Annotated in this window: 58 protein-coding genes; 6 read left to right on the top strand and 52 right to left on the bottom strand. The window is 40.7% G+C overall.

Annotated elements, in window-relative coordinates:
- From LJE08_RS05050 to LJE08_RS04850, 42 genes are all read right to left on the bottom strand, one after another.
- On the bottom strand, positions 1 to 183 hold a 183-nt coding region (locus tag LJE08_RS05050), incomplete at its 3' end, for a hypothetical protein (RefSeq protein ID WP_227402584.1).
- A gap of 3 nt (positions 184 to 186) precedes the next feature.
- Positions 187 to 348 (bottom strand): hypothetical protein, encoded by a 162-nt coding sequence (locus tag LJE08_RS05045; RefSeq protein WP_227402583.1) that lies wholly within the window; start codon positions 346 to 348, stop codon positions 187 to 189.
- Between the two features lie 12 nt (positions 349 to 360).
- A complete protein-coding gene (locus LJE08_RS05040) occupies positions 361 to 1,476 on the bottom strand; it encodes a fibronectin type III domain-containing protein (RefSeq protein ID WP_227402582.1) in 1,116 nt (371 codons plus the stop codon).
- A 3-nt stretch (positions 1,477 to 1,479) separates the two neighbouring features.
- A complete protein-coding gene (locus LJE08_RS05035) occupies positions 1,480 to 2,193 on the bottom strand; it encodes a hypothetical protein (RefSeq protein ID WP_227402581.1) in 714 nt (237 codons plus the stop codon).
- A complete protein-coding gene (locus LJE08_RS05030; protein ID WP_227402580.1) occupies positions 2,193 to 3,221 on the bottom strand; it encodes a siphovirus ReqiPepy6 Gp37-like family protein in 1,029 nt (342 codons plus the stop codon). The genes LJE08_RS05035 and LJE08_RS05030 overlap by 1 nt, the downstream gene beginning before the upstream one ends.
- A 1-nt stretch (position 3,222) precedes the next feature.
- Positions 3,223 to 4,089 carry a phage tail domain-containing protein gene (locus tag LJE08_RS05025; RefSeq protein ID WP_227402579.1) on the bottom strand — a complete coding sequence of 289 codons (867 nt, stop codon included), beginning with the start codon at positions 4,087 to 4,089 and terminating at the stop codon, positions 3,223 to 3,225.
- Positions 4,080 to 6,665, bottom strand: coding sequence for a tape measure protein (locus LJE08_RS05020; RefSeq protein ID WP_227402578.1), 2,586 nt, complete (start codon positions 6,663 to 6,665; stop codon positions 4,080 to 4,082). Before LJE08_RS05020 ends, LJE08_RS05025 begins: the two co-directional genes overlap by 10 nt.
- An 11-nt stretch (positions 6,666 to 6,676) precedes the next feature.
- Complete coding sequence (locus LJE08_RS05015) at positions 6,677 to 7,276, bottom strand: Gp15 family bacteriophage protein (RefSeq protein WP_227402577.1); 600 nt, start codon at positions 7,274 to 7,276, stop codon at positions 6,677 to 6,679.
- Positions 7,218 to 7,679 carry a hypothetical protein gene (locus tag LJE08_RS05010; RefSeq protein ID WP_227402576.1) on the bottom strand — a complete coding sequence of 154 codons (462 nt, stop codon included), beginning with the start codon at positions 7,677 to 7,679 and terminating at the stop codon, positions 7,218 to 7,220. The genes LJE08_RS05015 and LJE08_RS05010 overlap by 59 nt, the downstream gene beginning before the upstream one ends.
- Before the next feature lie 27 nt (positions 7,680 to 7,706).
- Positions 7,707 to 8,216 (bottom strand): phage tail tube protein, encoded by a 510-nt coding sequence (locus LJE08_RS05005; RefSeq protein WP_227402575.1) that lies wholly within the window; start codon positions 8,214 to 8,216, stop codon positions 7,707 to 7,709.
- Entirely contained in the window at positions 8,216 to 8,680 is a 465-nt protein-coding gene (locus LJE08_RS05000) for an ABC transporter permease (RefSeq protein WP_227402574.1), read from the bottom strand. Before LJE08_RS05000 ends, LJE08_RS05005 begins: the two co-directional genes overlap by 1 nt.
- Complete coding sequence (locus LJE08_RS15250) at positions 8,677 to 9,096, bottom strand: minor capsid protein (protein WP_227402573.1); 420 nt, start codon at positions 9,094 to 9,096, stop codon at positions 8,677 to 8,679. The genes LJE08_RS05000 and LJE08_RS15250 overlap by 4 nt, the downstream gene beginning before the upstream one ends.
- On the bottom strand, positions 9,089 to 9,415 hold the full coding sequence (locus LJE08_RS04990; RefSeq protein WP_227402572.1) for a hypothetical protein: 327 nt from the start codon (positions 9,413 to 9,415) through the stop codon (positions 9,089 to 9,091). Before LJE08_RS04990 ends, LJE08_RS15250 begins: the two co-directional genes overlap by 8 nt.
- A 38-nt stretch (positions 9,416 to 9,453) precedes the next feature.
- Positions 9,454 to 9,849 (bottom strand): hypothetical protein, encoded by a 396-nt coding sequence (locus tag LJE08_RS04985; RefSeq protein ID WP_227402571.1) that lies wholly within the window; start codon positions 9,847 to 9,849, stop codon positions 9,454 to 9,456.
- A 14-nt stretch (positions 9,850 to 9,863) separates the two neighbouring features.
- Entirely contained in the window at positions 9,864 to 10,853 is a 990-nt protein-coding gene (locus LJE08_RS04980; protein WP_227402570.1) for a major capsid protein, read from the bottom strand.
- A gap of 13 nt (positions 10,854 to 10,866) precedes the next feature.
- Positions 10,867 to 11,430 carry a phage scaffolding protein gene (locus LJE08_RS04975; protein ID WP_227402569.1) on the bottom strand — a complete coding sequence of 188 codons (564 nt, stop codon included), beginning with the start codon at positions 11,428 to 11,430 and terminating at the stop codon, positions 10,867 to 10,869.
- A 161-nt stretch (positions 11,431 to 11,591) separates the two neighbouring features.
- Positions 11,592 to 11,912, bottom strand: a complete 321-nt coding sequence (locus tag LJE08_RS04970) for a YjcQ family protein (protein ID WP_227402568.1) — start codon at positions 11,910 to 11,912, stop codon at positions 11,592 to 11,594.
- Between the two features lie 12 nt (positions 11,913 to 11,924).
- A complete protein-coding gene (locus LJE08_RS04965; RefSeq protein ID WP_227402567.1) occupies positions 11,925 to 12,092 on the bottom strand; it encodes a hypothetical protein in 168 nt (55 codons plus the stop codon).
- A complete protein-coding gene (locus tag LJE08_RS04960; protein ID WP_227402566.1) occupies positions 12,079 to 13,815 on the bottom strand; it encodes a phage minor capsid protein in 1,737 nt (578 codons plus the stop codon). Before LJE08_RS04960 ends, LJE08_RS04965 begins: the two co-directional genes overlap by 14 nt.
- Positions 13,815 to 15,374, bottom strand: a complete 1,560-nt coding sequence (locus LJE08_RS04955; RefSeq protein ID WP_227402565.1) for a hypothetical protein — start codon at positions 15,372 to 15,374, stop codon at positions 13,815 to 13,817. Before LJE08_RS04955 ends, LJE08_RS04960 begins: the two co-directional genes overlap by 1 nt.
- Positions 15,375 to 16,604, bottom strand: a complete 1,230-nt coding sequence (locus LJE08_RS04950; RefSeq protein ID WP_227402564.1) for a terminase large subunit domain-containing protein — start codon at positions 16,602 to 16,604, stop codon at positions 15,375 to 15,377.
- Positions 16,591 to 17,094 carry a hypothetical protein gene (locus LJE08_RS04945; protein WP_227402563.1) on the bottom strand — a complete coding sequence of 168 codons (504 nt, stop codon included), beginning with the start codon at positions 17,092 to 17,094 and terminating at the stop codon, positions 16,591 to 16,593. Before LJE08_RS04945 ends, LJE08_RS04950 begins: the two co-directional genes overlap by 14 nt.
- A complete protein-coding gene (locus LJE08_RS04940; protein ID WP_227402562.1) occupies positions 17,084 to 18,388 on the bottom strand; it encodes a DNA modification methylase in 1,305 nt (434 codons plus the stop codon). Before LJE08_RS04940 ends, LJE08_RS04945 begins: the two co-directional genes overlap by 11 nt.
- 298 nt (positions 18,389 to 18,686) lie before the next feature.
- The gene (locus tag LJE08_RS04935; RefSeq protein ID WP_227402561.1) at positions 18,687 to 19,115 is read right to left on the bottom strand and encodes a hypothetical protein; all 429 of its coding nucleotides are present in this window, start codon (positions 19,113 to 19,115) and stop codon (positions 18,687 to 18,689) included.
- 3 nt (positions 19,116 to 19,118) lie between these two features.
- Positions 19,119 to 20,483, bottom strand: a complete 1,365-nt coding sequence (locus LJE08_RS04930; RefSeq protein ID WP_227402560.1) for a DEAD/DEAH box helicase — start codon at positions 20,481 to 20,483, stop codon at positions 19,119 to 19,121.
- Positions 20,470 to 20,781 (bottom strand): VRR-NUC domain-containing protein, encoded by a 312-nt coding sequence (locus tag LJE08_RS04925; protein WP_227402559.1) that lies wholly within the window; start codon positions 20,779 to 20,781, stop codon positions 20,470 to 20,472. The genes LJE08_RS04930 and LJE08_RS04925 overlap by 14 nt, the downstream gene beginning before the upstream one ends.
- Positions 20,778 to 20,987, bottom strand: coding sequence for a hypothetical protein (locus tag LJE08_RS04920; protein WP_227402558.1), 210 nt, complete (start codon positions 20,985 to 20,987; stop codon positions 20,778 to 20,780). Before LJE08_RS04920 ends, LJE08_RS04925 begins: the two co-directional genes overlap by 4 nt.
- A gap of 3 nt (positions 20,988 to 20,990) precedes the next feature.
- Positions 20,991 to 21,341 carry a hypothetical protein gene (locus LJE08_RS04915; RefSeq protein WP_227402557.1) on the bottom strand — a complete coding sequence of 117 codons (351 nt, stop codon included), beginning with the start codon at positions 21,339 to 21,341 and terminating at the stop codon, positions 20,991 to 20,993.
- A gap of 299 nt (positions 21,342 to 21,640) precedes the next feature.
- A complete protein-coding gene (locus LJE08_RS04910) occupies positions 21,641 to 24,034 on the bottom strand; it encodes a virulence-associated E family protein (RefSeq protein ID WP_227402556.1) in 2,394 nt (797 codons plus the stop codon).
- A 58-nt stretch (positions 24,035 to 24,092) separates the two neighbouring features.
- The gene (locus LJE08_RS04905) at positions 24,093 to 24,551 is read right to left on the bottom strand and encodes a hypothetical protein (RefSeq protein WP_227402555.1); all 459 of its coding nucleotides are present in this window, start codon (positions 24,549 to 24,551) and stop codon (positions 24,093 to 24,095) included.
- A 3-nt stretch (positions 24,552 to 24,554) separates the two neighbouring features.
- Complete coding sequence (locus tag LJE08_RS15015; protein WP_255650308.1) at positions 24,555 to 24,680, bottom strand: hypothetical protein; 126 nt, start codon at positions 24,678 to 24,680, stop codon at positions 24,555 to 24,557.
- 2 nt (positions 24,681 to 24,682) lie between these two features.
- Positions 24,683 to 26,698 carry a DNA polymerase gene (locus LJE08_RS04900; RefSeq protein WP_227402554.1) on the bottom strand — a complete coding sequence of 672 codons (2,016 nt, stop codon included), beginning with the start codon at positions 26,696 to 26,698 and terminating at the stop codon, positions 24,683 to 24,685.
- A complete protein-coding gene (locus tag LJE08_RS04895) occupies positions 26,685 to 27,296 on the bottom strand; it encodes a DUF2815 family protein (protein ID WP_227402553.1) in 612 nt (203 codons plus the stop codon). The genes LJE08_RS04900 and LJE08_RS04895 overlap by 14 nt, the downstream gene beginning before the upstream one ends.
- The gene (locus tag LJE08_RS04890; RefSeq protein WP_227402552.1) at positions 27,284 to 27,454 is read right to left on the bottom strand and encodes a hypothetical protein; all 171 of its coding nucleotides are present in this window, start codon (positions 27,452 to 27,454) and stop codon (positions 27,284 to 27,286) included. Before LJE08_RS04890 ends, LJE08_RS04895 begins: the two co-directional genes overlap by 13 nt.
- A complete protein-coding gene (locus LJE08_RS04885) occupies positions 27,429 to 28,571 on the bottom strand; it encodes a DUF2800 domain-containing protein (RefSeq protein ID WP_227402551.1) in 1,143 nt (380 codons plus the stop codon). The genes LJE08_RS04890 and LJE08_RS04885 overlap by 26 nt, the downstream gene beginning before the upstream one ends.
- Complete coding sequence (locus LJE08_RS04880) at positions 28,564 to 29,028, bottom strand: hypothetical protein (protein WP_227402550.1); 465 nt, start codon at positions 29,026 to 29,028, stop codon at positions 28,564 to 28,566. Before LJE08_RS04880 ends, LJE08_RS04885 begins: the two co-directional genes overlap by 8 nt.
- Complete coding sequence (locus tag LJE08_RS04875) at positions 29,029 to 29,172, bottom strand: hypothetical protein (protein WP_227402549.1); 144 nt, start codon at positions 29,170 to 29,172, stop codon at positions 29,029 to 29,031. It lies immediately after the preceding gene.
- A gap of 19 nt (positions 29,173 to 29,191) precedes the next feature.
- Positions 29,192 to 29,422: a hypothetical protein gene (locus LJE08_RS04870; protein WP_227402548.1), complete on the bottom strand. Its 231-nt coding sequence runs from the start codon at positions 29,420 to 29,422 to the stop codon at positions 29,192 to 29,194.
- Positions 29,406 to 29,714: a hypothetical protein gene (locus tag LJE08_RS04865; protein ID WP_227402547.1), complete on the bottom strand. Its 309-nt coding sequence runs from the start codon at positions 29,712 to 29,714 to the stop codon at positions 29,406 to 29,408. The genes LJE08_RS04870 and LJE08_RS04865 overlap by 17 nt, the downstream gene beginning before the upstream one ends.
- A 2-nt stretch (positions 29,715 to 29,716) precedes the next feature.
- Positions 29,717 to 30,229, bottom strand: coding sequence for a hypothetical protein (locus tag LJE08_RS04860; protein WP_227402546.1), 513 nt, complete (start codon positions 30,227 to 30,229; stop codon positions 29,717 to 29,719).
- 93 nt (positions 30,230 to 30,322) lie between these two features.
- The gene (locus LJE08_RS04855; RefSeq protein ID WP_227402545.1) at positions 30,323 to 30,583 is read right to left on the bottom strand and encodes a hypothetical protein; all 261 of its coding nucleotides are present in this window, start codon (positions 30,581 to 30,583) and stop codon (positions 30,323 to 30,325) included.
- A 15-nt stretch (positions 30,584 to 30,598) separates the two neighbouring features.
- The gene (locus tag LJE08_RS04850) at positions 30,599 to 30,817 is read right to left on the bottom strand and encodes a hypothetical protein (RefSeq protein WP_227402544.1); all 219 of its coding nucleotides are present in this window, start codon (positions 30,815 to 30,817) and stop codon (positions 30,599 to 30,601) included.
- A gap of 51 nt (positions 30,818 to 30,868) precedes the next feature.
- On the opposite strand from LJE08_RS04850, the gene LJE08_RS04845 reads away from it, so the two are divergent.
- On the top strand, positions 30,869 to 31,195 hold the full coding sequence (locus LJE08_RS04845) for a DUF2513 domain-containing protein (RefSeq protein ID WP_195232180.1): 327 nt from the start codon (positions 30,869 to 30,871) through the stop codon (positions 31,193 to 31,195).
- Here the strand turns inward: LJE08_RS04845 and LJE08_RS04840 are convergent, their stop codons facing one another.
- Genes LJE08_RS04840 through LJE08_RS04835 form a run of 3 tightly spaced genes read right to left on the bottom strand, consistent with a single transcriptional unit; the run spans position 31,196 to position 31,797 of the window.
- The gene (locus LJE08_RS04840; protein WP_227402543.1) at positions 31,196 to 31,492 is read right to left on the bottom strand and encodes a hypothetical protein; all 297 of its coding nucleotides are present in this window, start codon (positions 31,490 to 31,492) and stop codon (positions 31,196 to 31,198) included.
- Entirely contained in the window at positions 31,489 to 31,623 is a 135-nt protein-coding gene (locus LJE08_RS15010) for a hypothetical protein (RefSeq protein ID WP_255650307.1), read from the bottom strand. Before LJE08_RS15010 ends, LJE08_RS04840 begins: the two co-directional genes overlap by 4 nt.
- On the bottom strand, positions 31,624 to 31,797 hold the full coding sequence (locus tag LJE08_RS04835; RefSeq protein ID WP_227402542.1) for a hypothetical protein: 174 nt from the start codon (positions 31,795 to 31,797) through the stop codon (positions 31,624 to 31,626).
- Between the two features lie 155 nt (positions 31,798 to 31,952).
- Between LJE08_RS04835 and LJE08_RS04830 the strand changes: the two genes are divergently transcribed.
- The 3 genes from LJE08_RS04830 (at position 31,953) to LJE08_RS04820 (ending at position 34,404) form a co-directional block, all read left to right on the top strand.
- A complete protein-coding gene (locus tag LJE08_RS04830; RefSeq protein ID WP_227402541.1) occupies positions 31,953 to 32,312 on the top strand; it encodes a helix-turn-helix domain-containing protein in 360 nt (119 codons plus the stop codon).
- 358 nt (positions 32,313 to 32,670) lie between these two features.
- Positions 32,671 to 33,291, top strand: a complete 621-nt coding sequence (locus tag LJE08_RS04825) for a helix-turn-helix domain-containing protein (RefSeq protein WP_227402540.1) — start codon at positions 32,671 to 32,673, stop codon at positions 33,289 to 33,291.
- 6 nt (positions 33,292 to 33,297) lie between these two features.
- Complete coding sequence (locus LJE08_RS04820) at positions 33,298 to 34,404, top strand: tyrosine-type recombinase/integrase (protein WP_227402539.1); 1,107 nt, start codon at positions 33,298 to 33,300, stop codon at positions 34,402 to 34,404.
- A gap of 145 nt (positions 34,405 to 34,549) precedes the next feature.
- Here the strand turns inward: LJE08_RS04820 and LJE08_RS04815 are convergent, their stop codons facing one another.
- Positions 34,550 to 35,140 carry a hypothetical protein gene (locus LJE08_RS04815; RefSeq protein ID WP_227402538.1) on the bottom strand — a complete coding sequence of 197 codons (591 nt, stop codon included), beginning with the start codon at positions 35,138 to 35,140 and terminating at the stop codon, positions 34,550 to 34,552.
- 11 nt (positions 35,141 to 35,151) lie between these two features.
- Complete coding sequence (locus LJE08_RS04810) at positions 35,152 to 35,769, bottom strand: flavodoxin family protein (protein WP_117925099.1); 618 nt, start codon at positions 35,767 to 35,769, stop codon at positions 35,152 to 35,154.
- A gap of 64 nt (positions 35,770 to 35,833) precedes the next feature.
- On the opposite strand from LJE08_RS04810, the gene LJE08_RS04805 reads away from it, so the two are divergent.
- Both LJE08_RS04805 and LJE08_RS04800 read left to right on the top strand, forming a co-directional pair.
- Complete coding sequence (locus LJE08_RS04805) at positions 35,834 to 38,332, top strand: translation factor GTPase family protein (protein ID WP_227402537.1); 2,499 nt, start codon at positions 35,834 to 35,836, stop codon at positions 38,330 to 38,332.
- 44 nt (positions 38,333 to 38,376) lie between these two features.
- Positions 38,377 to 39,285 (top strand): FAD-dependent oxidoreductase, encoded by a 909-nt coding sequence (locus tag LJE08_RS04800; protein WP_227402536.1) that lies wholly within the window; start codon positions 38,377 to 38,379, stop codon positions 39,283 to 39,285.
- 67 nt (positions 39,286 to 39,352) lie between these two features.
- Here LJE08_RS04800 and LJE08_RS04795 read toward each other — a convergent pair whose 3' ends face one another.
- The 5 genes from LJE08_RS04795 to LJE08_RS04775 form a co-directional block, all read right to left on the bottom strand.
- Complete coding sequence (locus LJE08_RS04795; RefSeq protein WP_227402535.1) at positions 39,353 to 40,210, bottom strand: YitT family protein; 858 nt, start codon at positions 40,208 to 40,210, stop codon at positions 39,353 to 39,355.
- Between the two features lie 12 nt (positions 40,211 to 40,222).
- On the bottom strand, positions 40,223 to 41,518 hold the full coding sequence (locus tag LJE08_RS04790; RefSeq protein ID WP_227402534.1) for an ATP-binding protein: 1,296 nt from the start codon (positions 41,516 to 41,518) through the stop codon (positions 40,223 to 40,225).
- Positions 41,519 to 41,656: 138 nt separating this feature from the next.
- Positions 41,657 to 41,962 carry a nitrous oxide-stimulated promoter family protein gene (locus tag LJE08_RS04785; protein ID WP_227402533.1) on the bottom strand — a complete coding sequence of 102 codons (306 nt, stop codon included), beginning with the start codon at positions 41,960 to 41,962 and terminating at the stop codon, positions 41,657 to 41,659.
- A complete protein-coding gene (locus LJE08_RS04780) occupies positions 41,962 to 43,587 on the bottom strand; it encodes an amino acid ABC transporter ATP-binding/permease protein (RefSeq protein WP_227402532.1) in 1,626 nt (541 codons plus the stop codon). Before LJE08_RS04780 ends, LJE08_RS04785 begins: the two co-directional genes overlap by 1 nt.
- Before the next feature lies 1 nt (position 43,588).
- On the bottom strand, positions 43,589 to 44,315 hold a 727-nt coding region (locus tag LJE08_RS04775), incomplete at its 5' end, for an ATP-binding cassette domain-containing protein (protein ID WP_227402531.1).

Raw genomic sequence — 44,315 nt, 5'->3', positions numbered from 1 at the left:
AGGTCTGATGATATAGTTGCCAATAGACAAATCACCTAAATCTTCCTTTAGTTGACTAACTCCTAGTGCTTCATCTAACTGTTGAACAGTGCCTTTTTTCGTTCCTTGTCCATCTTCAACGATCAATACATCTTCTTTATTTATGCCTGGTGTCGCAGGCAATTCATTAATTTTAATTCCCATGTTTTACCCTCCAATCTTTTTCTCAAGTTGTTTAATTCTTTCATTTAAATCATCAACTTCTTTTTGTAAAACATAGCCACATCTAGCGGAAAGAGGACTACTAGATGATTGACTATCTAATTTATCTATAACCAATTTTGCAATTAGTTTTTTAAAACTATCCATTTTTCTCTCCTTCTAGATGCCATAATTTTTATGCACTTTAATTGTGCCATTGTCATTGTAATAAGCTTTCTTTACTTTTTTGATTACCCCATTATCGTTATACCAAAGTTTAGCTTGCTTCAATATTCCTGCATCACTAGGCTTTTCTACATATATGTTTTCACCGCTTTTAGTTGTGATTTCATCACCGCTATTATTAAGCAATACATCTTGATACATGATACTATTACATGCCAATTTCACTTGATCTGCTATCGTAGTGAACTGTACACTTGCATAGTCTGATGCAGTTCCATAATTGTCTACAATACGCACTTTAAATGTATATGTAGTTTCAGGCTTCAAGTTATCAAGCGTAATTCTTGTTTCTTGATTCTCATTTGTCCAGTTTACATCGTCAACTGACCATTGATAGTTATATCCTGTAGCTCCATCTTTGATACTGAATCCGCTCCATATAAATGTAGCTCCGAATGGAGTTAGATTCGTATAAGATACAGTACCTTTAGAAGGTTTATCTGGCTTTTTTGTGGTAATACTTTCAGTTACTTCATCAGTAAGTAAAGTGCTTTGTGAACCTTTGTATACAACATAGAAACTTACAGTGTAAGTAGTGTTAGGGATTAAATCTGTCCAACCGCCATTGTTACCTACTTTAGCATCTTCTCCTAGCACCGCTCTGATTGCGTAAAATTCATTAGGGTTTGAAGTTAAACTAGCACTGTAGCTAATTGATTTGTAGTCACTACTTAGACTTGCTTCATCAATTAATGGCAAAGCGATTGTAGCTGATTCGGTTTGTGAACCACTTGCAGAAACATTTCCGAAACTAGTACTAAAATATATATTTCTAGAATCTACTCTGTTATTTGTTGCAAATGTATATTCTAGCGTTCCACTAGCTAATTTCCACGTTCCTGCTCCACTTACATTTATATTTACGCTATGACTATTACTTCCAAAATTTAGAACTGCTCCATTGTACTGCGTTGAGTTTGCAGAATAAGCTTGTTGCAAATAGATTTCATATGAAACTCTATGCTTAATATTCGGATAAGTTCCTACTATTCTATTGATACAATCTACACGAAAGCTAATTCCAAGTACACCCGTGTTGTAAGTAGCCATAAACTATTCCTCCAATTGAAAATAAAAATAGCCACTTGGACAGTTTGATACTGTAGGTGCTTCTTTTCCTACTACATATTTAATTTCTTGTCTATTTTCAAGCTTAGCTACACGCTTTTCAAGTTCTTGAATCATCAATAAAAGCTTTCCGCCTTCATCTTCTCCAAGTTTATCCTGAATGAATTTCATAAAATCTAAGAACTGTGCATTCATACCATCTGTAGGAAGTTTTAGCAATCCATCAATAGTCAAGCCACATAAATTCTCATCTAAACGTGTATCAATAATATCTCTTGCTTGAATACTTTCTGCGTTAGCAGGTACTTGGATAATAGCAAGAATAACCTCATAATTTGACGCATCTCTAGTAGCATATGTAGGCTTAGTTCCATTACCTTTTACATACTTCAATTCACATGTGTTTGTACCTTTACTGTATCGAACAGAAATATAGTCATATCTCAATGTGGTTGATGCAGTATCAACTACGAATTCCACTTCCTCAGTATTTCCGTATGTGATTCCTCCTACTCCATCTTTTGCAGTCAAAAGAAATGCATAGCCAGGTGTAACACCAACACGCATTCCCCCGTTTGCTTTTACTCTTAGATCGTCTGCTGTTACGTTGAAAATTCCGCTCGTTCTTCCTACATGGAATAGCCTGACATCTTCTGCATAGTAATCTGTATCGTCTAAAGGATATGCTTTTTGTGTCATTACATTACCTCCCAACTTTCTATATTCGTAACTATAGATACATTCGTATCTTGGTTTGTTTCTTCCACAAAATTTAATTCTGTGACTCTAGCAAGTGCTAGAATCTTGTATTGTGTACTTTTAACGACTACGATATCTCCTAAATCATAATCTTTGCCTAATTCACTGATTTGTGAATAAGGGTCTAATTCAAATTCAAATTTATATGCGTTTTTATTAGCTTCTGTAAGCTTTTCTAAGCCACGAATTCTTAGTAGCTCCTTATACTCCGCTTCTGTATATTCCTTCTCTGTATTGCCTTCTTTATACTTTCTCTGTAAATCTCTAGCATCTACATACATTTCTAGTATCTGTTCATCTGTACTGCTTCTGTTGTCTAGGATAAACTTTGTTCTTTGCTCTCCTGTATCATCGCCGAAAACATATGCGTAGTTCTTGTATTCAGATAAATCGACTTCATAGGTTTGTGATTTGATATTTCCTAAATCATCACTAAATATAGCATTCTTTTTTAGCTCGCCTTTATAGATTTCAAGATAGTTCAATGTACCATTATGAACTGTTTCTCTCCATCCTAGTCCGCCTGTTTGGCAATATTTAGAGAACATTTCTGCCAGTGTTCCATATGATGTTTCACTTCCATACTTGATAACAGAATCAATCCCTTTAGCATCTGCTACATTAATATCCAATCCTCTTTTATTGCTTGTAACTGCATTTAGTAAAGATGATTCGATATTTCTTATTGTTACTGTTCCATCATTGATACGTGCATCTAGATTATCTAGTCTTCCTCTTACCTCTAGACTTTCTGCATCATATCTAACACATGTAATAAAGCCTATTTCATTTCTATCTGTACATATGATTCTGTTTCCTTCTACAAGATATGTATCATTCTCTGATGTTCTTCTAGCGTGAATTTCAAACGAACCACTTTCCCAGTATTTTGGCATCCACTGAATGCTAGTACAGTTCTGTAATAAGGCTTGTTTCTTGCCTTGTCTGTCATAAATGAAATACTGCATACTACACTCCTGCCACTGTGTCATCAAACGTTAATCTGACATCTAGCATGTTCTCACTTGCAGATGAACTATAGCGAATAACATTGTTTCCAGGCTTTAACTGAAAGAATGTAGAATTATAATCCATATAACTGAATACATTCGTAATATCACCCTGATGGATTAAATGGCAATATCTCTCATTTTCATATGTACTGATCTCAAGGATATCTCCAATCGCCATTGTAAGTTTTGGGAAACTTATATTCTCCTGAGTATCTACATTTGCAATTCTAGGGGCCTTGATTCCATCAACACCTGCAGTCATTCTGCAAATAAACCCTGTGCTTAGTGCTCCTTTGTTGTAAATAGTCTTTAAAGGCTGATAACTTCTTGAGCTCAACTTGAAAGGAGTTTTGCTTGAATAGCTTCTCTTGAATCTGTGCAATGGTGTAAGTGTATTAAAATCTGTAACATTTGAATCTGAACTTCTTGCATAAGGATAAGGTAGTCTTAGTGATATTTGGAAGTTCTGCCATACTACTCCGTTTGAAATAACAGGAGTTGTTTTTGGATGTACTTTCCAATACACATCTATATTTTCGTTTGTATTTATATAACGTAATGTAGCGGATACCCCAGGAAGGATAACCGCCAACATTCTTTTTCTGATATTTGGGGCATACTGAAAGCGACCATTTAAAGTCATATCTTTTGCTTGAATAGATACTCCTGTAACGCTTGCACCAATCTGATTTGATACTGTAGCTTCAGACAAGCTAATCGTATTTGATGAAAGGCCGTCAATGTTAGTGATGCGGATTCCGCTTTCTTTTGAAAACTCTATTGAATCGCCTATCTCGTTCGTATAAATGACTTTTACTGCCATGCTAACCTCCTCATCATATTCTTAGTCTCATTTGCAATTTCGCTAGGTCTTAGCTCCTTCGCTGAATTTATAGTCTGATCTACTTGATAGACGACTGTATTGCCTAAGCCGCTTCCTAGGCCTCCAGGATTGCCTTCTAAAGCCAATCTTGAAGTTAGGCTGTCCATGTTAGCTGCTTCTAGTAAATCGCTAGACATGCGTCCCATAAAGGCCTTAGCCTTTGGCATAGCTCTTTCTACGCCTAGCGTGATTCCGGCTGGAATCCATTTACCGATACGATCTGCGAATAGTCTTGAAGGCGACCCGATTCCTAAGGCACCTTTTACGCCGTCAATAAGGCCCTTGGCCATGTTTCCAAGCCATCCAGTCAATCCGCTCCACGCGTTGCTGATTCCGCTCCTGATTCCGTTTACGATATCAGAGCCAATTGAAATCATTTGTCCTGGTATTTCTCTTACCTTGTTTACGATTCCATTAAAGAATTGCCTTCCTGCTTGAATTGCTTGCTGTACAAACTGACTTGCAAAACTTGCGGCATTGCTGATCGTATTTGATAGCCATGTCCATACTTTACCGGGTAATTGTGAAATAAAGTTGATTGCATTTGATACAAAATCACGCCCTGCCTGAATCGCTTTCTGGATCATCTGGCTTACCCATTCAGCTGTTTTGTTGATTGTGTTTAGTAGCCAAGTCCAGATCTGGCCTGGTAGCTGCTTAAACCAATCCACTACTTTCGATATAAACTGCGGAATGTCTTGCGTTGCGAATTGTACAAGTCTTAGACCCCACTCTACGAACTTTCCTAGAATGTATCCTACGGCGTATCCGATCCAGTAAGGTATCGTTGTTCCGAAGAACGTTTGAATGTTCGTCACAAGCGTTTGTACGCCGTTTGGAATGGTAACCGTAAAGAATTGAACTACTTGTGTAGCCAGGTTCTGTGCTGCGTCCACGAAACTTTGGCACGCCTGTGGTATTGTTACCGTAAAGAAATTTACGATCCCATCTATGACTTGGCCTGTAGTTTCCTTTATGCCATCCCATAGATTGATCCAGAATTCTCTGAAGCTGTCGCTTGTATTCCAAAGATATACGAACGCCGCTACTAGTGCTCCGATAGCTACAACCACCAATGTGATAGGTCCACCGATTACTCCAAGAGCTGCGCTTAATCCAGAAAGTCCTCCGCCGGCTAGTGTAAAGGCTTCGGCCATACTTGCAATCACGCCTGTTCCTGATGATGCGGCGTAGGCTAGGCCATCAATCAATCCAGAGCCTTGTGATACTAAATGTCCGAATGTCTTGATCTTCTTTCCTGCATCACCGATTGTTTTCGCGATATTACTTACAGCCTTGATTCCTTTCCATGTGGCAAAGGCTCCGGCTACGGCTGCAATTAAAGGCATTAATTCTTGAATCTTGTCTGCTACAGTTTGCACTTTGTCTATAATATCTGGAAGCTTTTCTATAAAGGCTGCTGCAAATTCTACAACTTTCTCTACGATCTGAGGCAGAATTTCTTTGATCCTGTCTAGTGCGTCTTTGATAAAGTTCAGCGAGTCTCCTGGGTCTAGCTTTTCTTTGACCGTGTCTTTTACTTTGTTCCAGGCTTCTTGAATCTTTTCTGCTGCGGCTTTGATTGCTTCCGCTGTTGGCGCGAAGAAATCCTTAATTGCATTCAGTGCTTTCGGTAGTTCTGCGGCAATCCAATTCAGGACGTTTCTGATTACTGATCCAAAGCCAGCAATCATTCCTTGAATATTGGGTAGGCCACTATCTGTTAAAAAATTGTTTAAAGCCTCGATAATGTTAGCTATACCGATTGCGATACGAGCTGACATATTTGAAAAGCTAGTTGCAAAGCTTCCGGCCATTTCCTTGGCTTTTCCCGCTACAGCTGGGAATGTCTCGGTTCCGTTTTCTAGTGCATCCATCAGTACGTCATTGAATTCCTGCGCACTGATTTCGCCTTTAGAGAATGCGTCCGAAACTTCTCCCATGCTCTTCCCTGTCTTTTCTGCGAAAATCTTTAAGACTGGAATTCCTGCGTCTGTTAAACGTTGCCATTGATCGGCTGAAATCTTACCAGACGCGTTCATCTTTGCGATTGCATCTACTGTATTGGCCAGGGTTTCATTGGTTCCGTCTCCATAGAAGGAAACGGCATCCATCATGTCCTTTACCATTCGGGTAGATTTGTCTAAGCCTAATCCTGATGTGGCTAGCTTTTGAGTCGAACTCGAGGCGGTGTCTAATCCGTATGCCGTATCGGATACCGCGTCACTTAGTTCATTTACAACCTTCGCAGCTTTTTTGCTGCTTCCTGCTAAAACTCCTATAACTTGCTTAGCTTTTTGCATGGCATCTAATCGGGCGGTTGCTTTTCCGATTGATCCAGATATTAAGTCCCAACCTTTGCTGGCGGCTTTGAATACTGTTGCGCCTACGAAGGTTGACTTCACTTTGTCTGCGAAGGTTTCCGCACTTTTATGCGCTCCGCTAAGGCCGCTTTTGTATTCGCTATCGTCAAGTCCTAGTTTGACTTTAATTGTTCCATCAGCTCCTGATGCCATTTTTCAACCTCCTAGGTTTCTAATCTGGCCAGAAGTTCTGCTTCTATTTCTTGCGGTGTTCTTTCCTTTTCTGGTCCTTTGTCCTCAGGCAGGCGGTAATACTTTTCTAGGCGCTGCGCGCGACTCTTCTCTTCTCCTTTAAGATTTGAAGTATCCCTGGTTCTGTAACCAATAACTCGTATGATCATAGTATCGTCGCTTAGGGCGTTAAAAAGCGCCTTAAATTCAAACCAATGAAGTTTAGCGTCTAAAAGATTTATATTGTATTGCTGCCTAAACGCTGCATATATAAGGTCCATATCGTATTCGAATCGATAGCCTTGTCGTCCGTTTGTCTTGGCATGAGATTCTTTAGGCTCTTTGTCGCAAAAATAAAAGCCCATTATTGCATTCCATAGATCTTTCTGATCACCTTTAAAAGTGAACGGATTGATTCCTATTAGATCACAAATAACGGGCAGCTTCAGTTCCTCTGGTATTGCGTTATCTTGTATAACGCTGTCAACTCGGACCCAGGTTCTAAAGTCTGCAAAGATAGGGAGAATCGTTCCGTTAGCGTCTATGCTTTCCGGAAGATCTTCTCTTTCCAGCCACAGCATTTCTTCCTCCATATCGTTTGTCTGCGTATTCTAATGTCCTGTTAAATTTGTCCATAGATTCGCAAAGCTTGTCGATTTTGTCCAGATTCTTCTTTTCTTCTTCCGCAACTTTTGCCTGTTGATCTTTTAAAAATTCATCCTGGAAGATGCTGTGCAATGTGAAGCAAAGTTCAAACTGTGCCGAGCTTCCTTCGTATCCTTTGAATAAGGTCTCAAAGGCTCCATCTCCTAGAATCCTATCAATTAAAGCAGGGCAGTCCTCTAGTGATTCTTTTCCGAATTTGCTAAGTGCATTCTGTTCTGTTGCCCAATTTTCTAGGGCTTCGATCTTAGAAGTGTCCTTTACATCGACTCTGAATCTGTGTCCGTCGATTTCGATATCTTTAAATAATTGCTTTTGTAACTTTAGTTCCATGATGTCCTCCTTATGTTGTTAAGTGCTTTATTTTATAGCGTTGTCCGGGGTAAATGTTTTCGCCTTAATGTTAAACGTTCCCGGTACCTGATCGCCTTGTTGTGCGAATGTTCCAGAGCACATTAGTTTGCCTCCGGCCTCTCCGCTTCCTGGGTTATCTGGTTGCACTTCGTAGATTCTTTGATAAGCTACAAAGTCCCCAGATTTGGCTGTTTTCTCGTTCCATGTTTCCACTTCGATTTCTTCAAAAGTAGAACCGACTCTTTGTTCTTTACCTTGCAAGTATACCCAGTAGTTAAATGCATCCCCTGGATATGCTCGGCCCTCGTAGGATACAGTAGGCGCATAGCCTGTAACCTGGCTTTGGCTTCCCGCTTCTCCGATATATTGCACCCCATCATCTGTTGTAGCGTTCAAGGCTTGCTCCCAGTTTGTCAATCCCTTGTTAGCTAGAACGTAGCTTTCAGAGCCTGTGAATTTGACGTAATGTAGGTTATCTTCGACCTTTAGTTCTCTGTTAGGTAGTTCAGTTGTCATTATTCAAACCTTCCCTTCTTTTCGTAGGTTAATGTCATAGAGCAGTAGAAAGTTGAAAGCGCGGCCTCTTCTCCCGTGTAGTCTGAAGGTAGCGTTGTGAGTGCGACCTCTTGCGGTGTTGCTTCGTCTAGCACGAGATTTGGAAAACCTTGCGCCTCTTCTTCCGCGAGTGCCTGTACTAGTGCATACAGGATTCTGGATAGGTCCAGGCGTGCTTTCGTGTCCTTTCTGCTTGCTTGAATATAAATTTCAAATGGGTAAGTAGCCCTGTAGCCACCACCCAGATAGTGTTCTATTTCTTCCGTGTAGCCACTACTTTTGAAAAGTAAAGCGGTGTGCTTAGAGTCATTGAAGTACTCCAGGCACCACGGTATGTTGTTGATATTGATTGAAGAAAAGAAATTGTACAATCCGTCTTCAATCTGTTTTACGTCTTCCAGCTTTATGATCTTCTTTTCACTCATCTGAATTCCTCCTTAAAAAACTTTTTAGCGCCTTCCATCCAGGCGTTCTTTCGTGCCTTCAAAGTTTTAGGCCACCACTCCGAGCCTCCTTGTCTATAGCTCAAATTTCGAGTTGTATAGACTTTTGTTTCTCCGTGTTTAGCCCATGGACTGTGGCTATGGGTTCCGATCATAACTCTTCCTGTATGTTGGAAGTGTGCGTATGGCGTGTCCCATATGATCCAATCGTTATCCTGTGCCGCCCATCTTAAAGCTGATGTTCTCAGCGTTCCTTTTCCGATAGGCACGTTTTTGTTCGTGTCTTGAACGATAAGCTGCTTCAGCTTCAATCTAGACCGTCGGAGCGCTTTCGTTCCTCTGGCCTGTAGCTGTGCCACCGGAATATCGACTATAACTTTTAGATGATACTCACTCACATGTTACCTCTATGAATTCCGGCGTATTTCTCAAGGGATTTAGAATATTCACATTTGTGATCTCGTAAATGTCGCCGTGTACTTCGATACGGTCCCCGGTTCTGATTGTGAACTGTTTGTCTGGCGTCTTAAATTCTGAAGGGGGAACTAGAATTTTGTCCGCCTTATAATCGTTCACGTCTATCGTTATGAGGATCGTATCGGAATTACTGGCACCCGTCTGTCCATAAGTCCGGGCTTTTGTTTTGGAAACCTTTACGTGTTGGACCGTTACTGTTGACGTAGTTTCTTCCAGGTTTTCTTCTCCTAGAATGTTCATGACTTTTATTGTGTGCGGCCTAAGCCATCTCGGGCTTTTCACCATACCGCTTGGCAGGCTAGTCCTGCTTTGAGTAATTGGTAGTTGAGCTCTGATACTGCTAGGCTTGATAAGGGTATGTCATGGAACCTTATCGTTTTTGCATTATCTACGGAATACGAGAAGCCGCTTGTGGTTGCGCCTGTGAAGTTCATATCGCTAGAACCTACGAAGCAATCCATGCCGCCATGTGCTTCTATGAAGTCAATCTGGTATAGGACTGCTTTTTTTAGGTCCATGTTGTAATCTTCCAAAGCCTGAACTTTCCAGTACGGAATATTCTCTCGAATGTAGGATTCTAGAAGGCTTTCGGTTCTTGGTTCTATTTGTGAGTACTCCACTTCATCCAGTAGCGTTCCACCTAAGGTTGTGTATTCCTCAAAGCTTAGGATCATGTTTTATCTCCTTGTCATGCAGTTGGAGCTACTTGTACATTACGGAATACACCGGCTTTAGTTGTATCTTTTGAAACGATAGAAGCAATCATTTCTACTTCTCCTTTTTTAACGGCTCCAGGTTCGCTTAAGTTTGGCATATATTGACGAATGATTTTCTGCCCTTGCGGACTTACTGCGTGCACGGCATCCAATCCGAATTTTGCAGCGTAAATGCTTGTTGTTCCTGTTGTTTCGTCGATAGGTACGCACATCAATGATTTAGTTCCATTGTAGTATTCTCCCATGTCAACGATTGCGATTCCGTCGTAGTTGTCTACGCCTTGGCCGAAGCTGTCCTCTGATCTTGTGTAGTATCCTTGCATTTTAGCGATTGTTTTTAAAACAGTAGCTGTCTTGCGGTTTACTAATAAAGCGTCTGGTTTTACAGAGAATTCTGATAGCCAAGAATCCAATGCAAAAGTGAAGGCATCTGCGTTTTCTTTGATCTTTGCTGCTGTCGACAAATCAAAGGCTGCATCTGCGTTTTTCTCTTCTGTATTTGTTCCCTTTACTAATACATCCAAACCGTCAAAGCCTGAGTTATCTGTTGCAGCAGTTCCTTTGACTGTTGACTTTCCATTAATGAAGTCATAGTGGAATTTGTTCTTTACTGCAATGATTTTCTGAGCTAATTGGAATGCAATTTCTGAGCTTGCTGCTGTGTCTTCTAATACACGGTCTACTTCGTAAGCCCCACCAAAGATTTTTAAGTTTGTAGTTTTCTGAGTCTTTACAGCTTCTCCTGCTGTGTATTCGCTATTCAATTTACGACCTTCAGCCACTGATGGTGTTTTTAATTGCAAATAGCCATAAGTTAATGTCGAGCCACCTGTTCCTGGTGATACCGCATTATCGAAAGTTAAACGATCCAAAATAAAAGAGTCCCTACGGAACTCATCAATGACCTGCTGGTCTACGTGATCGGCTAAACCGACTTTTGATTGCTCTAATGTAATTGGCATCTTTTAGTTCCTCCTATTTTTTGTAGTATTCTGAAATTGCGCCGGCTAGAGTTGTTGGTGCCTCTGGTTTCGGACTTCCTTCGTGATTTCCATCAAGCACGACGTCGTTCCCATTTTTTGGCTCGTTTGGCTCTGCCGCCTTAAATAAGAAGCTGTCTTCTTTCTTGATAGCTTCGATTTGTTCGTCAAGTCCTGTTAATTTTCCATCTTTATCAAACTTGATCTTGTCTTTATCTAGTAATCCCATCAATGCCTTTTCAGATAAGGTTCCAGATTTCGCGATAGCTAAACGAATTGCGCTGTCACGTTTTGTTTCTTCCAAGTCATGATCGTATTTTGTTTTCCAGTCGTTGACGTCTTTTTGTAGTTGTTTTACGTCTACTCCGTCAAAATCCTTGACGCTTTGTGTAAGCTCTTGAATGCGCGTTTCTTTGGCTTGCATGTCACTCTCGTATTTTGCTTTCGAGACGTATTCTCCTGAGGCTAGGTTTGCTAATTTTACGGTTTTATTTCCTTCTAGCTTAGCTGCAACCTGTGCATACAATTCCTCACCTAAGATTTCTTTTAAAAACTCCATTTTTGTCCTCCTGCGTTTTTTATATCTGGTTCACTCCAGTATCGAGTCCGGCCTTTTATATCCCGTGCCGAGGGGTATTCAAGCCTTTTATATGCCGTGCTTAGGGCATAATAAAAACCGCGCCATTCCTAGCACGGTTCTTGTCCTTATTTAGTTGTGTTCTATAATACTTCCGCAATTCCTTTTGCAAGTTTTGCGGCTTTCTGCATCAAGCTGTTTTCTTCTAGGTATTCTAGTCCCTTCAGGGTTATTCGGATACCCTCTAGCCCCTCAATGCTTGGTGTTGGGTCTCCTATGTATTGGATCACCTGGAAGCCCTCAACGTATCCATTTTTCAGTAGCATGCCTAGAAGTGCTTTTCTCTTTGGTTCTGTGATGCCTAGGTTATCCACTGAAAGTCTTCGGATGTCTACGACCTCATAGTCCATTGATTTCTGCAGAATTGATAGAATTTTGTATATCGTTCTGAAGTCTTCCGACATGTTTTGCCTCCGTTATTTAATGGCACCCGTATCAAATAGAAAATTCAATTCGTCGATTGATAAAACATGAAAAGGATTGACTCTGGTGTCGTCTACAGTCCAGTCGTCTTCTATCTCTACTGGTGCTTTTTCTCTAGGGTCAAACCCGAGCTTTTTAATAATGCTTTCAAGTGTGATCATTTGCTATTACCTCCAATTTAATTCCTGCGTTCTCTAGCCTTTTGAGAATCCTTTCTAGATTCTTTTTATCTAGAATGACCTCTCCGTTTTCATTATAGATACTTTTTTCTAAAGTATCAAGGTTGGAGTCTATCTGGTGATAGTCTAACTTTTTATCTGGGTCAACTGTGTATTTGTATATAATCCCGCTGTGTCCTACAACAATTCCGTATTTGTATCTTTTAGCATTGTTCAGGTCACTTAAACTCGGCGCTCCGCTTTCTGGGTGGTTGTGTAGCGCTATGACCTGGCCTATATTGTTTAGCACCATTTCTTTCATCTTTGTTGTAGGGTAAGTCTTTTTCTTTAGCTGTGAACTCGTGTTTCTTAGCACTTGCCCTGTTTTAGGATTGATAAATGCCAGATCTTCTCCCAGTGTTCCTTGTCTGTGGTTCAGCGCCCTCACTGCTTCTCGTGCGACCTTTGTGATCGTCCTTTTATCTTCTTTCAAAAATCCAAAGCTTTTTCTATACTCGTTTGAGTTTATATAGCTTCTGTCAATTGTTGTTTTTCTGTTTATTGACCTTCGGCTTTCCTCGTTATGCGTCTCTTTATAGTCCAGCTGTTTCCTCGGTATTCTTACAGGCTTGTAAGGTCTGCCTTTTGTGCCTCCGATTTTCTCGGCTGAGTAGTCTCTCTTTAATCGGCCCTTAGAAGCGTCCACAAGCTCCTTCAGTCTCATCTTGTTGTATTTATACCAGTAATCTTCTTTCGTCGTATCTAGCCCTGCTGCGGCCTTCACACGTCGTTCTCTGTCCCACTTTCTCATGTTTCTTTCGTAGGACCTTTGCTTTTGCTCCATCTGGTATATTCTTTCATTTTCTCTTGGATTTACAGGCTTGTTGTAATCCTCGCTTATTCCTGGAAAGTATGCAGTGAAGGAATGTCTGCAGTTCCATCCGCCAAGTCCTGCGCCTGTTCCGTATCCTGTGGCCTCATAAAAGTTCTCGTAATTTCCTTCCGGATGATTTACCCAGAACACTCTGCCTTGCCAGGCTGCGTGGCTTGGTCTGGCTCCCATGTGGGCACTCGTTTGTACTAGATTTATATCTAGCTCATCAATGACCGATTTCTCGCAAGCCAGGGCGTTCTGGTTTACTGCGGTTCGTACTGCCAATCGAACGGCCGCCTCGATTGATCGTTGAGCACCGCTTGGGTAGGATACTTTTGTTAGGCCTTCTCTGCATAGCTTGTCTATCGTGTTTGCGGTTGCTTGATCCAAAGAATAGGCTCCGCTTGAAACCTGAAGATAAGCCATGTCGTAGTATCTCATAAAAGTGTCGCTAGCCAGTTGAGCTGTGGTCCTTGTAAGGTTCTGGATATCTCCCCACAGTGCTGATGTTCCTTTTTTGATCTGATCCGAAAATTCTAAGCCACTTGTGTCGTATCCTCCAGCCTCTAGTCTGTCGAAGGTATCACGGATACTTTTATAAGCGCTCTGTTGCATGATCCGGTCGACTTCTTCTTCAGAAGTGTGAAGTATTTCAGCTAGTCTTTTGTTAATCCAGTCTTGCTGCAAACCAAGTTGTTTTAGCTTGTTGTTCAAATACTCCGCTGTGCTTGTCATAGCGTCCTGATTCATCTTGATCCGCTCCGCTATGTCCACCAGTATTTCTGTGGCCAGTTCCTGATACAGTTTTTCTAGGTCGTCACCTACGTTCTGCAGGTAGTTCGGTTCTAGCATTAGGCTTCACCCTCTGGCCCCTCTTCGATTTGTGTTCCATCTTGTGGGAAGAACATACTTTGAATTCTGTCTGCAGGGTTTTCTGTTTCTCCGGTCATCTCTCTGGCTGTTTCTTCGTCCTCTCCGTAGTATCGGACGCGATATTCCCATTTTTGTAGGATGCCAGCCGAGATTTCCTGAAGCATTCTTAGACGCTCCGCTTCCTCATCTGAAAACATGGTGTCGTCAAATTGAATTGTGATGCGAACGTCTGGATCAAGCCCGGATATGTGGCACTTCTCTTTGCCTAGGATGATAATCGATCTCGTTAGCTCTGTAAGGGCGTCCTGGATTGCGATACGCTGCTTCCAGACGCTTTCTGTTAGCTCTTTATTGCTAACTCGAACCTGAGTTGCTGTGGTCATGTTCTGGATGCTGAACTGGTACCTATTTTGCCCAAGCCCGCATTTACTTGATAGAAGATTTAGATTGAATTGAACGTTCTCTTTGTTCTCGTCAACTCGAAGGCTGGGATTGTATTCCTCAAAAAGTCGAGGCTTGTCTGGGCTTACTTGTGTTCCCGTACTTACGTATAGAGATTTTTCCAAAGTTGCACCGACGTCTGGTTCTTGCCTTACTGGTACTCGTTCACCTTTATCGTTTAGCGCGTAGGCTGTTGGCTTCATGCTAAATAATGCCTGATCCATGAAAACCTTTTTCTTTCCTAGCAAAGTATCCATGAATAGATTGTCGTATGCCAAGTCGCAGCTTTCTAGCATGTCGATTGCGTTTGCGTAGATTGACATCCCCAGAGGCACGTCTGCAATGTTGTTTTCAATATTGGGCTTTAGGATCACAAAAGGCTTACAAGGTAGCTTGTAACTGATTGCTTCGCCGTGTGGTGCTGATACTCTTTCATAGCCTACAGCGTCTCCTGCCACATTGTTGATCTTGAAGTAGTGGTTGTAGATTTGATAGCCTTCTTGCTCTTGCTTGAAGACCTGGATGTACATAAAGCTTTCCCCGTTTTGCGTATACTCACTAGCCAGTGCAATTTCGGTTATGTCTTCCTCGTCGTATGTCAACGGCACTATTTTCTGTGCATCCTTGATAGCTTTGATTTGTACGCTCTGGGCACTTAGCTGTCCTTTGTTTACTGTTGGCTTTACAAGCTGCAGATAGAAGCACACGGTCCCTTGTGCGAATTCTCTCTCGACCGCTTTGTTTCCTAGCTTCCAGAACTTGCTGTTTCCTAAAACTCCACCGTTCTGGTCCTCTTTGTCTCCGGTCAAGAATTCTTGTGTGGCGTCAGTTCCATGTTCATTGCACTCTACCAGGATTCTGGTTTTATCATTCAAAAGTAAATCGGCCCAGTCTTCGCAAATTTTCTTAGCCATTCGCATTTGCTTACGTTTTACTTGTCTGCTGTTTCCGTTTTCGTTCTTGATCTCGTATTTATGAAAATCTTGAACGTAGCCTTTCCACCAATCGTTCCAGAATTGAATCTTGTTGTAGTAGTCTTGGACTTCCTGGCTCACAGGATATCCTAAGTCCTTTAGTATTGTGAATAAAATTTTCATTTAAGTACTCCTTCCTGTGATCAGGTCCATAAATGTTGACCAACTGTAAAAATGGGCGTCGAATGTATCGACGTCGGTTGTGAAATCATCCAGAATCTTGTCTTCCTTCGATTTTGTATCGTATAGGGCTGTGCTCAAACTTTCGACTACCATAGGTACTGCCTGGAACTTCATCTTGTGTCGGTTCAGCAGCATGTTGTAGGTCAGAATCCTTGTCTTTCCGTCTATCTTGCGGCAATCCACCACATTGGTTGGAAAGCCTGCCCTTTGTACGGCTACTCGTATACTGTTCAAAATGACTTGTTCTGCGTTGTCGACAAAAACGCTTGATACCACGAAGCCTTGAATCCATAAAGCTCTGATCAGGTCGACTGTCTCTGTGCAAAGTCTTTCAGCATCTATAGTTCCTTTAGCATGTACGACTTTACGTTCTGCAAAGGTTACAATCTCAGAAAGGTCTGCCGTGATTCCCGTTACGATCAGGCTACTATGGGATCGTGTTCCACCTATGTCCAGGCCTATGTTGATCATATTAAAAAGTGGGAGTTCTCCTTTGACTTCCCACTCGTCTGGATTGTCTGCAAACTGTGGGAAGAGTAGCCCTTCCGCGTTGCACCATTCTCCTAGTATGTATCTGTTGTATAGGACTGTCCCTCGATATTCGAGTTTCAAGTTTTCCACGAATTCCTGCGGCAGAAACGGGTTGTCCTCAATCGTATATTTCTGTCGGAAGATGTCGGCTCCTGATTCTAGAAACTTTAAAAACCAATGGTTCTTGTTGTCCGGGTTGCATGTTCCGTCAAAACAGCTATACGGTTTATCTAGACGCGACTTTAGCATGTCAAATACTTTCTTATTCCAGGTTACGACTTCATCCCCGTAGCAATACGCTACTGAGGCCCCTTGTATCTTTGTAACCTGGCTTTCTTTGTCTGCGCCTATTGCGTAGCAGTTACGGCCGAATAGTCGCACCGTGTTGTCTGGTCTTACTCTTCCAACTAGTTCAGGGCCATACAATTCTCGCATGGGTTCTAGAACGTTTCTTTCAAGTGTCGACTTGGTGTTTCCTATGAGGAACACGTGGCCTGGAAGGCCTTCTATAGCTCGAATCCGTTTCGGTATGATGTAATAGTCCAGCCACGTCTTTCCGCTACGTGTAGCCCCTTCTTTTATGTTCCAGCGGCTTGGCTTATGATTCCAGAACTCTTTCTGTTTCTCAGTTAGTTCCACTATCGTCTCCGGCTACTGCGTCCATAGCTTTCAGTAAAAGATCCAGTTTTGTAATCTCTTTAGAAGGGTCGCCTTGTCTCTTGATCTGTTCGGCTTGCGCGTTCATCAGCTTCGTTCGGGCTCTGTCTAGGCTTGTGACTGGTTGCTGTCCTGTAAGGTCTCGAATGAACTCTGCAGCTCTTACGTCTCCGCGTGTAGCTTTGTTGAACATGGTTGCGGCTAGAAGCATTTGATTGCTGAGCTCTTCGTCTTCTAATCCCATGTCAATCAGCTTTTCTTTGTTTCTTTCGCTTGGTTCTAGCTCTAAAATTGCAGCTAGGCATTGTTTTAACTTCTTTTTCTTTTTCTGGACTTTCTGGCTTGCGGCTCCGCCCTTGCGTCCCATCTCTGCAGCATTCTCTTTCGTGAAAGGCTTCAGGTTTTGCATTGGGTCTTTGCGCTGTCTGGCCGCTTCGCTTTTTGTACGTCCAGCTAATCCCTTAGCAGGCATCTGATATCAGCTCCGCCTGTTCTCCGGTGTAATCTTCCCAGCGCTTGATAATTACATCGGCATAGTGTGGATCATACTCCATCATGAAGCACCTCCGTCCTAGCTGTTCGCAAGCCATAAGCGTGGAGCCTGAACCTCCGAATAGGTCCAGCACGTTTTCTTCCGTTCGGCTGCTGTTCTTGATCTGCCTTGCAATCAGCGGGATTGGTTTCATGGTTGGATGCAGATCGGATTTCGTGGGTTTTTTCTCGTCCAGAATTGTTGTGTCCTTGCACCCCCCCAGGATTGATTTTAGAAGGTCTTTAAGCTCGTCCTTCTTCATGCTGTCAATGTCCAGGTCCTCTGTGTCTTCGAGTACAGTTACAAGGTTTCTAGTATTGACGAAGTAATGGGCTGCGCCATCTTTCCATCCGTAAAGGCATGGCTCGTGTTTCCACTGGTAGTCCTGGCGACCCAGTGCGAATGTGTTCTTGTTCCAGATCAAGGTTTGTCGGATGTTTAGGCCTGCGCGTTCTGCTGCTTCCAGAAAGTTCTTGCTTTGTGTAGATGCGTACCAAATGTAGAAGGCTCCGCCAGCCTTGAGCTGTTCTGTCATGTTCTCGAAGGCAACTTTTAAAAACTCGATAAAGCCCTCGTCGTCTTCCCATGAGTCGTTATCAATGACCAGCCCGTCTGTTCTTCGGTGTAGCTGTTTCGCTTCGCTTGGTCTCATATGCTGTCCTAAGGCTACGTTATACGGTGGATCGGTTACGACCATATCCATAGTAGCGTCGCTGCAAAGCTTTTCTACATCCTGGCGTTTGGTACTGTCTCCGACCATCAATCTGTGCCTTCCTAGCATCCAGCATTGTCCTCTTTTGGTTGTTGGTTCTTCCGGAATCTCTGGCTCGAAGTTGTCGTCCTCTGCGATTTGTTCGTCGAATGTTTCCGTTTCAAATCCGAAAGGCTCCATATCGAAGTCCATGTTGTCTAGCTCTTCCAGTTCAAACTGTAAAGCGTCAAGGTCCCATTGTGCTGCTTCCGCGACTTTGTTGTCTGCCAATCGGTAGGCTTTCACCTGTGCTGGTGTTAGATCGTCAGCCTGGATGCACGGCACTGTCTCAAGGCCTAGCTTTTGTGCTGCCTTCCATCTCGTGTGTCCTGCAATGATGATCAGATCTTTATCCACCACAATCGGTTGCTTGAATCCGAACTCGTCTATAGATGCTGCGACTAAATCGACGGCATCTTCGTTGAGTCGTGGGTTGTTCTCGTAAGGCTTCAGGTCGCATGTTCTTATGTCTGTAATGTTCATGTGTGTTCACCTCTGTGTATTAAAAAAGAAGCGTTAGCAGCTCATGGTTTTCTCCAATGAGAGGTCTATCCTGTTTAGCTTCTAAAGCTTCTTTGTTGTCTATGATTACCCGGAGCGCTGAAAAGAAAAATAAGATTAATGTCCATGATTTGTCGTAGCTGACGTTTGACGTTGTCTGGAAAGCACTCGTTTTTATAAAGGAGGACGCTCCGGATAAAAGAAAAGAGGGCCCTTTTCTACCGGTCCTCTTTTACAAGTACTAATATACCACCCGAAAGCGGTTTACAGTGTAAACTCTTCAGTCTTTTGTCAGATTTTTTACCTCTGCCATTAGGTGCTTATACATTCCTTGTCTTGTGTATCCGTATTTCTCAGCTACATCCACGGCCTTGATTCTATGAATGTACAGATCCCATAGAATGTTCTGATCTTGCAAATCGAGTAGCTCCGTCCATCTTAGGTCCATCAGTCTTTTCTGGAAGTGATGCAGTTCTTGTTCTTTGGCTGATATCTCTTCAAATAGTCCGAGCGGGCTGTGGTACTGATGCTGATATGTCGGCATAGGCCACTTGCTTTTTTTCTGTTCTGCGGTCAGTTCGATTCCTCCAGACTTTGCAAGGCCTGTTGTCTGGTGGTTTAGTACTTCCAATTCCTGATTCAATTCAATCAAACGGTGGCAGCAGTAGCGCACCGTTTTTAGTTCTGGAATTAATTCATCATAAGTCATGTTTTACCTCCTTAAAGCTTCGATTAATGCTTTTTGTGTTATGTTCTTGTGTTCTAGTGCATCCAGCATGTCCTCGTCTACTGTGCCTCTAGCTACGATCTGATAAATGATCACGTTTTGCTTTTGTCCTTGTCTGTAGATTCTGGCATTTGCCTGCTGATACAGCTCAAGGTTCCAGTTTGGAAGTGTGTACCAGATTGCGATATGTCCACCACGTTGAAGGTTAAGTCCGTGTCCTGCGCTTGCTGGATGCAAAAGCAGCACGTCTATCTTTCCGTCGTTCCAGTCCTTGACATCTTTTTCACTGTTTAGACTTCTTACTTCGATCTTTTGCTTTTTCAGATGTTCTGTGATGCGTTTTAGTTCGTGTTTGAAATAATAAAACACCATCACTGGGTTCTGGTTCGCTGATTCGATTAAGTCGTCTAGTGCCTCGAGTTTAGCCGTGTGAAGGGTTGCTACTTCTTCGAGCTTGTTTCCTAGCTGATCACGTTTATAGATTTCTCCTGATGTCATTTGTAGCAGCTGACCACATAGCACCCCAGCGTTGGCTGCTAGCAGTGATTCGTTGTTGTCTAGTTCCAGAACCTTCTCACGTTTGAAAGCGTGGTATTCTGTCATCGCTTTTTGAGGTAGTTCGATTGATTTTTTTAAGTACTGAACCGGTGGAAGTTTGGCGCAGTCTGCCTGATCCAGGCTCATGCATACATCACCTATTTTCTTGTATATTTTTTCCTCTGCATCCGGTCTTGGCTTCCAATCGTATACGATCATCCCGTTTCTTCTTCCTGGAATTAGGTATCTTTCTCGAAACTGAGTTAGTGTTCGACCTAATCTTTCTCCCTGGTCAATCAAGTATATCTGGCTCCAAAGGTCCGGAATTCCTTTCGGGGCTGGTGTTCCGGTTAGACCTATAAATCTGTCAGCTAGCGGCATAACTTTTCTTAGGGCTCTAAACCTCAAGCTTCTTGGATTCTTGAAAGTTGATAATTCATCAATCACTACCATGTCAAAGTCAAAGTATTTGTTGTCTACTAGCCAGGTAACGTTCTCTTTGCCTATGAGATAAATATCTGCCTTTTGTTGCAGTGCTTTCTCACGTTGCTTTGGAGTGCCTGCTATGATTGAATAGCTCAAGTCCTTAGTGTGACTCCACTTTTCTATTTCTTCGGGCCACGTGCTCTTTATTACGCGCACAGGGCCAATGATTAGAACTTTTTCTATGTCGATTAGTTTTAAAAGGCTGATGATCGTTAGCGTGGTTACAGTCTTTCCGGCTCCCATAGGGAGAAGAAGGCCACACTTCTTATGATCCAGTCCGAAGTTGATAGCCTTCTTTTGATAACTATGAGGTTTAAATTCTGTCAAAGTGTCGCTCCTCCGGTATGATTCCAGACCGCATCAGATTTGTTAATTCGTCCACCTGGGCTTTTGTGCTGATGCAGTATACTTTCATACCTGTTGCCCGTATTTGGGCTACTGTGGCTTTTTGTAGGGCTCTAGGCTTACCGCCTGGCCTTTTTACTTCTACAAAGAAAGCCTTTGAATTATATGTGATCAGTCTATCTGGCACGCCTGCGTTTCCTGGGCTTACAAACTTCCAGGCTTTACCGCCTAGCTCTGATACCTTTTTGATCAGATAATTTTCTACTTGATTTTCTATCATTTCTGGAAGAACTTCTTTTGAAGTTCGCGGTACCGCTCGGCGCAGTCTGGACACAAATCTTTGTTGTCAATTGTTGTGATCCACCCATCTGGAAGTCCTTCCCAGGTTTCGATTGTTTTTCCGTTTTCAATCTTGCTCTTTTCGATTCCGACTGATGTTTCTTTTCCGCATCGGTCGCACTTGATATACATTCTATTTTCTTTCATGTTCTATTCCTCCTCTAGTCTTCTTCTTTGTCTTGCTTGTTTCGAATCTATATTGATTTGAATTTCAGCGTGAGTGATATTGTAATACTCTTTTAGCTGATCCATGCAAATTATTACATCCGCCATTTCTTCGATCAGGTTATGTCTTAGCCCTTTGAACTCTAAGGGCTTTGTTTTTTCTTCCGGATTGCGTACCAGTTTAGAAATTGCCTTTTGTAGTTCTGATAGTTCTTCCATAGCGACCAGGCTCTGCCTTTCGATTCCATACCGGTCCATGGTTTCGTTGTTGACTCTTGCGTCTAATTCATGCATCAAAAAATGAAATCTTTTGCTGTCGTTTACTTTTATTGCCATTTCTGTGTCTCCTTTTCTGTTGATTTTTGGCCCTGGAAACGGATACGTTCGGAAACGCCTTCCAAACTCTTTATATATATACTATATTTTCTCGCGCGCATATACATACGCATATACTGTATTACACTATATATATTATATATTCATTAAGTTAGTAATATTTCTGTTTCTACCGTTTCCAATAGCTTAGAAAGCCTTATTTTATGCGGTGATTCACTGGAAACGCTCTATAATTTTAGCGTTTCCACATCCGTTTCCTTGGTTGCCTTGCATTTTTTTATAACCGTTTCCAGCGTTACCTAAATATGATTCCTGTTTTCCCATGTGAACTTAGGATTCAAATAAACCCGTTGTTTGCCATAGCAGGCTCCCCTTTGTCTTGGTGCTGGTCCTTTATTCCACCCTAAACTTTCCATGATTGCCTTGAGTTCTCTCTGGTCCACGGGTGTAAATTTATTCTTTGACCCATTCAAAACTTCGCACCAAATTTCGAGTAAACTTACGCAGTCTCTGATGTCTTCCCCCTTGTTCTTCGGGTCCTCCAACCATTGGACTCTGGCGTATAAATCCATATCTTTCCAGCCCTCTGGTAACATCCTATCTAGATAGTCGCGGACCATGTCCTCTCGGACACTGGTAAACGTGTGCTCCTTTTGCATCTGTTCGGCTCCGGTCAAAGCTTCACCCTGAAGGAATAACTTTTCTCCGTCCTTGAATCTTTGCTTGGCTTCAGCCCAGATCTGGTCCCGTTCTTTTGGTAGATCATCAAACACGACTTTCTTCGCTTTCGATATATCCGTATTGATCGGCCAGAATCTTCGGTTTCCTGTATAGTCTCTTAGGAATTCATCATCGTTCGTGGTTCCGAAAAACACGCACTGTCTCGGGTTGTCTGTAACTCTTCTTGCGTAGGCTTTTCTGTATCGGTCGTCCCTTTTACTTATAAACTGCTTCATGGACTCGATATCAGCTTTTCTGGCTGCAGATAATTCGGACCATTCAATAACCCATGATCCATGCAGGGCTTCGTATCCTTCTTTCCCTGAAATTGTAGTGATTGAATCTGAGAACCAATCTCCGCCCATGATGCTTAGCATATGAGATTTACCTATTCCCTGATGTCCTACGAGTACCGGCATATAATCCATTTTGCATCCTGGTGTGTAGATTCTGGCCACGGCTGCGGTAAAAGCTTTCCTTGCGACCGCTCTGCTGTACTCTGAGTCCTCGCTTCCTAGATAGTCTATAAATAGCGTGTCTAGTCTAGGTACTCCGTCCCACTCTAGTGTGTCTAGATAGTCTCGTACTGGGTGAAAGCTGTTTCTCTCCTGGACGTAGGCTATAGCGTCATCCACTTTTCCTTTGGCGACAATGTTGTATTTCTTTTCCAGATAGTATCTGAAGCTTGCGTCGTCCGTATCCGTCCAGGTCGGGTCGCTTGGATTGTAGTTCCACCAGGGCAGGTTTCCCTTCTTGACGGGTTTCTGTGCGAATAGGTCGTTGCCTCCGACTCCGTTTTTAAGCTTTGGGTCATTTAAAAGTATGCGGACTATGTTGTCTGTAGTTGGCTTGAAGTTTCCCTTCTTGTCCATGTCCATGGCATCCAGCCAGTCCTCGTCTACTTCTTCTTTACTGTCTTCTACTCCTTGCGAACCCCTCGCGGTGTCGTCCTTGAAGTCGTCCCAGTCTTCATGAATCTGTTCTTTCTTGTCATCTATAAGCTGCTTCCGGGTGCCCTCGTCGTGTTCCATTAGTTCGAGCATGTGTTCTGTGCTTGCTGGATCGTCTGGCCACTTGTGTATCCTTACAAGGTCATAGGCATTGCATAGCTGCTGCCCTGTCGGGTCTGTATTGTGATTACTGTATGCATACTTATCGTCATATATAACTAGGCCTCCGGCTGTTGATCCATTCGTATAGGTCCAGCGGTTCGGGTCTTCCGTCGGTGTGTATTCCTCTGGAATAAATGCCTCAATCGCTTCTTGAATCGTGTAGGCCCTGCAGAAGGCGCCAATCCATCCGGACTTAGATAAAGGGTCCTCCTGGTGTCTTATGTCGCTGTGATGCAGTTCTGTCTCTCTGTTAGATCGAGGCCAGTAGCTGATGTCATGCCAGTCTCTGTACTGCGCCAGGATGTCATCTGGGTTCAGGTACACGTTTCTGTCTCCTAGTTGTTCACAGATGTATTCTCCGTCCTTACTGGTGCTAGGCCAGAACATCATTCGTGCTGGCTGATACGTTGTGTCGTCGAAGTATTCCATTCCGATTGTACTTGCAATCCTTCGAGCGATTGCCTCGTATTCTTCGGGTGATACTCCTCTTTGTAGGGGCAGGATCCATCTGTATTTTGGCTTTTCCGGTGTGTGCTTATGAGTTGAGTAGATCACGCTGCAAAAGTCGCACGTTATTCGGATCAAGTCTAAAAAGTCTTTGTCTGCGAAGTCAGCATCCAATGTGATCATGCTACGTGATAGAACGCTTTGATTGTTTCGTCTGCCGTCTCTTAATTCTCCGGCTACGAATCCACCGACGTCCTTGATATTGGACTGCTGGTCCTTCGTCATGTTCTTGTACTCTTCCACCGTCTCTTTTGTTCGGGTCGTTTCTTTTAGTTTTTTTGTGAATTCCTCCCAGGACATTTCCTGGTTGAAATATTGCTTTTGTTTTCTGTTTTTGCAGGTTGCTATTTGCACATCCTTCAGCCTCCTGTCTATTCTTCCGCTAGAATATAAAAGATTCTCTGCCTTCTTTTCATTTCATATTCCATTTCTTATTTCCCCGATAGGCCACTTTCTGAAGCTCGTGTTTGATACTTTGCAGTGTTCCTTGCTGGAGTGTCCCATTGGCCTTGATCTCTTCTAGAAGCTTTGTAGTGCGTTCAGCGTGCTTGCTGGCGTTCTCTGTATCGCTTTCCATATATCTGCAGACTACGGTTAGAGCGTTTGCAATATTGTCTAGCCTGTTGCAGATACGGTCTGCAGCCTGGTTGATCGCTTTTTCTAGCATGTCTGCATTGTCGAAGCTGGCCATGTCTTCCTTCCGTCTTTCTTCGGGTGGTTTGTGTAGATAGCTTAGCCGAAGGGCTATAGCGTTTTGACTTCGGTTCTTTAATATAGAGCCGTATTCTTTATAAATCTTTGAGCTGCTATAGCCCAGGGCGTCTAGCTGCTTTAGAAGGTTGTCCTCCTGTTGTGTCCATTTAACACTCATGTTCTATCCTCCTAGCCTTGGCACTTGAGCTATATCCAAGCCGAACGCTTCCTTCAAAATATTTAGAATGATCAGCGCTGCTGTGATATAGATCAAGGCTATAATTAAATCTTGCTTATCTATTTTCATTTTTAGTCCTTCTTGTAATAATCGGATATAAATCCGTCTCCTACTAGAACCAAGTCTGGCGCCCAACTGATCGGCTTAGCCATTACGTCTAGCAGTTGTTTGAACTTTGTTTCTTTTTCTTCCGTCGGTACTTCGCAGATCACTTCATCATGAACGTGCATGATTGTTTTAGCTCCGATCTCGTCGCAGCCTTTTAGCGTCTCGCATAGGCAGTCTCGAGCGATTGCTTGTACTACGTTTTCTGTTAGTTTCCCTCCCCAGGTGTTTGTCCACTCCCACTTTCGGGTTGTCTGGTTCAATCCTAAAAAAGATACCTGGCCATCCTTGATTCGTGGTGTAACGTAACCTAAAATGCGCCCGTTGGGTAAAGATATATAGACGTTACTGCCGCCCTTGAAAACCTTCATATTTCGGTCTAGAATTGTGACTTTTCCATCTGTGATTGCATCCTCGAAGGCTCTGCCTAGTAAGTACCAGAAGTCCTTGATACGTGGCGATGCTTGTCGCCATTTGATTACAATCTCATGCTGCTGTTCTGGGCTTAGTCCCATTTTACTCGCTCCGAAGGCTTCCAGTGCTGCCGTTCCACCTCCGTATCCGAGGGCAAGTTCGGCAATCTTTCCCTTTTGTCTTAGATGTCCATTGATTCCGTGCTTTTCTACGGGCACTCCGAACATCTGACTGGCTGATGCACAGTAGATGTCTCCGCCGTTCTTGAAGACTTCTTGACGCCATGTCGTCCTTGTTAGCCAGGCAATCACTCGAGCCTCTATGGCTGAGTAGTCGGCAACTATGAAGGACTTGCCTTCAGGTGGTGTGATTACGGTTCTTAGAATCGTAGCGAATACATCATTCATGCTTGGATAGATGAGCTCTAAAAGTTCGAAGTTGCCTTCCTTCACGAGTGTTCTTGGTTCGTCTACCTCGTCAAAGCTAGGTCGTGGGAAGTTCTGCGGTTGGATCAGTCGGCCTGCCCATCTTCCGGTTCTGCCTCCGAAGAATTGGAAGGTTCCCCTGATGCGGTCATCTTCTCCGCACGCTCTCTGGAAGGCGTCGTATTTCTTGACGCTTGTTTTTCCTAACTCCTGGCGTATCTCTAGGGCTCTTCTTGTTTCGGGCCTTAGTGTACCTTTTAGAAGATCTTTCACGGCGTCCTTGTTTAAACTTTCGACGTCGTGTCCTTCCTGGTCAAGGATCCACTTCTTTAGCTGTGCTACGCTTTGCGGATTTTCTAGGCCTGTGATGTATCTTGCTTCCTCCATCAGTTCCATTCCGTGTTCTAAGCTGTAGGACTGAACGTTTTTTATGATCTGCGTATCTACGTGAATCCCGCGGTCATTGATTCTCTGGTCTCTGTGCCAGTTTTCCCATTCCTGATCAGATACAGGTATCAAGTTATTTAGCTTGTTATAAATGGCTTGTTCGGATTCCACGTCGCGCTTGTTGTATTCTATGAAAAGATTCCATTTCTCTGGATCATGTTCCGGTAGGTTCTTCCATCTTCCACCGTTGGCTTTTGTTGGCTTGCAAGGCTTACAGAAATACTGGATCAGCCTTTTTCCTGTAGCCAGTTTCACCTTGTCTTCTTCAAGCCCGAGTGCTGGTCCTAGTTGTCCTAAACTGGAAGGGTAGCCGTTCTCTGCGGCCATGATCATAGTATCTTTCCATTGCTCTGGTGGAAGGTATCCATCCTCTGTTAACTTCTTTTTTACTGCGTCTCCTAGAATATCTCGCTTCGCGTACTCCTTGACGTATCTGGTTAGACATACTCGTTCGAAATTTGCGTTGTGTGCCACCTTCGTTATGCTTTCATCCGCTAGCGCTGATACTAAAGAAAAAGGCAGATCCTCTTTCATTAAATCTAAAACTTCTACTGGATCATCGCCCCAGGCGTATCCGAATAGAAGTATTTTGAAGTCTAAACTCTCTGCGTATTTATAAACCCCGCAGGCTGCAAGGTCGACGCTGGAGTAGGTCTCCAGGTCGATATGCAGTATGGGCTTTTTACAACAAGGCACTTAGGTCGTCGCTTCCGGCTTCCTCGTCAAACTCAGAAGCGTCTCCAAAGTCGGCAGTTACACTTGAGTGTCCGCCTAACGGTTCTCCGTCCTTTACTTTTAAAACGCTGTTAAGGCCAGCCGCGATTCCAGTTCCGACTGTGTTAAATGGGTACAGATTGAAATTGATAGCTCCATAGCATCCGGAGTATACGTTTTCTTCAATCTCCTCTTTAGATGAGTAAGCGTATGTCACCCCATTTTTACGGTAGCCTACAGACACAGGTCTGTTACTTTTAGCGGATAGCATGTATTTGTTCTTGAACTCTGGCGCGCTGAATTTCTCGTCTGCGTCGCAGTCAGTGATTATACCTCTTGAACCAACTCCTGGCGCTTTTTTTAGCGGTGTTACTTTTCCCTTGAAGGATTGGCCGAACTTCTCAATTCCTTCTTGTACAGCTTCTTCGTAGGCTTTCTGGATACGTGCTAACGTCTCCCTGTCTTCCTTGTCGATTAGAATATTAAGGCTGTACTTCTTGTCCTGGCCTTCTACCACTGCGCGTGGCTCTGCTAAATGGCAATAGCAGAATCTTACTAATTTTGTTTTTACTTGTGACATCTTTCTGTTCCTCCTAGTTTTGCTCTTTGTCGCATTACGTTTTTAAGCTGTCGCTTTAGATCGTTTCTGTGTGGTCCTGGTTTACTGTTTCGAATCTCGGCTCGGATGCGGACCATCTTTTCATCCAAGTCTTTAATCGATTCCGTCCTTGAAATCATTTGCTACACTTCCAAACTCAGGACGTTTGTCGCTTACTGGCACTAGTGCTGGCTTTCCTTGTGGCTTCTCGATATACTCGCCTATGATTTCTACAAGCTCATTCTTTCCGACTAACTTTTCTAGAGCAGTGATAGTCTGAAGCTTTGGTTTTGGCTTTGTCATAATCTGATCGTATTCAAAGCCCGCATCTTGTAGAGCTTTTGAGGCTTTCGATTCATTTGTAATCTTTCTGCTGCTGATTCCTTCCACCACTTTATATCCTTCGTAGTGTGTTCCTTTTAGCGCCTGATCCAGTGCGAACTCTTGTACCTCTTTGGCCCAGTCGATAAGTCCCGGTAGTTCTGGCAAAAGCTCCGCGATTTGCTGATCTGTTAAAATCATTCCGCACATGCGCTGATATCTTTCATTGATTGCTTTCATTTTGGCGACGTGTGCTGCGCATTGCGCTTTGGCCTTGCAGAACTTGCACCACTCTCCCGCTTGCTGTTCTCCGTCTCCGTTCCAGGCTTCTTTTGCAGCTGGTTTAACTACATTCTCCATCCAGTCTGCCAGTTCTTCGGTAGTAAGTTCCCAGGTGCTGATGTGATCGCGTCTAGGCTGTACGATATGAAGCTTAACTTTTTCAAAATCGTACAGGCAGTCATATAAGGCCATAACTCCTGCGGCGTAAATGGTAAGCTGCGGATTATGTGGAGCATTTACTTTGACGCCTTTTCCGTATTTAAGGTCAATAACGTGGAGCGTGTGGTTACTTACGATTACAGCGTCGCTTGTTCCGAATCCTTCCGGAATCCATTGAGTCAAATCAACTTGTACCTCGATAAAAAGATCCGCGATATCACTTTTCTTTTTCTCTTTGTTGTATACCTCTAGAACATAGTCCTTATAAACGTTTGTAGCCTCGTCCATTTCTCCGTTAGCTGCCTTTACTTTTCTTCTTGGATGTCCTTCGATCCAGTTACGAAGTTTCTGTTCTGCTACACTGTGGGCTTCGGTCCCCTCTGCTGCGTAAGCACTTGGCTTTTCTTCGAATAGTTCCTCCAGTCTTGCGGAAGGGTGGCAGTGAATCCATTTGTTGGACCCACTGGCTGATAAAATCGCGTGTTGGCTAGGCATGTAGTGCCTCCCAAGCTTCCTGATATTTCTCTTTAGGAATGTCGCAGATCTTGCTTGCACCCATCTGAGTTAGGAATACCTTAAGGACCGCTACGCCTTTTTCTTTGGCAAATGCAACGCCGGCTTTCTGTAAATCTTCCAATGTAATTGGTTCTGCAGTCGGATCAGGTTTAGGCGTTGGCTTTACTGATTCCGGTGTAGGCTTTACAGTCTCATGAATAGGCTCGTCTTGAGTCGTCCAATCTTTGGCCATTGGAATCTTAGTCTCATTTTCTTTTTCTTTATGAGTTGGTGCTTCCTTTGTTGGTGTTTCTTCTTCCCATGGGAATGTTTCAGGCTCAGGCAGTTTTTCCTCTAGCCCTGCGCGCTTTAGGTCTAGCTCCTTGGCTAGCTCCAACACTTTTTTAGCGTCGTCGATTTCGCTTGTAGCGAATTGCAATGTTAATTGGTAATACATCTATTTTTCCTCCTCGTTTTCTGAATTGTCGTTATAAAGCTCCTTGTATGTATTAAATAATGCAGCTTTAAATTTTTCGCGTTCTTCCTCTGGTTTCTTTTTCAACGCTTCCTCGTATCTTCCTAAAAATTCATCAAAAGTCATTTATTTTTCCTCCTTATTTTTATTTGGTGTTAACCCACTCTTCTTTTAAATTCGTCACATGTAATGCAGAAAGGACATCCAAGGCCGTTTTCTGCGTAGCATTCATCGTGTTGAAGTATACCCCCCACGGTTCAGCACTTAATCGGCAATACCCCTCATAATACTCAATAGGTAAACCGTGATTATTCCAATCCTGTCCAATATAAAACGGGCAGTCTTGCGGATTGATTTCATCAACTATGATTTTCATTTGAATCACTCCAAGGCATGAGTTCCATTTTTGCGCCTTTTATGCTTTTGCTTAAATTTACTACCTGCTGCATAAAATCCTGAAGCGTGACATCTGCAGCGTGTTTTAGAATTAATTTATACTCCTCTGGATTGACACCCGTCGCTTCAAGAAAGGCTTCTATTTCTGCCACGTGTCCTTGAATCTTTGTCCCCATTTGCACGCTGTCTCCAACGTCCGATTTCAGTAGAACAGTTACCGTGAAAAGCTCCAATGCTTCCTTTGCGGTTTTTTCTTTTTCAATAGTGATCATGTTTATTCCTCCTCTGATATGTCACAATTTGCCAAAATATCTTCAATTGTTGCGTACTCATTAGCGCCTTTGAAATGTCCTTTTTCTTTCATCTCGGTTAAACAATTTATATTTTTGAACTGGTATTTTGGTGTATAGCCTTGTGAACAGCTTTGTAATAAATCATATTCAAATTTAGTTAACTTAATTGCGGGGGCTTTATACGGCTGCTTTAGCCACTCAATTGTCCTCTTATGACATTTTCTTGGAGTGTCTTTATCAAATTCGCAGTCACTGCATCTAGTTTGATTACATCGTTTAGGTTTTCTTTTGACTACCGCTAAATTCCACATGCAATTTTCTAGAATTTCATGTTTGTAATGGTCTAGATTAGTTTCAGGCTGATTTTCTTCTTTATACTGTTTCAATTCCTCCAGCCATGCTGCAAGCTGCAAAGCGGTTTCTCTGCCAAGTTCTCCTAGGCGTTGACTTTCAGATGCTTCCTTTGTGCTGGCAATTGCTTCGTCTAAATTCATTCTTTCTTTTTCCTCCTTGTATTTTTGAACACGTGCTGTATAATATAAGCGTGTTCTATTGCTAGAGCCTTATTCGTTTTCGAACGAGGTCTTCTAGCCTTTTTTTATAGAACGCTCGTAGGATTCTACGATATTCTTTTGTGTGAGGCCTAGATACTGAACAGCGCGCTTGGTTAGAATTACGTTGCTGTCGATATTCTCTAAGCCTTCTTTTTTTATGTCTTCCATGATCTTCTGGAAGATCTTGCTTCCCTTTTTCCTTCCGCAACCTAGAAACTTTGATAGTTCGGATTTGTTCATATATCCTTTTTCCATCATCTCGTATCTGTAGGCTGCTAGGTTTTCTACTTGCAAAACTCACCACCTCCTTTAAAGCATTTGATAGATCATGATCCAAACCGCTACGCTTAGCGATAGGATCAGGATTAGGATCGCAACGTTTAGCGCCGTTACCAGTCCAGATCTGAATTTCTGTTTTCTGATTCTTTTTTGTTCTGCATAGAAGGCTTCCAGTCTTAGTCTTTCTCCGTGAAGGTTGATACCCTCCGCAAAGTCTGGAAGTTCTGCGCCTGTTGTTTTGTGTTCCATTTCTCTTTCTTCCTTTCGTGTTACAATCTCCTATGAAAGGAGGTTAATCGTTTGAAGTTAAATCATGATTTAGTTCGGTTGCTTCTATCTGCAGTGGAAGCAAGTCCTGAACCCGTGAATCTGTCGGAGTTAACTTTCGACGGCTTTTCTTCGTATGATGTCAGAAATCATTTGAAGGAATTGTTTCGTCGTGGCTATATTAGTGGTGAAGTGAATAAATATCTTGCTTCTACTGATTACATAGCTTCTTTCCTTACTCCTGCGGGTTCTGCTTACTTAAAAGAATTGAATACTTCCGGTCTTAAGAAATTTCTTTACGCCACAAAACGTTTTGTTCGTGATCTGTTGATTCAGTATTTTTCTAGTAAGCTTCCTTAATTACTTTTTCTTGAAGAAGGGCTTAGTCCCTTTTTTCTTTTCTTCTGATTCTCCAATCCTGTACGGGTTTTCCCTCTCATATTCTTTTTCGATTTCCTTTTGATCTTTTTCTAGAACCGAGTCAAACATCCAAGGATCGGCTGCACCTAGTCTGAATTTGAGATGTATATGCATTTCTAGATATCCAGGCGTTGCTTCTGTTCTGAGTCTTGTGATCGGATAATCGCTGAGGTCTAAGTCGTTGATCTTGATTCCTTTCCCGCCATCTAGAATTTCAAAAGATTCAAGCTTTTTCATTTGTTCACCCTCTTTTCCTTTAGTCCTTTGATAGTTCCTCTAACGGCTCCTATCGCAAGACCGAAAATGATAGGTACTAGGATCATTATTCCCAGGATACTTAGCAATCCGAAAAATATTTTTTCCAACATCTATTTCACCTCCTCCTGTTTTTGTGGTTCCTTGGCTGCTGGTGCTGGCTGAGCGTCTTTAGCTCCGGCAATGTAGCCTTGGATAAATGATTTCTGCTTTTCGTTAAGACTTCTCGTAGCCTCTAAAACTTCGTTAAAGTTTTTTTCAGTCTCCTTATATTGAAATTGTTTCAAAACTTTTTCTCCTTTCTTGGTTTCGTTTCAAAACCTTACGCTGCTATTATAGTTCTGATTAAAAACTTTTGTCAATGATTTTTTATAAAATTGTTTTGTATCTTTACTTTTTTGAATGATAGTGTTAATCTTTAGGTGTAAAAAAGGAGGTAAATATGAGCACTATAGGTGAACGAATCAAGGAAGTAAGAAAAACTTTAGGTCTTTCTGGTTCAGCCTTCGGTGAAAAACTGGGACTGTCTAAGGGTGCACTTAGTAATATTGAAAGAAATGTGAACGGTGCGTCCGATCGTACTATTAGGTTGATATGTTCAGAATATTGCGTAGACTATTTTTGGTTAACTGAAGGAAAGGGTGAAATGTTTATAGATGATACAGAAGCCCTGATTGAAGCTCTGGCTGCCGAAAAAAATTGCACGCCTGAAGAAACTGATATGTTGAAAAAGCTTTTTTCTCTTCCTGAAGATCAATTTAATATTGTTCTAGGAATGATTAAAAATATGAAAGACGAGTAATCCTGTTTAGGTTGGTTACTCGTCTTTTATAAAAGAAAAATGCAGAACCTGTTTCCAAGTCCTGCACTCTTCCGTGTGTGTTCTATTGCTGTGTTCCGTGTCTGATCCAGATTCTTTGTAGGATTTTATAGGCCTGTTCAAGGCCCTTTTGGTCCATAGTCTGGAGCATGAATTCAATTTTCTTTTTGAGTTCTTCTATCCCATTGGCTTTCCCTTCTTCCTTATGTGCTCTCTTCTCAATTGTCTACAGTTTACAGCTATGAACGCATTTTGTCAAACTTTTATGGTTATTATTTTGTATTTTTTATTATTTACTTTTTGAACCTAAAAGATTAATATAAACCTAGGAGGTGTAATTATGAGTAAATTGAATGAAGTTTTATCTTCCAAACTCCCTGAGCTGATGAAAGAGTCTGGTGTCAGTCGTAGAGATTTGGCCGAGTATTGTGGTGTTTCTTATAACACAGTACGGTGTTGGGAGGTTGGCACTAAAGCGCCAAGGCCAGATATGGTTGTAAAAATTGCAGAGCGCTTCAACCTGAAACCCTTTGATCTGATGAGCGCGGCTTTTGATGATTCTTCAGTAAAGCCTGTCCGTTTCTTGTCTTTGGTTGCTGATGACGGTTCTGTATCAAATTCGAACAGTTCTCCAGTATTCACGTCTATGGCTACGGATGTTACGGCCGACTATGTTTATGTTATGCCTGATGATACCATGTACAAAGCAGATATTATTAAGGGCGACGTCTGTCTGATCCGTGCCACTGGTGCTATTCGTGCTGGTGTGCCTATGCTAGTGAAGTATCAAGGTAAAACCATGCTGCGCTTTATTATTACGCATAACGAAACGAATCAGATTGCCTTACGTACTGCCAGTCCGTATGCGATTGGTACGCTTTTATCGACGGCCGACTTTCATGATCAGGTTCAGGTGTTGGGCGTTTTAGTCGCTTTTCGTAGAAATTATAAAAGGAGATAATCCGTTATGGCTCAGCAAAAGGACACAAAAAGAGGGACCTGGATGTTCTATGGTTCCTGTAAAGATATTACCGGAAAGACTCAGCGATATTGTCGTCGAGGTTTCAAAACGAAAAAGGAAGCAAAAGAAGCCGAGCATGCCTTCCGTCTGGAAATGACTACCTCTCGGCCTTCTATAACCCTAAATGAAATGTTTCAGTTATACTGCAAAAACGCAGAGAATATGTCCGTAAAAGGATCCACTCTCTATACGCACGAGCATACTTATAGAAATCACATCCAGGATGATTTGGGAAGCATGAAGCTTACGGCGCTTACTACTCCCGTTCTTGATCAGTGGAGAAACCGTCTGCTTCAAAAGAAAAAACCAAACGGTCAGCTTTATGCTGCCCCCACTCTAAACGGCATTCTAGATACTCTATCTGTTATTCTTTCCTATTCCGTGAGACTTGGATATCTTGAAGTCAATCCGTGCAGATCTTTGCCTATCGTGAAAGATAAACGGAACCTGAAAGACCAGAGTCTGTTATTCTGGGAGCAGGAAACCTTTACTTATTTTATATCCTGCGTAGACGACCCGTATTGGCGTGATGTCTTTATGTTTATGTATGGCACTGGTGTCCGTAAATCTGAAATGTTTGCCCTCCAATGGTCGGATGTTGATCTAGGCAGAGGCCGGGTGCATATTTCTAAAACATTAACGATAAAAACGGAATCGGCTCCGTGGGAGATTACTCCACCTAAATCTAAAAACTCAAACAGATATATTGATCTACAGGATACCCTTCTAGATTGCTTAAGGCGTCGCTATAGCGAGCAACAAAAGAAGGACGGGTTCTCGTCCTCCTGGTTTGTATTTGGCCATATAAAGCCACTTCTGGCGCCCAGACTGGCTGTTGCTTTGAAGCGATACATCCAGGCTGCTGGTGTTCCGCCTATCTCCCCTCATGGCTTTAGGCACTCTCACGCGACTCTGCTGATTCGTGCCGGTGTAGATGATCAGCTGATCGCAGAAAGGCTGGGCCATTCTGTTAGTGAATTAAGAAAAACTTATGCCCATATATACTCCGAATCTAGGCGTGAAATGCTGGATAAACTGAACAAAATTTTATAAAAAATACATCAAAAATACATCACAAAGTAGCTAGGTGCTTTATATATAGTCATTTTAGCTACTTTTTCTCAATGTTAAACATAGAGATGTTTTTTACATTTGTACTCGACCGAAAATCGAAAATCGGTCGATGAAAACGATTTTTTTAAGCTTTTGTCGTATTTTCGTTTTGAATATTCTTAATAATATCCGTTAAATCCGCTTCATTGATAGCACCATCATAGAAATCATTCAACGTTTCAATCAGACCCTTATCATCTGGTAAAACCGTTTCAAACACTTCTTTCATGTGTGCAGCCTCCTGACTTGAACCTGCATACTTAACAGTCGCATGAATCATAGATGTATAGATAACATTCACCAACATTAAGTGATACTTATTGTTGTAGCCATCATTACGATTATCAATGATTGTATTGGCACTGATTAGAGCTGCACCTTGATACTTGGCTAAAGTAGGAAACTCTAAATAAAGTCCCTTTACCGTCTTATATGTCATTAGTTTCAGTGCATATACACACGCAAATTGTTCTAAATCACCTAACATACGTAAATGATCATCACTGTCTAGAACCTTTTTAAAATTGATATCTAATAATCTTGCCAAAACATCACTCACACATTCAAGATTGGTCTTACAAACCACTTCCTGACGACCATCTAAATCCGTTGTGATTATGAATAAATCGCCTTCGCGATCATAAAATATATTATCTGGATGTCTTAAATTCACCATGTGATCACCTTTTAACGAATAAAATTCGTACCCTTTCTAATTTCCTTTTCAGGCAAACCATACGCTTCTTTACCTAAGGCAATACTTTTCATCAAGAACGTCATATTACGAGCTAAAGCACGCATTGTTTGTTTACCCTCTTCATCCTGATTGGCTTCTTGCGCAGTATTTCCATGAATTGAATTCCAATATTGACTCGAAACAACAGGCATACCACTGATTGTAAAATACTTATTTAATTCATCAAAAGTAGCACTCGCTCCGCCACGACGACAAGAAACAACACTAGCCCCCACCTTCATTGTCTTATCAAAACGCGAAATATAGAACAAACGATCTAATACTGCAATCAATGTTGCATTCGCGCTGGCATAATATACAGGACTTGAAACGACCAATCCATCCGCTTCTTCAAATTTAGGTAACAATTCATTGACAATATCATCATATACACACTTGCCAAGTTTCGTACAAGCACCACAAGCTAAGCAACCACGAACAGCTAAGTTTCCAACTTGTATAATTTCGGTTTCAACCCCATTTTCTTTAAATACAACTTCCATTTCACGCAAAGCCAAATCATTCACTCCACTCGCATGTGGACTACCATTCAACATTAAGACTTTCATATTTTTCCTCCGAAAAAACCTATCTCTATTTTATCATTTGCGTCAACATGATAAAATGATATTTATGAAACGAATAGTAACCGGAATATTAGCGCATGTCGATGCAGGTAAAACTACTTGTATCGAAAGTATGCTTTATACATCAAAAACAATCCGAAAATTAGGACGTGTCGACCATCAAGATGCCTATTTGGATTATGATAATCAAGAAAGAGAAAGAGGCATTACCATTTATTCAAAAGAAGCTCACTTTCATTGGAAAGATAGTGAAATCTATTTGATTGACACACCCGGCCACGTCGATTTTTCAAGTGAAATGGAAAGAAGTCTTCAAGTATTAGATTTAGCCATTCTTTTAATCAACGGACAAGACGGTATTCAATCTCACACTTCTACCATTTGGAAATGCTTAAAACACTATAAGATTCCTACGCTGATCTTTATTAATAAAATGGATATTAGCTATAAGACACAAGAAGAGCTTATGAATGATCTTAAAGTGCATTTTTCATCCAACTGTATCAATTTTAAATCAAAAGATGCTGAAGATGAACTGTCCATGTTGAATGAAGATATCATGAATCACTATCTAGAAACCGAAGAAATCGATTCATCACTTCTTCAACAAGCCATTTTTAAAAGAGAATGCTTCCCCGTATTCTTTGGTTCTGCCTTAAAAATCCAAGGCATCGAAGATTTAATGGATGCGATCATCGATTTATCTTTTATCCAAGATTACCCTGAAGATTTTGGTGCTCGTGTATACAAGATTTCAAATGATGACCAAGGCAATCGTTTAACCCACGTAAAGATTACGGGTGGTGTTTTAAATGCCAAAGATAAAGTTGGTACAGATGAAAAGGTAGATCAAATTCGTTTGTATAACGGAAAACAATTTGAAATGGTACAAACCGCTTATCCAGGAATGATTTGTGCACTAAAAGGATTGAACAAGTATGAAGTAGGTCAAGGGCTAGGCTTTGAATCTGACACGACAAAACCACTCTTAAATGCCTATATGAATTACCAACTCCTACTTCCCGAAGGTGTAGATGCACTCACTATGATGCGCTACTGCAGTGTACTTGCTCAAGAAGATCCGCAGCTACAAATTGAATATGATGAGCAGACGAAACAAATTTTCTTAAGGCTAATGGGATCAATTCAAATGGAAATTCTTCAAAAAGAAATTGAGAAAAGATCTAAAGTTAACGTTGGTTTTACAACGGGTAAAGTTTTATTTAAAGAAACCATTCAAAATAGTGTGATTGGTGTAGGGCACTTTGAACCTTTAAGACACTATGCCGAAGTACACTTAAAACTTGAACCATTACCTAGAGGTAAAGGACTTGTGTTTGAATCAAACTGTTCCAATGACGATTTAGCTTTAAACTGGCAAAATCTGATTTTAACGCATTTAAAAGAGAAACAACACAAAGGCGTATTAACTGGATCGCCAATTACCGACATAAAAATCACTTTAGTGGCCGGTAAAGCCCATTTAAAACATACAGAAGGTGGGGATTTTCGGCAAGCAACCTATCGTGCTATAAGACAAGGTTTAAAAGAAGCAGAATCTGTATTATTAGAACCTTATTATAGTTTTGAATTAGTCGTTGAAAATCAATATGTTTCAAAAGCCTTGTTTGATTTAGAAAACAGGCATTGCTCATTTAAAATTGAAGAAGACATGAACAATCTTGTTCACATAAAAGGAACGGGACCCGTTCGTGAGTTGATGGACTATCAAAAAGATGTCATCGCATACACAAAAGGAAAAGGCCAATTTATTTGTGAATTAGAAGACTATCATGAGTGTTTTAATCAAGAAAAGATCATTGAAGAAACAAATTATGATAGTGAAGCCGATTTAAACAATCCAACCGGATCTGTATTCTGCGAACATGGAGCAGGTTATTTTGTGCCTTGGGATGAAGTCAAGGAGCATATGCACATCCAAATTAAAGAAGCCAACACAACTTCCTATGCTTCTTATGTAAAACATACTGTTCGTGAAGAAGAATTAAAGAAAGTATTTAATTCACTTGGTGGAAACAACAAGAAATCTGAAAAGCCAATCAAGAAAAAAGCGAAGGTTGATATGAATTTAAATCAGATTCATGTCGAAGATAAAAAGCCAGAATGTTTAATGATTGACGGTTACAATATGATTTATGACTGGCAAGATTTAAAAGATATTGCCAAAGTAAACATTGAATCTGCTCGTGATGAATTGATCAATCGAATCTCGAATTATCAAGGATATAAGCGGATCAAAGTCATCTTAGTATTTGATGGATATCGCGTTAAAAACAATACAGGTTCACATTTTAATCAAGGAAATCTAGACATTATTTATACTAGATACAATCAAACAGCAGACAGCTATATTGAAAAGGCTGTACACGACTTAAAAAAGAAATATGAATTATCAGTTGCGACAAGTGATGGCTTGATTCAAAATGCGATTTTGGCCAATGGCGCAAAAAGAATTTCAGCTCGTGAACTTGAGATCGCCGTAAAAAACGTAAACAAACGAGCTCTTTCATACCTAAGGAAATAGTTTATGATATAATTAAGTGGCGAAAAAGATGGAGGAATTTAATTATGACAAGAAAGATTGCCATTATTGGAGCCGGTCCTGCTGGCTATACATTAGCTCAAGAATTAGTTAAAACAGAAAATGAATACCAAATTGATATTTTTGATAAGGAAGCTGAAATTGGTGGAGCCATTTACACAGGTATTCCTGAATATCGTATGCCCAAAACATTCTTAGAAAAAGCCTATAACGGATTGATTGAAGCCGGTGTTAAATTCCATTTTAATACTTTTGTGGATCAAACTATGTTTAAGGAATTACAAACAAACTATGATTATGTAGTTGTAGCAATTGGTGCCCAAATTGAAAATACTTTTGGTTTTGAAACAGGTAATGGCGTCGTTGCCGGCTTAACATTACTTTACGATTTAAATATCAATCACAAACAAGAAGACTTCAAAAAATATAAAAAGGCCATTGTTTGGGGTGGTGGAAATGTTGCGATGGATTGCGCAAGATCATTAGTTCGTATCATTGATGATGTCACAATCGTATATCGTAGATCTTTACAGGAAATGCCTGCAAGTCCTGCAGAAATCAAAGCCTGTGAAAAAGAAGGGATTAAGATTGCCTTCTTAAACAACATTAAAGACATTTTAAAAGATGAAAACGGAAATGTTTGTGGTGTTCAAGTTGCGAAAATGGAACTTGGAGAAATGGATGAATCTGGAAGAGCAAGCTGCCACGAAGTAAAAGATTCATTATTCACAATGGATTGCGATCTAGTTGCGATGGCTATTGGTCAAAAAGTAGACTTCACTCCATTAAATGACGATTTAAAAGCAACGGATACACACACCTCTACATTAAAGAATGTATACATTATTGGAGATGCCTTCACTGGGCCAAAAACAATTGGTAGTGCTGTAATGGAAGGTAAAAAGATTGCCAAAGAAATCATAGGAACGAAATAATCGTTCCTTTTTTCTTTAGAAAACAAAAAAAACTACCTACGCAAAAATTTGTAGATAGTTTTCAGAATTATAATCTCTTTTCAAATCCACCATCAATTTCTTGATCCTCGCTAATTGTCACAAAAGCCTTTGGATCAATTTCATTGATAATTTTTTTGAAGTTACGAATCTCATACTTATTGACAGCACAAAATAAAATATATTGGTCTGTATCTGTATACGCACCTTTCCCCATCCAATACGTTACTCCACGACCTGTTCTTTCCATGATCACATTCTTCATATTTTCTTTCTTTGTGAAAATCAATACAGTCATATTGATATTCTGATAGTGGATACGATCACTAATAAAGTAAAGAATGGCCACAAAGATAATGGAATATAGTGATGTCTGCAAATCAAAAATAAAGGCACAAATTGTAAATAAGATGGAGTTGATAATAATCGAAAGCTTACCGACTGAAAAGCCTGGTTTTGTCTTCGATAAACATACACCGGCAATATCCATACCACCGCAACATCCACTACTTTGTAAAGCAAGTCCTACTCCAATACCACACATTAAGGCTCCAAAGATACAATTTGAAAGCATGTCTGGCATAATCACAATGGATTGTTTTGGCAAAATAGATAGAGTAATGGTTTGCACCACTAAACTAATGACCGTCTTGATACAAAACTCTTTGTTCATAATCTTAAATCCCATCACAAACAAAGGAATATTAATCATAAAGTTAATGATTCCCACCAAGTTCATATGCCCAAGACTTGGAATCATCTTCACAATAAAATACTCGATGATCTGTGCAATCCCAATGGCACCACCAAAGTTGATTCCATTCGGTGTCACAAATAAATAAATTCCTAACGAAAGTAAAATACTTCCTATAATTAACTCAATATACTTTTCAACATTTTCTCTCATTTTTACCCCAACCTAATCTACATACATAGCTAAGTATAATGGAAGAGTTATTTTTTTACCATTAATTCCACAATTTCCATTCACAAATTTATATCCATAAGGAATATTTTCATTTTTCAACAATTGATCCATTGATTGTGAACGATTATTTCCTGCCTTTACTTCGACTGGAATTACTTTTGTGTTTTGTTCAATCAAGAATTCTATTTCTAGGTTCTTATTTTGGTAATAATGAAGCGAATGACGACTTTTCATTAAAATATCCGCTATTAGATTTTCATATATACCACCCTTTACTGGCCCTGTTAAAGTATCATCTAATATAGCCGATTTCATTTCAAAACCATACATTGCCACCAACAAGCCTAAATCCGTTAAATACATCTTAAAAAATTTATCATTTTCATATCCAACTAAAGGAAATTGACAGGCAGTTACATTTTTACAAAGCCATACAAGCCCAGCATCTCTTAACCACTCAATACTATTTTCAAATTTTCTTGCGGTAGCCTTAGATTCCACAACAGAAAACTGAAATTTTTTATTCTCTTTTGCGAGTTGCTTCGTAACCGACATGTAACAATTTTTTACCTTTGGTTTTTCAGATGAAGAAGCATATTTTGAAATATCATCCATATAGCTTGAAATAATTTGTTCCTGAACTTTTTGTACTTGTCCAAAATGATTCGAGTCTAAATATGTTTGCACAACTGCAGGCATTCCACCTACGACAATATACTCACGAATCAATCGCATGAATTGATTGTGTATTTCCTCAGGAATTCTCTCTTTTGAATCATAATATTTTTTTAACAACTCCAACGTATTTTCATTGTATCCTTTTGCCCACAAGAACTCTTCAAAATCTAAACCATACATTGTAACCGACAACTCATAGCCAACAGGTATGCTCGTTACTTCTTTATAACTGATACCCAATAATGAACCACTTGCGATTACATCATATCTGTTATCTAATGCCAAAAATTTCAATGCCGTACGTGCATTCGGACATTCTTGAATTTCATCCAAGAAAATCAATGTATCCCCTTCAATAAATCGTATATGAGGCATCACCAATGTCATTCTCGAAAATATTTCTTCTGCTGATAATGAATTTTCAAATATAGTCATTAATTGTGGATTCTCGATAAAATTTAAATAAATATAACTCTTATAATTATTCTTTCCAAAATAATCAATAATATATGTCTTACCAATTTGTCTTGCACCACGAACCAATAAACACTCTTGATTTTTTTCTTTTGACCACTTCAACAATATATCATAAAACTTTCTTCTTAACATAAATACCTCCTAGTCACATTATATCATTTTTGCATATTTTTCGATGTTATTTTTTACTTTTATGCATATTTTTTGAGGTTATTTTAAACAAAAATGCACATTTTTCGAAGATATTTTCGATCAACATGCATATTTTTTCTATTTATCTGTAATTTGGTAGTACAAATGACGAATCGCCATTAAAGGATAATACAACAACATTCTAGGTCCAGAAAAACGCATAACTTTACGAATCTGTTCTCTTTTATCCTTCTTGTAACAATGTACCTTACATTGCGAACAAAATGTCTTTGTTTCCATAAAAGGACACTTTTCAATGCGCATCTTTGCATATTCATACAAATCTAAGCATTCTTGACACAATTCTTTATCTTTATGATTCTTTCTGCAATACAAATGTATCATCTCATACACTGTACGCATTTCTTTTTCTCGCTTATCCATTAACTGACTCTTTCAGATTCCATATGAATCACACGATCACAATGTGATAAAGTTGATTCTCGATGTGAAACAAAAACAATGGTCTTATCTTTTCTTTCTTCATAAATTGATTTTAAGATAGCCCCCTCATTTAAGCTATCCAAATTACTCGTTGGCTCATCCAATAAAACAAGTTTCGCATCATGCAAAAACATACGTGCAAGACCCATTCTTTGTCTTTCTCCACCGGATAACGAACTACCCAGTTCTTCCACCATAGTTTTATAGCCATTTTGCAACGACTGGATGTACTCATGAATATTTGCCTTCTTACAAGCCACTTCAATTTCTTCCATAGTCGCATTTTGTTTAGCCACTCTTAAATTGTTTTCAATTGTATCATGGAAAAGAATCGTTTCCTGCGTTACATACCCTTCATTTTTTCTTAAATTGGAAGTGTTTAAAGAGCGAATATTTAACCCATCCACTAAGATGCTTCCCTTTGACACATCCCAGAAGCGCATCAACAATTTCAACAACGTACTCTTTCCACTGCCACTCTTACCTTGAATACCAATCACTTCATTTTCATGGATGTTTAAATTCATATCCTTTAAGATCTGTTCCTCTTCATACGCAAAATCTACAGAAGATACATCTACCATTTTAAAGTCTGTCTCTTCTTTATTCTCTACTTCTTCAACCATAGGTGACTCATCCAAAAGTGATATGACTCTTTGTCCAGCTCCAATTGTCTGTGATAAAGTTGAACCCAAATTTGCCAATGCGATGACAGGTCCAAAAGAAGATATTTGAAGAACACCCGATACAATCGTTGATTCTATTGAACTATTCAAATATAAATGAATCAAACATAAACCTAAAGACAATAAGACAACGCAAAAGTTTGTCAAAGAAATCGTCTTAGCTTGAAAATACTTCAATTCCTTCTCACAATTTGCCAGGGAAGAAGTCTGTTTATTCAAACCTGATAAGCGACAATCTGTATCCATATACTGCATACTTTCCTTTAAGCCACGCATACTCTCTAATACATAACTATTTAGATTGGCAGCTTCTTTACGATACTCTACACCAATCTGTCTAGATTGTTTGGAAATATAAATTGGTAAAACCACTCCCACAACAACGTAAACAAAAAGTGAATAAAGTCCATAAATCCATCCAAACTGCACTTGAATACCCACACAAATTAGACTTGTGACAAACGCAATACAAATTGGAGAAATCGTATGTGCGTAGAACACTTCCAACAATTCAATATCCGAAGTAATTAAAGAAATTAAGCTACCCTTATCTTTCACTTCTAGTTTTGCAGGACACAATTTTCTTAATGCCCCAAACACCTGATCACGAATACGAGCTAACAATTTAAAGGCAATATAGTGATTACATGCTTGCTTTGCATAGCGCAAGATTCCTCTTAAAAGGGCACATACAAACAACAAGATCACGATTGTGTTAAAGCTAAATAAAGAGTTGTTTACTAATACCATACTTGATAGAACAGGAATAAAAATAGCGCATAAAAAGCCTGCCACACCCATTAAAATGGAATAAATCATAAATCCTGTTAAAGGAAATACAAGCTGAATTAAACGTGAAAATATTTGAATTGTACTCATATTAGCCACCATATCTTTCTAATTCTTTTTGCGTAGTAAACAAGTCACGATACACACCATTCTGTTGAAGCAACGCCTCATGTGTTCCACTCTCTACAATATCTCCGTCTTTCAAACAATAAATCACATCTGCATGAATTAGATTTGCCAAACGATGCGAAATACAAAGCACAAGCTTTTCTTTTGACAACTCATATAATACTTCCATGATTTTATTTTCGCTCTCTACATCAATATTACTTGTTGCCTCATCCATAATATAGATGGGTGAGTCCTTCAGTAAAGCTCTGGCCAAAACCAAACGCTGTCTTTGTCCTCCAGATAAGTTTTTACCACCCTCTAAAATGTGCATATTAAGTCCACCTTGTTCATGCACAAAATCAAGGATACCCACCTTTTCTAATACGCTATTCATTTCTTTTTCAGAAGCATCTTTAGCCACCGACAAATTGTCTTTAAGCGTTCCACTAAACAAATAGCTCTCTAAAGAAACCAAAGTCATATATGGATAGATATTAATATCCTTGATTTCATAATTTGATAGCTTAAGTTCACCATTATAGTTCGAATACTGTCCCATCAATAAAGAGGCAATTGTACTCTTACCACTACCACTCTCACCTACAAAACCAATCATTCCATTATGAGCTTTAAAATTTAATCCATGTAAAACTGATGTTAGCATATAAATAGGACTAGTCAAAAAGAGAAAATTTACACCAGTGGTA

This window comes from Holdemanella sp. DFI.5.55 (genome assembly GCF_020593575.1).
GTDB classification, from domain to species: domain Bacteria; phylum Bacillota_I; class Bacilli_A; order Erysipelotrichales; family Erysipelotrichaceae; genus Holdemanella; species Holdemanella hominis.
This window is presented reverse-complemented; position numbering and strand designations above follow the sequence as displayed.

Bases quoted from the DNA above. Each gene is read 5' to 3' on its own strand.
- LJE08_RS05045 (WP_227402583.1), bottom strand. From the start codon at position 348: ATGGATAGTTTTAAAAAACTAATTGCAAAATTGGTTATAGATAAATTA.
- LJE08_RS05040 (WP_227402582.1), bottom strand. From the start codon at position 1,476: ATGGCTACTTACAACACGGGTGTACTTGGAATTAGCTTTCGTGTAGAT.
- LJE08_RS05035 (WP_227402581.1), bottom strand. From the start codon at position 2,193: ATGACACAAAAAGCATATCCTTTAGACGATACAGATTACTATGCAGAA.
- LJE08_RS05030 (WP_227402580.1), bottom strand. From the start codon at position 3,221: ATGCAGTATTTCATTTATGACAGACAAGGCAAGAAACAAGCCTTATTA.
- LJE08_RS05025 (WP_227402579.1), bottom strand. From the start codon at position 4,089: ATGGCAGTAAAAGTCATTTATACGAACGAGATAGGCGATTCAATAGAG.
- LJE08_RS05020 (WP_227402578.1), bottom strand. From the start codon at position 6,665: ATGGCATCAGGAGCTGATGGAACAATTAAAGTCAAACTAGGACTTGAC.
- LJE08_RS05015 (WP_227402577.1), bottom strand. From the start codon at position 7,276: ATGGAGGAAGAAATGCTGTGGCTGGAAAGAGAAGATCTTCCGGAAAGC.
- LJE08_RS05010 (WP_227402576.1), bottom strand. From the start codon at position 7,679: ATGGAACTAAAGTTACAAAAGCAATTATTTAAAGATATCGAAATCGAC.
- LJE08_RS05005 (WP_227402575.1), bottom strand. From the start codon at position 8,216: ATGACAACTGAACTACCTAACAGAGAACTAAAGGTCGAAGATAACCTA.
- LJE08_RS05000 (WP_227402574.1), bottom strand. From the start codon at position 8,680: ATGAGTGAAAAGAAGATCATAAAGCTGGAAGACGTAAAACAGATTGAA.
- LJE08_RS04990 (WP_227402572.1), bottom strand. From the start codon at position 9,415: ATGAACATTCTAGGAGAAGAAAACCTGGAAGAAACTACGTCAACAGTA.
- LJE08_RS04985 (WP_227402571.1), bottom strand. From the start codon at position 9,849: ATGATCCTAAGCTTTGAGGAATACACAACCTTAGGTGGAACGCTACTG.
- LJE08_RS04980 (WP_227402570.1), bottom strand. From the start codon at position 10,853: ATGCCAATTACATTAGAGCAATCAAAAGTCGGTTTAGCCGATCACGTA.
- LJE08_RS04975 (WP_227402569.1), bottom strand. From the start codon at position 11,430: ATGGAGTTTTTAAAAGAAATCTTAGGTGAGGAATTGTATGCACAGGTT.
- LJE08_RS04970 (WP_227402568.1), bottom strand. From the start codon at position 11,912: ATGTCGGAAGACTTCAGAACGATATACAAAATTCTATCAATTCTGCAG.
- LJE08_RS04965 (WP_227402567.1), bottom strand. From the start codon at position 12,092: ATGATCACACTTGAAAGCATTATTAAAAAGCTCGGGTTTGACCCTAGA.
- LJE08_RS04960 (WP_227402566.1), bottom strand. From the start codon at position 13,815: ATGCTAGAACCGAACTACCTGCAGAACGTAGGTGACGACCTAGAAAAA.
- LJE08_RS04955 (WP_227402565.1), bottom strand. From the start codon at position 15,374: ATGAAAATTTTATTCACAATACTAAAGGACTTAGGATATCCTGTGAGC.
- LJE08_RS04945 (WP_227402563.1), bottom strand. From the start codon at position 17,094: ATGCCTGCTAAGGGATTAGCTGGACGTACAAAAAGCGAAGCGGCCAGA.
- LJE08_RS04940 (WP_227402562.1), bottom strand. From the start codon at position 18,388: ATGAACATTACAGACATAAGAACATGCGACCTGAAGCCTTACGAGAAC.
- LJE08_RS04935 (WP_227402561.1), bottom strand. From the start codon at position 19,115: ATGACTTATGATGAATTAATTCCAGAACTAAAAACGGTGCGCTACTGC.
- LJE08_RS04925 (WP_227402559.1), bottom strand. From the start codon at position 20,781: ATGATAGAAAATCAAGTAGAAAATTATCTGATCAAAAAGGTATCAGAG.
- LJE08_RS04920 (WP_227402558.1), bottom strand. From the start codon at position 20,987: ATGAAAGAAAATAGAATGTATATCAAGTGCGACCGATGCGGAAAAGAA.
- LJE08_RS04915 (WP_227402557.1), bottom strand. From the start codon at position 21,341: ATGGCAATAAAAGTAAACGACAGCAAAAGATTTCATTTTTTGATGCAT.
- LJE08_RS04905 (WP_227402555.1), bottom strand. From the start codon at position 24,551: ATGAGTGTTAAATGGACACAACAGGAGGACAACCTTCTAAAGCAGCTA.
- LJE08_RS15015 (WP_255650308.1), bottom strand. From the start codon at position 24,680: ATGAAAATAGATAAGCAAGATTTAATTATAGCCTTGATCTATATCACA.
- LJE08_RS04895 (WP_227402553.1), bottom strand. From the start codon at position 27,296: ATGTCACAAGTAAAAACAAAATTAGTAAGATTCTGCTATTGCCATTTA.
- LJE08_RS04890 (WP_227402552.1), bottom strand. From the start codon at position 27,454: ATGATTTCAAGGACGGAATCGATTAAAGACTTGGATGAAAAGATGGTC.
- LJE08_RS04885 (WP_227402551.1), bottom strand. From the start codon at position 28,571: ATGCCTAGCCAACACGCGATTTTATCAGCCAGTGGGTCCAACAAATGG.
- LJE08_RS04880 (WP_227402550.1), bottom strand. From the start codon at position 29,028: ATGTATTACCAATTAACATTGCAATTCGCTACAAGCGAAATCGACGAC.
- LJE08_RS04875 (WP_227402549.1), bottom strand. From the start codon at position 29,172: ATGACTTTTGATGAATTTTTAGGAAGATACGAGGAAGCGTTGAAAAAG.
- LJE08_RS04870 (WP_227402548.1), bottom strand. From the start codon at position 29,422: ATGAAAATCATAGTTGATGAAATCAATCCGCAAGACTGCCCGTTTTAT.
- LJE08_RS04865 (WP_227402547.1), bottom strand. From the start codon at position 29,714: ATGATCACTATTGAAAAAGAAAAAACCGCAAAGGAAGCATTGGAGCTT.
- LJE08_RS04860 (WP_227402546.1), bottom strand. From the start codon at position 30,229: ATGAATTTAGACGAAGCAATTGCCAGCACAAAGGAAGCATCTGAAAGT.
- LJE08_RS04850 (WP_227402544.1), bottom strand. From the start codon at position 30,817: ATGGAACACAAAACAACAGGCGCAGAACTTCCAGACTTTGCGGAGGGT.
- LJE08_RS04840 (WP_227402543.1), bottom strand. From the start codon at position 31,492: ATGAAAAAGCTTGAATCTTTTGAAATTCTAGATGGCGGGAAAGGAATC.
- LJE08_RS15010 (WP_255650307.1), bottom strand. From the start codon at position 31,623: ATGTTGGAAAAAATATTTTTCGGATTGCTAAGTATCCTGGGAATAATG.
- LJE08_RS04830 (WP_227402541.1), top strand. From the start codon at position 31,953: ATGAGCACTATAGGTGAACGAATCAAGGAAGTAAGAAAAACTTTAGGT.
- LJE08_RS04825 (WP_227402540.1), top strand. From the start codon at position 32,671: ATGAGTAAATTGAATGAAGTTTTATCTTCCAAACTCCCTGAGCTGATG.
- LJE08_RS04820 (WP_227402539.1), top strand. From the start codon at position 33,298: ATGGCTCAGCAAAAGGACACAAAAAGAGGGACCTGGATGTTCTATGGT.
- LJE08_RS04815 (WP_227402538.1), bottom strand. From the start codon at position 35,140: ATGGTGAATTTAAGACATCCAGATAATATATTTTATGATCGCGAAGGC.
- LJE08_RS04810 (WP_117925099.1), bottom strand. From the start codon at position 35,769: ATGAAAGTCTTAATGTTGAATGGTAGTCCACATGCGAGTGGAGTGAAT.
- LJE08_RS04805 (WP_227402537.1), top strand. From the start codon at position 35,834: ATGAAACGAATAGTAACCGGAATATTAGCGCATGTCGATGCAGGTAAA.
- LJE08_RS04800 (WP_227402536.1), top strand. From the start codon at position 38,377: ATGACAAGAAAGATTGCCATTATTGGAGCCGGTCCTGCTGGCTATACA.
- LJE08_RS04795 (WP_227402535.1), bottom strand. From the start codon at position 40,210: ATGAGAGAAAATGTTGAAAAGTATATTGAGTTAATTATAGGAAGTATT.
- LJE08_RS04790 (WP_227402534.1), bottom strand. From the start codon at position 41,518: ATGTTAAGAAGAAAGTTTTATGATATATTGTTGAAGTGGTCAAAAGAA.
- LJE08_RS04785 (WP_227402533.1), bottom strand. From the start codon at position 41,962: ATGGATAAGCGAGAAAAAGAAATGCGTACAGTGTATGAGATGATACAT.
- LJE08_RS04780 (WP_227402532.1), bottom strand. From the start codon at position 43,587: ATGAGTACAATTCAAATATTTTCACGTTTAATTCAGCTTGTATTTCCT.